Annotated in this window: 49 protein-coding genes (2 of these 49 cut by a window edge); 28 read left to right on the top strand and 21 right to left on the bottom strand. The window is 66.4% G+C overall.

Annotation, left to right across the window (positions count from 1 at the left end; all coding sequences use genetic code 11):
* The 3 genes in view from AAHE99_RS00710 to AAHE99_RS00700 are tightly spaced (at most 9 nt apart) and all read left to right on the top strand, a layout consistent with a single transcriptional unit that may run on beyond the window.
* On the top strand, positions 1 to 1059 hold the 3' portion of the coding sequence (locus tag AAHE99_RS00710) for a TolC family protein (RefSeq protein WP_342113375.1). Its footprint begins 159 nt before the window's first position; 1059 of the gene's 1218 nt are visible here — the last part of the coding sequence; its start codon lies off the left edge, out of view; its stop codon occupies positions 1057 to 1059.
* Positions 1056 to 2231: an efflux RND transporter periplasmic adaptor subunit gene (locus AAHE99_RS00705; protein WP_342113372.1), complete on the top strand. Its 1176-nt coding sequence runs from the start codon at positions 1056 to 1058 to the stop codon at positions 2229 to 2231. The genes AAHE99_RS00710 and AAHE99_RS00705 overlap by 4 nt, the downstream gene beginning before the upstream one ends.
* A 9-nt stretch (positions 2232 to 2240) precedes the next feature.
* Positions 2241 to 5381, top strand: a complete 3141-nt coding sequence (locus AAHE99_RS00700) for an efflux RND transporter permease subunit (protein WP_342113370.1) — start codon at positions 2241 to 2243, stop codon at positions 5379 to 5381.
* Here AAHE99_RS00700 and AAHE99_RS00695 read toward each other — a convergent pair.
* Positions 5357 to 8785, bottom strand: coding sequence for an indolepyruvate ferredoxin oxidoreductase family protein (locus tag AAHE99_RS00695; protein WP_342113368.1), 3429 nt, complete (start codon positions 8783 to 8785; stop codon positions 5357 to 5359). The two genes, AAHE99_RS00700 and AAHE99_RS00695, sit on opposite strands and share 25 nt — an antisense overlap.
* A 122-nt stretch (positions 8786 to 8907) precedes the next feature.
* Between AAHE99_RS00695 and AAHE99_RS00690 the strand changes: the two genes are divergently transcribed.
* Positions 8908 to 9390, top strand: coding sequence for an Lrp/AsnC family transcriptional regulator (locus AAHE99_RS00690; protein ID WP_342113365.1), 483 nt, complete (start codon positions 8908 to 8910; stop codon positions 9388 to 9390).
* 261 nt (positions 9391 to 9651) lie between these two features.
* A complete protein-coding gene (locus tag AAHE99_RS00685; protein ID WP_342113363.1) occupies positions 9652 to 10386 on the top strand; it encodes a hypothetical protein in 735 nt (244 codons plus the stop codon).
* Here the strand turns inward: AAHE99_RS00685 and AAHE99_RS00680 are convergent, their stop codons facing one another.
* Complete coding sequence (locus tag AAHE99_RS00680; RefSeq protein WP_342113362.1) at positions 10387 to 10716, bottom strand: hypothetical protein; 330 nt, start codon at positions 10714 to 10716, stop codon at positions 10387 to 10389.
* Between the two features lie 58 nt (positions 10717 to 10774).
* On the opposite strand from AAHE99_RS00680, the gene AAHE99_RS00675 reads away from it, so the two are divergent.
* Positions 10775 to 11152 (top strand): GFA family protein, encoded by a 378-nt coding sequence (locus AAHE99_RS00675; protein ID WP_342113361.1) that lies wholly within the window; start codon positions 10775 to 10777, stop codon positions 11150 to 11152.
* On the opposite strand, the gene AAHE99_RS00670 is transcribed toward AAHE99_RS00675, so the two are convergent.
* Both AAHE99_RS00670 and AAHE99_RS00665 read right to left on the bottom strand, forming a co-directional pair.
* Positions 11149 to 12606 (bottom strand): DUF4832 domain-containing protein, encoded by a 1458-nt coding sequence (locus AAHE99_RS00670; protein ID WP_342113358.1) that lies wholly within the window; start codon positions 12604 to 12606, stop codon positions 11149 to 11151. The genes AAHE99_RS00675 and AAHE99_RS00670 overlap by 4 nt on opposite strands.
* A 62-nt stretch (positions 12607 to 12668) precedes the next feature.
* Positions 12669 to 13481: a ferritin-like domain-containing protein gene (locus tag AAHE99_RS00665; RefSeq protein WP_342113356.1), complete on the bottom strand. Its 813-nt coding sequence runs from the start codon at positions 13479 to 13481 to the stop codon at positions 12669 to 12671.
* A 16-nt stretch (positions 13482 to 13497) separates the two neighbouring features.
* On the opposite strand from AAHE99_RS00665, the gene AAHE99_RS00660 reads away from it, so the two are divergent.
* A complete protein-coding gene (locus AAHE99_RS00660; protein ID WP_342113354.1) occupies positions 13498 to 13902 on the top strand; it encodes a hypothetical protein in 405 nt (134 codons plus the stop codon).
* Here the strand turns inward: AAHE99_RS00660 and AAHE99_RS00655 are convergent.
* Positions 13899 to 14333 carry a DUF411 domain-containing protein gene (locus AAHE99_RS00655; protein WP_342113352.1) on the bottom strand — a complete coding sequence of 145 codons (435 nt, stop codon included), beginning with the start codon at positions 14331 to 14333 and terminating at the stop codon, positions 13899 to 13901. The genes AAHE99_RS00660 and AAHE99_RS00655 overlap by 4 nt on opposite strands.
* A gap of 121 nt (positions 14334 to 14454) precedes the next feature.
* Here AAHE99_RS00655 and AAHE99_RS00650 point away from each other — a divergent pair, with 121 nt between their 5' ends.
* From AAHE99_RS00650 to xth, 3 genes are read left to right on the top strand one after another with little or no spacing between them, the layout of a single operon-like run.
* Positions 14455 to 14808 (top strand): hypothetical protein, encoded by a 354-nt coding sequence (locus tag AAHE99_RS00650; RefSeq protein ID WP_342113350.1) that lies wholly within the window; start codon positions 14455 to 14457, stop codon positions 14806 to 14808.
* Positions 14808 to 15347, top strand: coding sequence for a GNAT family N-acetyltransferase (locus AAHE99_RS00645; protein WP_342113348.1), 540 nt, complete (start codon positions 14808 to 14810; stop codon positions 15345 to 15347). The genes AAHE99_RS00650 and AAHE99_RS00645 overlap by 1 nt, the downstream gene beginning before the upstream one ends.
* Before the next feature lie 16 nt (positions 15348 to 15363).
* Positions 15364 to 16146, top strand: coding sequence for an exodeoxyribonuclease III (gene xth, locus AAHE99_RS00640; protein WP_342113882.1), 783 nt, complete (start codon positions 15364 to 15366; stop codon positions 16144 to 16146).
* Positions 16147 to 16194: 48 nt separating this feature from the next.
* On the opposite strand, the gene AAHE99_RS00635 is transcribed toward xth, so the two are convergent.
* Positions 16195 to 17763 (bottom strand): S8 family serine peptidase, encoded by a 1569-nt coding sequence (locus AAHE99_RS00635; protein ID WP_342113346.1) that lies wholly within the window; start codon positions 17761 to 17763, stop codon positions 16195 to 16197.
* A 259-nt stretch (positions 17764 to 18022) separates the two neighbouring features.
* On the opposite strand from AAHE99_RS00635, the gene AAHE99_RS00630 reads away from it, so the two are divergent.
* Positions 18023 to 18727, top strand: coding sequence for a 2OG-Fe(II) oxygenase (locus tag AAHE99_RS00630; protein WP_342113344.1), 705 nt, complete (start codon positions 18023 to 18025; stop codon positions 18725 to 18727).
* On the opposite strand, the gene AAHE99_RS00625 is transcribed toward AAHE99_RS00630, so the two are convergent.
* The 4 genes from AAHE99_RS00625 to AAHE99_RS00610 all read right to left on the bottom strand — a co-directional run bounded on the left by AAHE99_RS00625 (position 18669) and on the right by AAHE99_RS00610 (position 22908).
* The gene (locus AAHE99_RS00625) at positions 18669 to 19559 is read right to left on the bottom strand and encodes a DMT family transporter (RefSeq protein WP_342113342.1); all 891 of its coding nucleotides are present in this window, start codon (positions 19557 to 19559) and stop codon (positions 18669 to 18671) included. The genes AAHE99_RS00630 and AAHE99_RS00625 overlap by 59 nt on opposite strands.
* 195 nt (positions 19560 to 19754) lie before the next feature.
* Positions 19755 to 20162, bottom strand: a complete 408-nt coding sequence (locus AAHE99_RS00620; RefSeq protein ID WP_342113340.1) for a hypothetical protein — start codon at positions 20160 to 20162, stop codon at positions 19755 to 19757.
* A 10-nt stretch (positions 20163 to 20172) separates the two neighbouring features.
* The gene (locus AAHE99_RS00615; protein ID WP_342113338.1) at positions 20173 to 21363 is read right to left on the bottom strand and encodes a porin; all 1191 of its coding nucleotides are present in this window, start codon (positions 21361 to 21363) and stop codon (positions 20173 to 20175) included.
* Between the two features lie 150 nt (positions 21364 to 21513).
* Positions 21514 to 22908, bottom strand: a complete 1395-nt coding sequence (locus AAHE99_RS00610; RefSeq protein WP_342113336.1) for an amino acid permease — start codon at positions 22906 to 22908, stop codon at positions 21514 to 21516.
* Between the two features lie 129 nt (positions 22909 to 23037).
* Here AAHE99_RS00610 and AAHE99_RS00605 point away from each other — a divergent pair, with 129 nt between their 5' ends.
* The 4 genes from AAHE99_RS00605 (at position 23038) to AAHE99_RS00590 (ending at position 25462) form a co-directional block, all read left to right on the top strand.
* The gene (locus tag AAHE99_RS00605; RefSeq protein ID WP_342113334.1) at positions 23038 to 23436 is read left to right on the top strand and encodes a hypothetical protein; all 399 of its coding nucleotides are present in this window, start codon (positions 23038 to 23040) and stop codon (positions 23434 to 23436) included.
* Positions 23433 to 23795: a DUF5329 domain-containing protein gene (locus AAHE99_RS00600; RefSeq protein WP_342113332.1), complete on the top strand. Its 363-nt coding sequence runs from the start codon at positions 23433 to 23435 to the stop codon at positions 23793 to 23795. The genes AAHE99_RS00605 and AAHE99_RS00600 overlap by 4 nt, the downstream gene beginning before the upstream one ends.
* Positions 23796 to 23837: 42 nt before the next feature.
* Positions 23838 to 24482, top strand: coding sequence for a dienelactone hydrolase family protein (locus tag AAHE99_RS00595; RefSeq protein ID WP_342113330.1), 645 nt, complete (start codon positions 23838 to 23840; stop codon positions 24480 to 24482).
* A gap of 65 nt (positions 24483 to 24547) precedes the next feature.
* On the top strand, positions 24548 to 25462 hold the full coding sequence (locus AAHE99_RS00590; protein ID WP_342113328.1) for a hypothetical protein: 915 nt from the start codon (positions 24548 to 24550) through the stop codon (positions 25460 to 25462).
* Here AAHE99_RS00590 and AAHE99_RS00585 read toward each other — a convergent pair.
* Entirely contained in the window at positions 25441 to 25887 is a 447-nt protein-coding gene (locus tag AAHE99_RS00585; protein WP_342113325.1) for a hypothetical protein, read from the bottom strand. The genes AAHE99_RS00590 and AAHE99_RS00585 overlap by 22 nt on opposite strands.
* 169 nt (positions 25888 to 26056) lie before the next feature.
* Here AAHE99_RS00585 and AAHE99_RS00580 point away from each other — a divergent pair, with 169 nt between their 5' ends.
* From AAHE99_RS00580 to pbpC, 3 genes are all read left to right on the top strand, one after another.
* A complete protein-coding gene (locus AAHE99_RS00580) occupies positions 26057 to 27724 on the top strand; it encodes a methyl-accepting chemotaxis protein (RefSeq protein WP_342113323.1) in 1668 nt (555 codons plus the stop codon).
* A gap of 69 nt (positions 27725 to 27793) precedes the next feature.
* Positions 27794 to 32782: an alpha-2-macroglobulin family protein gene (locus tag AAHE99_RS00575; RefSeq protein WP_342113321.1), complete on the top strand. Its 4989-nt coding sequence runs from the start codon at positions 27794 to 27796 to the stop codon at positions 32780 to 32782.
* The gene (gene pbpC, locus AAHE99_RS00570; RefSeq protein ID WP_342113879.1) at positions 32782 to 35100 is read left to right on the top strand and encodes a penicillin-binding protein 1C; all 2319 of its coding nucleotides are present in this window, start codon (positions 32782 to 32784) and stop codon (positions 35098 to 35100) included. The genes AAHE99_RS00575 and pbpC overlap by 1 nt, the downstream gene beginning before the upstream one ends.
* On the opposite strand, the gene AAHE99_RS00565 is transcribed toward pbpC, so the two are convergent.
* Together AAHE99_RS00565 and AAHE99_RS00560 are read right to left on the bottom strand one after the other, a co-directional pair.
* The gene (locus tag AAHE99_RS00565) at positions 35097 to 35924 is read right to left on the bottom strand and encodes a hypothetical protein (RefSeq protein ID WP_342113319.1); all 828 of its coding nucleotides are present in this window, start codon (positions 35922 to 35924) and stop codon (positions 35097 to 35099) included. The two genes, pbpC and AAHE99_RS00565, sit on opposite strands and share 4 nt — an antisense overlap.
* Entirely contained in the window at positions 35924 to 37270 is a 1347-nt protein-coding gene (locus AAHE99_RS00560) for an amino acid permease (RefSeq protein ID WP_342113317.1), read from the bottom strand. The genes AAHE99_RS00565 and AAHE99_RS00560 overlap by 1 nt, the downstream gene beginning before the upstream one ends.
* Positions 37271 to 37371: 101 nt before the next feature.
* Here AAHE99_RS00560 and AAHE99_RS00555 point away from each other — a divergent pair, with 101 nt between their 5' ends.
* Positions 37372 to 38733 (top strand): MBL fold metallo-hydrolase, encoded by a 1362-nt coding sequence (locus AAHE99_RS00555; protein WP_342113877.1) that lies wholly within the window; start codon positions 37372 to 37374, stop codon positions 38731 to 38733.
* 8 nt (positions 38734 to 38741) lie between these two features.
* Entirely contained in the window at positions 38742 to 39770 is a 1029-nt protein-coding gene (locus AAHE99_RS00550; RefSeq protein ID WP_342113314.1) for a sensor domain-containing diguanylate cyclase, read from the top strand.
* Here the strand turns inward: AAHE99_RS00550 and dsbD are convergent.
* From dsbD to mrtJ, 5 genes are read right to left on the bottom strand one after another with little or no spacing between them, the layout of a single operon-like run.
* Complete coding sequence (gene dsbD, locus AAHE99_RS00545; RefSeq protein WP_342113312.1) at positions 39758 to 41500, bottom strand: protein-disulfide reductase DsbD; 1743 nt, start codon at positions 41498 to 41500, stop codon at positions 39758 to 39760. The genes AAHE99_RS00550 and dsbD overlap by 13 nt on opposite strands.
* 11 nt (positions 41501 to 41511) lie before the next feature.
* Complete coding sequence (locus tag AAHE99_RS00540) at positions 41512 to 42657, bottom strand: DUF3570 domain-containing protein (RefSeq protein ID WP_342113311.1); 1146 nt, start codon at positions 42655 to 42657, stop codon at positions 41512 to 41514.
* A gap of 11 nt (positions 42658 to 42668) precedes the next feature.
* The gene (locus AAHE99_RS00535; protein ID WP_342113309.1) at positions 42669 to 42887 is read right to left on the bottom strand and encodes a DUF4266 domain-containing protein; all 219 of its coding nucleotides are present in this window, start codon (positions 42885 to 42887) and stop codon (positions 42669 to 42671) included.
* On the bottom strand, positions 42884 to 45475 hold the full coding sequence (locus AAHE99_RS00530) for a choice-of-anchor D domain-containing protein (RefSeq protein ID WP_342113307.1): 2592 nt from the start codon (positions 45473 to 45475) through the stop codon (positions 42884 to 42886). Before AAHE99_RS00530 ends, AAHE99_RS00535 begins: the two co-directional genes overlap by 4 nt.
* A 27-nt stretch (positions 45476 to 45502) precedes the next feature.
* Positions 45503 to 45838 (bottom strand): JDVT-CTERM system glutamic-type intramembrane protease MrtJ, encoded by a 336-nt coding sequence (gene mrtJ / locus AAHE99_RS00525; protein WP_342113305.1) that lies wholly within the window; start codon positions 45836 to 45838, stop codon positions 45503 to 45505.
* A gap of 171 nt (positions 45839 to 46009) precedes the next feature.
* Between mrtJ and AAHE99_RS00520 the strand changes: the two genes are divergently transcribed.
* The 5 genes from AAHE99_RS00520 to AAHE99_RS00500 all read left to right on the top strand — a co-directional run bounded on the left by AAHE99_RS00520 (position 46010) and on the right by AAHE99_RS00500 (position 50729).
* On the top strand, positions 46010 to 46561 hold the full coding sequence (locus AAHE99_RS00520) for an RNA polymerase sigma factor (protein ID WP_342113303.1): 552 nt from the start codon (positions 46010 to 46012) through the stop codon (positions 46559 to 46561).
* Complete coding sequence (locus AAHE99_RS00515) at positions 46558 to 47238, top strand: zf-HC2 domain-containing protein (RefSeq protein WP_342113300.1); 681 nt, start codon at positions 46558 to 46560, stop codon at positions 47236 to 47238. Before AAHE99_RS00520 ends, AAHE99_RS00515 begins: the two co-directional genes overlap by 4 nt.
* Complete coding sequence (locus AAHE99_RS00510; protein WP_342113299.1) at positions 47235 to 48491, top strand: S8 family peptidase; 1257 nt, start codon at positions 47235 to 47237, stop codon at positions 48489 to 48491. The genes AAHE99_RS00515 and AAHE99_RS00510 overlap by 4 nt, the downstream gene beginning before the upstream one ends.
* The gene (locus AAHE99_RS00505; RefSeq protein WP_342113297.1) at positions 48452 to 49165 is read left to right on the top strand and encodes a TorF family putative porin; all 714 of its coding nucleotides are present in this window, start codon (positions 48452 to 48454) and stop codon (positions 49163 to 49165) included. Before AAHE99_RS00510 ends, AAHE99_RS00505 begins: the two co-directional genes overlap by 40 nt.
* Positions 49166 to 49226: 61 nt before the next feature.
* Complete coding sequence (locus AAHE99_RS00500; RefSeq protein ID WP_342113295.1) at positions 49227 to 50729, top strand: thymidine phosphorylase family protein; 1503 nt, start codon at positions 49227 to 49229, stop codon at positions 50727 to 50729.
* 3 nt (positions 50730 to 50732) lie between these two features.
* Here AAHE99_RS00500 and AAHE99_RS00495 read toward each other — a convergent pair whose 3' ends face one another.
* On the bottom strand, positions 50733 to 51488 hold the full coding sequence (locus AAHE99_RS00495; protein WP_342113293.1) for a substrate-binding periplasmic protein: 756 nt from the start codon (positions 51486 to 51488) through the stop codon (positions 50733 to 50735).
* Positions 51489 to 51530: 42 nt separating this feature from the next.
* On the opposite strand from AAHE99_RS00495, the gene AAHE99_RS00490 reads away from it, so the two are divergent.
* Positions 51531 to 53021 carry an AMP nucleosidase gene (locus tag AAHE99_RS00490; RefSeq protein ID WP_342113291.1) on the top strand — a complete coding sequence of 497 codons (1491 nt, stop codon included), beginning with the start codon at positions 51531 to 51533 and terminating at the stop codon, positions 53019 to 53021.
* A gap of 3 nt (positions 53022 to 53024) precedes the next feature.
* Here the strand turns inward: AAHE99_RS00490 and AAHE99_RS00485 are convergent, their stop codons facing one another.
* Complete coding sequence (locus AAHE99_RS00485; RefSeq protein ID WP_342113288.1) at positions 53025 to 53771, bottom strand: SDR family oxidoreductase; 747 nt, start codon at positions 53769 to 53771, stop codon at positions 53025 to 53027.
* Between the two features lie 68 nt (positions 53772 to 53839).
* Between AAHE99_RS00485 and AAHE99_RS00480 the strand changes: the two genes are divergently transcribed.
* Positions 53840 to 54856, top strand: coding sequence for a GlxA family transcriptional regulator (locus tag AAHE99_RS00480; protein ID WP_342113286.1), 1017 nt, complete (start codon positions 53840 to 53842; stop codon positions 54854 to 54856).
* On the opposite strand, the gene AAHE99_RS00475 is transcribed toward AAHE99_RS00480, so the two are convergent.
* Positions 54820 to 55395 (bottom strand): CPBP family intramembrane glutamic endopeptidase, encoded by a 576-nt coding sequence (locus tag AAHE99_RS00475; protein WP_342113284.1) that lies wholly within the window; start codon positions 55393 to 55395, stop codon positions 54820 to 54822. The genes AAHE99_RS00480 and AAHE99_RS00475 overlap by 37 nt on opposite strands.
* Positions 55396 to 55463: 68 nt before the next feature.
* Here AAHE99_RS00475 and AAHE99_RS00470 point away from each other — a divergent pair, with 68 nt between their 5' ends.
* On the top strand, positions 55464 to 56414 hold the 5' portion of the coding sequence (locus AAHE99_RS00470) for a S10 family peptidase (protein WP_342113283.1). 624 nt of this gene lie beyond the right edge of the window; only the first 951 of its 1575 coding nucleotides appear in the window; its start codon is at positions 55464 to 55466; the stop codon falls past the right edge of the window.

Genomic DNA, 56414 nt, shown 5'->3' with positions numbered 1-56414 from the left:
CGCCAGGCGGCGCTGCTGCCCAACCCTTCGCTTGAATATGTGCGCGAAGGGCGCATGAGCGAAGGCGGCTCGTCCACCATCCAGCTTGCGATCCCGCTTGAACTGGGCGGTAAGCGCGCCGCCCGCATGGAGGCCGCCCGCGCCGGCAGCCGCGCCGCCGCGCTGGAACTGGCCGCAGGCCGCGCCCGCATCGAGGCCGACGTTGCCGCCGCCTACCATGCGGCCTACCTGGCGCAGGAACATGTGGCGCTGGCCGCCCAGGTCAATGAAAACGGCCGCCGTTCCAGCGACCTGGCGGCGCGCCGCGTCCTGGCCGGTAAGATATCGCCGGTCGAAGAGGCGCGTGCGCGGGTGGCGGAAGCCAACTGGCGCATCGAAGGCGTGGCCGCGCAGAAGGAGCTGGACGAAGCGCGCATCCGGCTGGCCAGCCTGCTGGGCGTTGAGCCGCGCGAGATCGGTGCGCTGTCCGCGCCGGCCGCACCGGAGGCCAGCGCCCTGCGCCTGGAGGCCTTGGTCGATGCCGCCCCGGCCATCGAGCGCGCCGCCGCCGAAGTCGAAGCGGGCGAAGCCGCGCTGCGGGTGGAGCGCGCCCAGCGCGTGCCCGACGTCGCACTGATCGTCGGCAGCAAGCGTGAAGGACCGGAACGCGAGCGCCTGCGCCAGAACATCGTCGGCCTGTCGGTGCCGCTGCCGCTGTTCAACCGCAACCAGGGCGCGCAGCTGGCCGCCGAACGGCGCGCCGACAAGGCACGCGCCGAGCTGGCGGCCGCACGCCTGCGTGTGCGTTCCGAGGCGCTGCAGGCGCAGGCGCGCATGCAGTCGGCCGTGCAGCAGGAGCGCCTGGTGCGCGAAGACGTGCTGCCCGGCGCGCGCTACGCCGCCGAAGCGGCGATGAAGGGCTTTGAAGCGGGCAAATTCAATTACGTGGAAGTGCTGGACGCCCAGCGCACCCTGGTGCAGGCGCAAGCCCAGCACCTGCGCGTGCTGTCGGACTTCTACCGCGCCAAAGCCGACCTGGCGCGGCTGTTCGGCAACACGGATATCAAGGATTCAAAATGAACAAGCGTCAAAAAATGACTATCGCGGCCATGGTGGCCGCAGCCGTCCTGTTCGCAGGCGGCGTGCTGGGTTGGGAGCGCAACAGCGGCGCCTCCCACGGCGAACCGGCGCACGAGGCGCCGCCCGCGGCGGCAGCGCACGATGAGGCAATCCCGTTCACCGACGCGCAAATCGCGGCAGCCGACATCCAGCTGCGCACCGCCGGTGCGGCGCGCCTGGAAACCTTCGTCCGCCTGCCGGGCGAGGTAAAGCTGAACGAAGACCGCACCGCCCACGTGACCCCGCGGGTCGACGGCATCGTGCAGGAAGTGCAGGCCAACCTGGGCCAGCAAGTCCGCAAGGGCGACCTGCTGGCGGTGGTGGCCAGCGCCGACGTGTCCGAACAGCGCAGCGCCCTGGCCGCGGCCGAAAAGCGCGCCGCCCTGGCGCACTCGGTCTACGAGTCCGAGAAAAAGCTGTGGGAAGACAAGGTCTCGGCGCGCCAGGACTACCTGAAGGCCGAGCAGGAATGGCAGGAAACCGCCATCGCCGTGCAGAATGCGCGCCAGAAGCTGGTGGCGCTGGGCGCGGCAGGCTCCGGCCGCGGCGCCTTCAACCGGCTGGAAATCCGCGCCCCGTTCGACGGCATGATCGTGGACAAGCACATCGCCGTCGGCGAGGCGGTGGGTGCGGAGACGAAGATCTTCACCGTGACCGACCTGCGCCAGGTGTGGGCCGAAGTGGTGGTGCCGGCGAAAGACCTGGAGATCGTGCGCGTCGGCACCGAAGCCGTGCTGCACTCGGCCGCGTCCGATGCCGCCGTCAAGGGCAAGGTAAGCTTTGTCAGCGCCATGATCGGCGAGCAGACCCGCGCCGCGCGGGCGCGCGTGGTGCTCGATAACCCCAAGCTGGCATGGCGCCCCGGCCTGTTCGTCGATGTGGACGTGGTGACCGGATCGGCCGTCGTGCCTGTCGCCGTGGAGAAGGAAGCGCTGCAGGTGCTGAATGGGGCCCAGGTCGTGTTCCAGCGGGTGAAAGAGGGCTTCAGGCCGGCGCCGGTCACGGTTGGCCGCTCCGATGGCAAGCTGGTGGAAATTACCGCCGGCCTGCGCAAGGACGCGCAGTATGCCGCCGCCCACAGCTTCACCATCAAGGCGGAGCAGGGCAAAGGCGCCGATGCCCATGAAGACTGAGGAGCGGCCATGTTAAGCAGAATTATCCGGGCCTGCATAGGCCACCGCTGGCTCGTCATGTTCGCCGTCGCCGCCATGGCGGTGCTGGGCGCCGTCAGTTACAAGAAGCTGCCGATCGACGCGGTGCCGGACATTACCAACGTCCAGGTGCAGATCAACACCGCCGCCGCCGGCTACTCGCCGCTGGAGGTGGAGCAGCGCATCACCTTCCCGATCGAATCGCTGATGGCGGGCCTGCCGAAGCTGGAGCAGACCCGTTCGCTGTCGCGCTACGGCCTGTCGCAGATCACCGTCGTGTTCAAGGACGGCACCGATATCCACTTCGCGCGCCAGCTGGTGAGCCAGCGCATCCAGGACGCGCGCGCCCAGCTGCCGGCCGGGCTCACGCCCACCATGAGCCCCATCGCCACCGGTCTGTCCGAGATCTACCTGTGGACGGTGGACGCCGCGCCCGATGCGCGCAAGCCCGACGGCACCCCGTACACTCCGACCGACCTGCGCGAGATCCAGGACTGGATCATCAAGCCCCAGTTGCGCAACGTGCCGGGCGTCACCGAAATCAACTCCATCGGCGGCTACGACAAGGAGTACCTGGTCGCACCGACTCCCGCCAAGCTGGCGTCGTATGGCCTGAACCTGTCGGATGTGGTGACCGCGCTCGAACGCAATAACGGCAACGTCGGCGCCGGCTATATCGAGAAAGAGGGCGAGCAGTACCTGCTGCGCGCACCCGGCCAGGTGAAATCGGTGGCCGACATCGGCAATATCGTGGTCGCCACCATCGACGGCGTGGCGGTGCGCATCACCGACGTCGCCAACGTCGGCATCGGCGCCGAACTGCGCACCGGCGCCGCCACCCGCAATGGCCGCGAGGTCGTGCTGGGAACAGTGTTCATGCTGATTGGCGAAAACAGCCGCTCCGTGGCGCATGCGGTCGACAGCAAGATGGTTGAAATCAACCGCAGCCTGCCGGCCGGCGTCAGCGCCACGCCGGTCTACAACCGCACCGTGCTGGTGGAGAAGGCCATCGACACGGTCAAGCGCAACCTGCTGGAAGGCGCCGTGCTGGTGATCGGCGTGCTGTTCCTCTTCCTCGGCAACCTGCGCGCCGCGCTGATCACGGCCATGGTGATCCCGCTGTCGATGCTGTTCACCTTCAGCGGCATGGTCGCCAACAATGTCAGCGCCAACCTGCTCAGTCTCGGCGCGCTGGATTTCGGCATCATCGTCGATGGCGCGGTGGTGATCGTGGAGAACTGCGTGCGGCGCCTGGCGCACGCGCAGCAGCAGGCCGGCCGCACCCTGACGCGCGACGAACGCTTCGCCGAGGTCTTCGCCGCCGCGCATGAAGCCCGCAGGCCGCTGCTGTTCGGGCAGCTGATCATCATGATCGTGTACCTGCCGATCTTCGTGCTGTCCGGGATCGAAGGCAAGATGTTCCATCCAATGGCCTTCACCGTGGTGGCGGCCCTGCTGGGCGCGATGCTGCTCTCGATCACCTTCGTGCCGGCCGCCGTGGCCCTGTTCATGACCGGTCACGTGCGCGAAGAAGAAAGGCGCCTGATGCAGGCCGCCAAGCGGCGCTACGCCGCCTGCCTGGATTATGTGATGGCGAACCGTCCCGTGGCGTTCACCGCCGCCGGCTTGGCGCTTGCCCTGTCGGTGCTGCTTGGCGCCCGCCTTGGCACCGAGTTCGTGCCGAACCTGAACGAAGGCGACTTCGCCGTGCTGACCGTGCGCATTCCCGGCACCGGCTTGGCGCAATCGGTGCAAATGCAGCAGCAGATCGAAAAGACGCTGCTGGCCAAATTCCCCGAAGTCGCCCACGTTTTCGCCCGCACCGGCACCGCCGAAATCGCCTCCGACCCCATGCCTCCCAGCATATCGGACGGCTATATCATGCTGAAGCCCGAACAGGACTGGCCCAAGCCCAAGCGCAGCCGCGAGCAATTGCTGGCGGCGATCCGCGGCACGTTGGAGCAGCTGCCTGGCAACAGCTACGAATTCAGCCAGCCGATCCAGCTGCGCGTGAACGAGCTGATTTCCGGCGTGCGCAGCGACGTTGCCGTCAAGGTGTTCGGCGACGACCTGGACGTGCTGAACGCCAAGGCCAGTGAGATCGGTGCGATCCTCGCAAAGATCCCCGGCGCCAGCGGCGTCAAGGTGGAGCAGACCAGCGGCCTGCCGATGCTGCAGATCCAGGTCGACCGCGAGCGTGCGGCGCGCCTGGGCCTGAACATCGCCGAAGTGCAGGAGCTGATCGCCACCGCCACCGCCGGCCGCGAAGCAGGCGCCATGTTCGAGGGCGACCGCCGCTTCGATATCGTGGTGCGGTTGCCGGAGGCGTTGCGTGCCGACATCGAACTGCTCAAACGCCTGCCGGTGCCGCTGCCCAAGCGTGAAGGCGCGCGTCCGAGCTATGTCACGCTGGCCGAAATCGCCAGCTTCGACACTGCGCCCGGCCCCAACCAGCTAAGCCGGGAGCAGGGCAAGCGGCGCGTGGTGGTGACGGTCAATATGCAGGGCCGCGATATCGGCTCCTTCGTGGCCGAAGCGCAGCAGGCCATCCTCAAAGGCGTGAAGCTGCCGGCCGGCTACTGGCTGGCGTGGGGCGGCCAATTCGAAAACCTGCAGAACGCCGCGCAGCGCCTGAAGCTTGTGGTGCCGGCCTCGCTGGCGCTGGTGTTCGCCTTGCTGTTCCTGATGTTTAACAACGCCAGGGACGGCGCGCTGGTCTTCACCGGCATACCGTTCGCGCTAACGGGCGGCATATTCGCGCTGTGGGCGCGCGGCATACCGATGTCGATTTCCGCAGCGGTAGGCTTCATCGCCTTGTCCGGCGTGGCGGTGCTGAATGGCCTGGTGATGATCTCCTTCATCCGCAGCCTGCGCGAGCAGGGGATGCCGCTGGCGGACGCTGTGCGCAGCGGCGCCCTGGTGCGCCTGCGCCCGGTGCTGATGACGGCCCTGGTGGCATCGCTTGGCTTCGTCCCGATGGCGATCGCCACCGGCACCGGCGCCGAAGTCCAGCGTCCGCTGGCCACGGTCGTCATCGGCGGCGTGCTTTCCTCTACCGCACTGACCCTGCTGCTTTTGCCCCTGCTTTACCGGCTGGCCTACGCGCGTCAGGCGGCTACGGGCATGGCGTGAGCAGGCGCTGCTTGCTGCCATGCGAGCAGCTTGCGCTGGTACTCCTGCATGGCCTGGTGCTTGACCGGGCCATAGCCGCGCACTTCCTGCGGCATGCGCGCCAGTTCCAGCGCCGCCTCGTAGCGCGCCGTGTCCAGGCGCGCGCATTCCTGCTCCACCAGCTGCGTGAACTGCGCCACCATGGCGCGTTCGCTGCGGCGTTCTTCGGTGTAGCCGAAGACGTCGAAGGCGGTGCCGCGCAGGCCTTTGGCGCCGGCCAGCAGGCGCATGGCGGTAAAGATCCATGGGCCGAACTTGCGCTTGCGCGGGCGGCCGGTGGCCGGGTCGATGCGCGACAGCAGCGGTGGCGCCAGCCATAGCGACAGCTTGCCGTGGTCGGAGAACTGGGCGGCCAGGCTGGCGCGGAATTCTTCGCTGCTGTACAGGCGCGCTACTTCGTATTCGTCCTTGTAGGCCATCAGGCGGTAGGCGCTGATGGCAACGTTGCGGGCGAAATCCTGCCGGCCGGGTGCGACGCGCTGCTCGGCATCGGCGGCGCGCGCCACCAGGGCGCGGAAACGCTCGGCGTAGGCGGCGTCTTGGTAGGCGGTCAGGTCGGCGACGCGGGTGGCCACCAGTTCGTCCAGGCCCAGGGCGTCGATCTGCACCGGCGCCGGCGCCGAGCGCACGCGTTCCAGCAGGCCCGGGTTGCAGGCGGCGATACGGCCCCATTTGAAGGCGCTCAGGTTGAGGGGCACGGCGGCGCCGTTCAGTTCAATGGTGCGCAGGATGGCTTCCAGCGACAGCGGCACCAGGCCATGCTGCCAGGCGAAGCCCAGCATCAGGGTGTGCACCACCACCGTGTCGCCGAACAGCGCTTGCGCCAGGGCGTTGGCGTGGATGGTATGGAAGCGCTCCGGCAGGCAGCGCTGCTTGATACGGGCGCGCATCAGCGATGCCGGCTGGATGGCGTCGCGCTGGCGCACGATCTGCGCGGTCGGCGTTTCGTCCAGGTTCAGCACGGCGGCGCTGCGCGATGGCGACAGGCGGGCGGCATTGTCGGCCGCTGCCGCCACCACCATGTCGGCGCCGAGCAGCAGGTCGGCCGCACCCTGGCCGATGCGCACCGCGCCGATCTGGCCGGCTTCGCGCGCCAGGCGCACCTGGCTGACCACGGCGCCGTTCTTTTGCGCCAGGCCGGTGAAATCCAGCACCGTCGATGCCTTGCCTTCCACATGGGCGGCGCCACCGAGCACGGCGCCGGTGGTCAGCACGCCGGTGCCGCCGATGCCGGCCACCACTACGTTGAACGGGCCGTCCAGCTGCGGCACCTGCGGCAGGGTCAGGGCGGCCGAGAGTTCGGCTTCCAGCGCCTTCAGGCGCTCGGTTTCCGGCTTGCGCAGGCGCGGGCCTTCGACGTCGACGAAGCTCGGGCAGAAGCCTTTCACGCAGGAGAAGTCCTTGTTGCAGGCGTTCTGGTTGATCTTGCGCTTGCGGCCGTAGGCGGTTTCCAGCGGTTCGACCGAGATGCAGTTCGACTGCACCGAGCAGTCGCCGCAGCCTTCGCATACGCGCTCGTTGATGAAGACGCGGCGGTCCGGGTCCGGCATGGCTTTGCGCTTGCGGCGGCGGCGCTTTTCGGCGGCGCAGGTCTGTTCGTAGACGATGGCGGTCACGCCCGGCACTTCGCGCAGCATGCGCTGCACGGCATCGAGCTCGCTGCGGTCGTGGATTTCGGTGCCTGGCGCCAGGCCGGCGTCGGTAGCGCTGCGCCAGCGCGCCGGGTCGTCCGACACCAGCACGATGCGCTGTACGCCTTCCGCATGCAGCTGGCGGGTAATGCGGGCCGGGTCGATCACGCCTTCCGCCGCCTGGCCGCCGGTCATGGCCACGGCGTCGTTGTACAGGATCTTGTAGGTGATATTGGTCTTGGCCGCCACGGCAGCGCGGATGGCCAGCAGGCCGGAGTGCTGGTAGGTGCCGTCGCCCAGGTTCTGGAAAATATGGCCGGTGCCGGAGAACGGCGCCGCGCCCACCCACTGCAGGCCTTCGCCGCCCATTTGCGAGAAGGTGTTGGTCTTCAGTTCCGGCTGCGCCAGCGACATGACGTGGCAGCCGATGCCGCCGCCGGCGATCGAGCCTTCCGGGGTCTTGGTGGAGCTGTTGTGCGGGCAGCCGGAGCAGAAGTAGGGCGCGCGCACCGGGATCACGGCGGCCGGCACCGGTACTGCAGCAGCGTCCAGAGCGGCCAGGCGCTCGCGCAGCACGGGCAGCGCTTCGCCGAAGCGGCGCGCCACGGCGCGGGCCACGATCAGCGGGGTGAATTCCGAGATTTCCGGCAGCAGCACGGCGCCGTCGCCGTCGCTCTTGCCGGTGATGCGCGGGCGCACGGCCATGCCGTACAGCGCGTCTTTCAGCTGGCTTTCCACATTGGCGCGTTTTTCTTCGATCACCAGCACTTCTTCATGTCCGGCGGCGAAGGCGGTGGCGCCGTCGGTTTCCAGCGGCCAGCTCATGGCCACTTTGTACAGCGAAATGCCCATGGCGGCCAGGTCGTCGCGCGACAGCTGCATATCGTCCAGCGCCTGCATGAAGTCCTGGTGCGCCTTGCCGACGGTGATGATGCCGAAGCGGCGCTGCGGCGCAGCGATGATGGTGCGGTCGATACCGTTGGCGCGCGCCCAGGCGCGGGCGGCCGGCAGGCGTTCTTCGATCAGGCGGCGTTCCAGTTCGGCGCGCTGGGCCGGCCAGGCCAGCCTGGCATCCCAGTTCAGGCCATGCACCGGCAGCACCAGCTCCGGCGTGCGCCAGGTCGGCAGCGCGTCGAGCGTCACGGTGGCGGCGGTTTCGATCACCTCGGCGATGGTTTTCAGGCCGACCCACAGGCCGCAGTAGCGCGACATGGCAATGCCGGCCAGGCCCAGTTCCATCACTTCGCGCACATTGGCCGGCTGCAGTACCGGGATCGAGGCGGCGTGGAAGATGCCGTCGGTCTGGTGCGGGTACATCGACGACTGCGCCGCGTGGTCGTCGCCGGAAACGGCCAGCACGCCGCCCAGGGCGGAGGTGCCGATGATGTTCGCGGTGCGGAACACGTCGCCGGTGCGGTCCACGCCCGGGCCCTTGCCGTACCAGATGCCGAACACGCCATCGACCTTGGTGTCGCCGTAAGCCTTGTGCATCTGCGCGCCCCACAGCGCGGTCGCGGCCAGGTCTTCGTTCAGGCCCGGCTGGAACACGATGTCGTGTTCGGCCAGCTGTTTGGAGGCCTTCCACAGCTGCTGGTCGTAAGCGCCCAGCGGCGAACCGCGGTAGCCCGATACTAGGCCGGCGGTATTCAGGCCAGCCGCGCGGTCGCGGCGGCGTTGCAGCATGGGCAGTTGGACCAGGGCCTGGATCCCGCTGAGGAACATCGAATCATTCATGGTGGGGTGTCTCGCCTATTTGTTCTAATGCGCAAATGTTAAGACAAGGTCCTGAGTGAATGTCGCTGAAATTGCCAGTGATTTATGCAATCATTAGTCGAAATTAACTAAGGAAATCAAAAATGATGGTTGAAATCGCTAATGTGGCAGGTCCCGATAAAACCGACCGCAAGATTTTGCAATTGCTGGCGCGCGATGGCCGCATGGCGTGGAGCGAGCTGGCGGAGAAAATCGGGCTGTCGCTGACGCCGACTTTGCGCCGCGTGCGGCAGCTGGAGGAGGGTGGCTATATCAAAGGCTACGTGGCGCAGCTGGATGAAGGCCGCCTGGCGGGCAAGGTCAGCGTGTTCGTGGCGGTGACGCTGGTGAACCAGTCGGAGGAAGTGATCCAGCGTTTCGAGGAACAGATCGCGCTCTCGCCGGAAGTCATGAGCTGCTTCCTGATGACGGGCGATGCCGACTATACGCTGCGCGTGGTGGTGCCGGACCTGGACGGATACCAGCACTTCCTGACCCGCACGTTAACGCGCATTCCCGGCGTGGCCCATATAAAATCGAGTATCGCCCTGAAACAGGTGCTGATGCGCCCGTCGCCCTTGCTGTAGGTGTTGCCCTTAGTTACAATCACTTACAATCCAAAACACGCGCACGCTTGAGTTAGGTGTGCACATGCAGCAAACTCTCTATTGCTTCAGAGATACATTGGAGGGAGCCACATGCAAATCGAGCGAGTTTCATCCTTATTGCAAGACGTGGCTGAAATCAGGAATTGGACCGTCCAGCACCTTCCGCAGACGGGTTCCATGGTGGGTTACGACCTATTCCTGAAGATTGGCAACGATTTATTTTGTGATAAAACATTAACATTGGGCGAGCTCTGCCAGGGCTTGCCGCACCCGGAAGCCGAGGTCCGCACTATTGTTGCGTCCATGGCCCAGGCTGGCCTGCTGGAAGCGATTTCGGACGGTGGCGGCGACTCGGTCAGGATTATTCCGACCCAGCGTTTCGTCGACTTGCTGAAGCAGTACCAGACCAAGTTTGAAAGCGTGTTCATTCCACGCAAGGATTTGCGCGGGCGCCAGCTCGCGGCGGATGTGCACGACCCTCGCCTGTACCACCTGGTGGAAACGATGTACGACCATTTCCACGACATCGGCTGGCTGCACCTGCACAATTATGGCGCGGTGTGTTTCCTGATGGCGTCGCTGGTCAAGCGCGTTGCGATGGCCTATGGCTTCAAGGCGCGCGTTGAAATCTGCCATGCGGAGATCCGCTCGAAAGAGTTCAATTTCTTCCTCGGCACCAAGGGTTATGCCGCGCCCGGCCAGATCGAGGGCCATGCGGTCTGCATCATCGAGAATGCTGTGCTGGTCGATTTCGCGGTCAGCTCCGTGCGGCGCACGCTGCGGCGCGACTTCTACTGGGGACTGGCGACCGAATTCGCGCAGCATGGCGAGGTCATTGGCCAGCTGCAGTTGCCGGGCGATGCCTCGGTGACCTGGAAAAACGATTGGCAAACGCCGGATGGTCCGGCGGAAATCGCCAAGTACGAAGTGTTGGTTGAAGAACTGTTTAAGCAGTTCGTCGCGCGCTTCGGCTAATCAACTCAACCTTCCAAAAGTCAGGAATGCCCAGGAGGCGGCGATGACCACCATGCCGGCCACGGTCACGCACGACCAGGTGAAGAAATAGGCCGACACCACGGTGGCCTGTAGCGCGCGCTCGAACAGGAAGCCGAGGCCGAAGTCGAACGTGGCCATCACCGTCCAGCGGCGGAAGTAGATCGGGAGATAGCGGCTCATATATTTGTTGTGCTGCAGCGCGGCATGTCGCTCGATCACGTTGCGTGTCGCGCTCACGTCCTTGAATAGCCAGTCGAAAAAGATGAAGCGGTACAAGAGGGTGCGGAACGGCATCGCTTCGGTCGTCATGAGCGTCTCCCGGTGGTAGCTAGGTACATGATACGCTACATATTTGGAGGGGTGAAACATGACCGAGTATTTGCGTGGCAGCTGCCTGTGTGGCGGCATTGCCTACAAGGTGGACCGGAAAACGCTGCGTGGCGCCAGCCACTGCTACTGCCAAATGTGCCAGAAGCAGCACGGCGCGGCTTCCGGCACCTATGCCAATTTCGCCAGCGAAGGCTTCAGCTACGAAAAAGGCGCCGAGCTGGTGGCGGAATACCATTCATCCGACCATGGCCGGCGCGGTTTCTGCAAAGTGTGCGGCTCGACGCTGACCTGGCGCAGCACGCAGTCGCCGGACCGCATCGCCGTCACCCTCGGCACCATGGAGCCCGAATTCGGCGGCGAGGTGCGGCACGAGCTGCACCCCGAATCCAAGCCGCACTGGCTGCCGAAGGCTTAGCGCCGGCGCAGCGTCGCCAGCGCCAGCGTGCCGTCGGCAGCGCGTTCCATGATGGTCCACTTCAGCGCCGCGCGCGGCGAGCTGCCGCTGTCGCGTGCCGCCAGCCGCAGTGTGTAGTCGCCCGCCAGCAGTGCAGGCAGCGTCCAGCTGCTTTGCCAGACCGCACTGGCGCCGCCGCCCACCAGTGATTTCAGGTTCACCGCAGTCGGTGCAGTCCACACCACGGCGCCCGCCGAGTTGACCAGTTCCGCATTGACCATCCACGCTTCATAAGCCGGCGCGCTGCCATCGTTGCGCAAGGTGGTGGTCAGCGTCAGCCCGCCGGTGCTGGTCAGGTTGACCGTGCTGCTGGACACTGCGTAGCGGTAACCCGATTCGCGCGCCAGCATCAGCAAGTCATTCTGTTCGGCCGCCGTCAGCGAGGACCAGCGCTGCGCGTCGGGCAAGCTGGTTTGGAAGTTGCCGTTGCTGATCAAAGAAACGTGGAAGGCCGCCGCCTGCTGCCGCGCCGTCGCCGGATTGCTCTGCGCATCGCCGCTGCTGAACGGACAGAACTCCGACACCACCGGCGCCTTCTGCCACTGGTTGGCAAAGGCGGCCCATTCCGCCGGGCGGTTGGTCCACTGGTCGAAATAGCCGTAGCGGCTCAGGCAATCGGCGCGCAGGCCCACCGGCTTGCTGGTAATGGTTTGCTCCAGCAGGCCGTATGTCAGCGCATCCTTGTTCGAATAGGGGATGAACATTACGTGCTGCTGGTTGGGGAAAGCGTCGAAGTGCATCTTCGCGAATTCGCGCTTGCTGGTATTGGTGGCGGCGGTAATGCCGGCGGGCGGGCTGGCGTAGGCGCTGGAGCGCAGCGCCCACTCGCCATATTGGCCGAACATGCCGACGTCGATCCAGGCGATGTCCGGATTGTCCGGACCCAGCGCGGCGGCCAGCGCCGCCAGCAGGGCGCGCGAGCGCTGTTGCAGCCACGGGTCGTTCCAGTCCGGGATGAAGGTCAGGCCCGGCACCGCGGCATCGGTGTCGGCCCAGAAGCCGCAGCCGGCGGTGCAACTAGCGTGGTTGACGATGTAGGCCGGTGCGTAGAGCTGGTTGTCGTCATAGCCCGCCATCATGCGCAGGCGGAAAGCGAACTTGCGGCCCTGGCTTTTGGCCGTAGCCAGGTCGGCCAGGATGGCGCTGAAGTTGTACTGGCCCTCGGCGCTCTCCACGTCCTTCCAGTAATAGCGGCGGTAGGCATCCTTGGCCGGCGCGCTTTGCGGCACCAGCTCCTGGTTCTGCCAGCGGTAGTAGCCGCGCAGCGGATTGATGGTGTCGTCGCTGGCGACCGGGATGGCGGTGTAGGTGCGGCTCGCGTTAAGGCTGGTCCAGCCCGTGGTCTTTGGTGCGGCCAGGGCAGGTCCGGTAGCGGCCAGCAGGGTCGAGGCGAGCAGGAAGTTCAGGCGTGACATAGGGGGCTCCCGTTATGTTGACGTCGGGAAACTATAGTGCGCCTGCCGGTAGCTGGCAATATTTACTTTATGTAGTAAAACAAGGCTTGCATTTCTGCTTCGCTGAAGCCGGCCTGGCGCCGCGCTTCTATGTTGAAGGGGCCGCGTACCGTGGCTTTGTACTGCACCACCAGCTGATCGTAGACCGCGATCGGGTCCAGGCCGCGCTGGCCGCACAGGTAGCCATACCAGCGGTTGCCGATTTCCACGTGGCCGATTTCGTCGCGCAGGATAATGTCGAGGATGGCCGCAGCCGCATCATCGCCGGCCTGCGCCAGCTTGGCGCGCAAAGGTGGGATCGCATCCAGCCCGCGTGCTTCCAGCGTGCGCGGCACCAGGGCCATGCGCGCCATCACGTCGCCGGTGGTTTTCGCCACCATCTCCCACAGGCTGTCGTGGGCGGTGTAGTCGCCATAGGCGCTGCCCAGGGTGGCCAGGTGCGCCGCCAGCAGCGAAAAGTGGTAAGCCTCTTCCTTCGCCACGCGCAGCCAGTCGCTGTAGTACTGGTCCGGCATTTGGGGGAAGCGCCATATCGCATCCAGCGCCAGGTTGACGGCGTTGAATTCGATATGCGCCAGCGCGTGGGTCAGCATGGCGCGGCCCTCGACGGTCGCCATCGAGCGGCGGCCGACCAGGCGCGGCGCCACCAGTTCGGGGCGGGCAGGGCGGCCGGGGATGTCGGCTTCCGGCGCGGTCAGCGCCGTGGCCGGATCGAGCGCCACAGTGCCTGCTGTCCAAGCCTCAGCCATGGCGGCCACGGCGGCGGTTTTCGCCGCGGGATCGGGTTCCAACAGGCCTTGCAGCGCCAAGCTGCGGAGTTCAAGCGTCTTTTCCATGGGCCGAGAGTATACAGTGAGCCAGCGCACCGAGCGCGGCGCCGGCCGGGCGCAGAATGCCTGCATGGATACCCAAACCATTCTATTTGTTGCCTGCGTGCTGTTCGGCTTCGCTGCCGCTGGCGGCATCGTCATGGCGCTGATCAGGGTGGGCTCGCACAACAATCCACCGCACTGGATTGCCATGCTGCACGGCTTTATCGCAGCAGCCGGGGTGACCTTGCTGGCCTACGTGACGATCTTCACCCATGTGCCGGATATGGCGCAGATTGGCCTACTGGCCTTTGTGCTGGCGGCGGTGGGCGGCGTGTGGATGAATCTCGGCCGCCACCATCAAGGCAAGCTGATCCCCAAAAGCATCATGTTCGGCCATGCCCTGGTGGCGGTGGCCGGACTGGGCTTGCTGTTGCTGGCGCTTTAGTTGTAGTGCTGGTACACCCTGGTCGAGCCGTCAGGCAGCACCAGCAGCACATCGTAAGGATCCTTGCGCGGCCCCTCCATGCCTGGCGAGCCAAGCGGCATGGCCGGCACGGCCAGACCTTTGGCTTTCGGCTTGGCGGCCAGCAGGCGCTTGATTTCCGCCGCCGGTACATGGCCCTCGATGGCGTAGCCATTCACCACCGCGGTATGGCAGGAGCCGAGGCGGTCCGGGACCCCCATCTTTTCCCGCATATCCGAAGGGTTGGCCACGTTATGCGCATCGACCATGAAGCCGGCCGCGCGCAAATGCTTGACCCATTCCTCGCAGCAGCCGCAGGTCGCGCTCTTGTAGACGTTGATGACAGGTGCCGCCGCCATGGCAAGCACCGGCACGGCCAGCATCGCGGCCAGGATGATTGGACGTATCTTCATGGCCGGCATGTTGCCACAAACCGGACTGTTGCGTGAATGACTTGGGTCAAAATACTGCTATCCCAGCCAGTTGCCGCATGGCATAATTGTTTGAGTTCTTAATAATATAATTAAATTATTCATGAATGTGATTAAGTTGGTGGCGGCCGTGCTGGCCCTGGGAGCCGGCCTGGCGACGGCGGCAACCCAGCCTGCCGGGATGTGGGATAGCCTGGTGGGTATGAAATATGCGAAGGCGCGCAAGGAGGTGATCGATGCCGGCTGGCGTCCGGACCACCGTAATGCGGCAGCGGAATGGGAGCGCCAGCTGCAAGGCCAGTTCCCCGAATTGCGCTCATGCGAAGCGGCCAGCGGCCAATGCACGCATTACTTCGTGTCGTATGACGGCACCTGCCTCAAGGTTGTCACCGAAGGTGAAACCGTGGCGGCCTTCCGCGTGCGCAGCGTGACGCAAGCCTGTTCGAAACAGCAGTAATGCCCTTCGTCCTGCGGCAAGCCGTGGCGGCCGATATGGCCGAAATCATGCGGCTTGAACGCGCCGGCTTCGCTGAAGCGATCCAGGAAACCGAACAGACCTTCGCCGAACGCCTGCAAGCGGCGCCGGAGGGCTGCTGGGTGTTGGCCGGCGAAGCAGGGCGCTTGTACGGCTATCTGTGCGCCGAGTTCTGGCCGCTGGAAGCGGGCTTCAATGCAGCCCGTTTTGCGCGCGACCACGCCGCAGCCGAAACCCATGTTGCCGATGGCGCGGAAGTGTATGTGTCCTCGATGGTGGTCGATCCCGCCACGCGCGGCACTGGCTGGGGGCGGCGCCTGTTCCGCGACGCGCTGGCCGCAATGTTCGCGCGCCATCCGCAGCTGTGCAGCACCATCCTGATCGTCAATCCCGAATGGGCAGCAGCCCGCCGGATCTACCAGGCCGAAGGCTTTAGCGAAATCGGCGCGATCGACTCCTACTTCGCCGCCGCCTGCGGCGCGCAGCTGCCCGCAATCGTGATGCGCCGCGCCCGGACTTGAGGGCATAATGGTCGCCATGCGAGTCGCGACCTTCAATATCAACGGCATAGGCGCACGGCTGCCGGCGCTGCTGCAATGGCTGGATGAGACCAAGCCGGACATCGCATGCCTGCAGGAACTGAAAGCCCCGCACGAGAAATTTCCCGAAGCCGCGATCAACGACGCCGGATATGGCGCCATCTGGCACGGCCAGAAAAGCTGGAACGGCGTCGCCATCCTCGCGCGCGGCAGCACGCCGCAGGAACTGGGGCGCGCCTTGCCCGGCGATGCGGAAGACGTGCAAAGCCGCTATATGGAAGCCATGGTCGGCGGCCTGATGGTGTGCTGCCTCTACCTCCCCAACGGCAACCCCGCGCCCGGCCCCAAGTTCGACTACAAGCTCAAATGGTTCGACCGCCTGATCGCACGCGGCGCCGAGCTGGTGAAGTCAAAGACACCGGTGATCATGGCCGGCGACTACAACGTCATGCCCACCGAGCTTGACGTCTACAAGCCTGAACGCTGGCTCGACGACGCCCTGTTCCGCCCCGAAACGCGCGCCGCCTACGCACGCCTGGTGGGGCAGGGCTGGACTGACGCCCTGCGCACCATGCACCCCGATGAAAAGATCTACACCTTCTGGGACTACTTCCGCAACGCCTTCGGCCGCGACGCCGGCCTGCGCATCGACCACCTGCTGCTGAACCCCGCACTCGCCCCCAAGCTGCGCCGCGCCGAAGTCGACCGCATGGTGCGCGCCCGCGAAAAACCGAGCGACCACGCCCCGACCTGGGTCGAACTGGACGGCTCCTTCAAATAAAAAAGGGCGCCGTGAGGCGCCCTTCAAGTTGGAGCTCAGTGATTCGGATTAGTTGCCGCAGCCCAGTGCCTTGATGCGGTCGAATGCTGCCTTGGCCTGCACCATGCCGTAGCCGGTCTTGTTGTCCTTGCCCGCGGTTTCCAGGTCCAGTGCGGACTTGGTCAGCGAGGAGCGGATCTGCGCGCCGGTGCAGGTTGGGTAGAAGGACCACACCAGGGCCGCTACCGCCGACACGTGCGGAGTCGCCATCGAGGTGCCGTCGTAGAAGGCGTAGTTGGTGGCCTTCACTTCCACGGTGGCGCTCTGGCCTACCTGTGCCTTCATCGCTGCGCCGTCCACGTCGGTGGCGGTCACGGATGGGATGGTGGTCACGGTGGTGCCCAAGGTGCCGCCGAAGCCGCCCGCTGCGTTGTTGTACACGATCGCGCCGACGCCGCCGGAGGCCTTGCAGTTATTGACCTTGGTGGCGAAGTCCACGGTGCCGCGCTGGATCAGGCAGACCTTGCCGGACATGGCGCTGTTAACGGTATCGCCCAGGCCGAAGTCGGCCAGCGGCGCGGTGGCCACGCCCTTCGGCGAGCCGGTCATGTCGCCCGGGGTGTAGGTGGTGGCGCCTACGGACAGCTTGGATTCAGAGCCAGCACCGGTCGGCACGGTGGACAGCACCGCTACGCCTGGGCCGGAGATTTCAACCTTGCTGTTGTACTGCGAGAAGGTGGCCCACTTGTTGAATTCATCAACCGCTGCAACCATCATCACGCTGGAGTAGCCTGCTGGGTAGGACACCACGGTGTTGCCGTCGTTGCCCGCAGCAGCGATCGACAGGATGCCCTTGGACTGTGCGCTGTCGAAGGCGCGCTGTTCGGTGCGGCTGGAGCCGCCGCCGCCCAGGGACATCGAAATCACGTTGGAGCCAGCTGCCACGCACTTGTTGACGGCGGTCGCCAGGGTTGAGGAGTAGGCCCAGCCATCGGCGCCGAAGACTTTGACGATGTGCAGCTTCAGCTTCTTGTTCGGGTTCACGCCGACCACGCCGGTGCCGCTGTTGTTGATGGCGGCGATGGTGCCTGCCACGTGGGTGCCGTGGTGGTTTTCGTCGGTGTACCACCAGCCGGTACCGGAGTCGTACTCGCCGGTGACCGAGTTGCCGTTCAGGTCTTCATGATTGCGGTCGTAGCCGGAGTCGATGATGCAGACCTTGCGGTTGGTGGTATTGGCGTCGGACAGCTGGTCGGACTGTGTAGCCTTGATGCCCCAAGGTACCAGCTGGCCCAGTGCGTAAGGAGTACCGGTCGAAGCCGAGGTGGTGGCGAACGGGAAGCGCTTGACGTCTTCTTCCACGTCGATCACGTCGGCGTGCTTTTTCAGGTTGGCCAGTTCGGCCTTGGACATTTCAACGGCCATCGCATCGCTGCCGAACACTTCGTGTTTCAGTTTGCCTTTCAGCTTGGCGACGTGCTGCTTGATGTTGCCCGATTTGCCGGCCTGGAAGGTCACGATCACGCGTACGGAATCATCCGCCGCGAACGCGCTGCCCATTGCGCCGAAAGCGATTGCGCCAGCCAGCAGCTTGGCGCCTACAGCGATCTTGGAAACCTGGAATTGCTTTTGAACCATTGATGTACTCCCGACTCTCGATGTGAGGTGATTTGTCCACGGCCATTGACTGGCGCTAATTGTTTTTGCCCTAGTGCAAAGGTTTTGCACTCGACTGGAAATGAGTGTAGGGATTGCTTGCCAGGAAATCTATCGAAATGTCTCTATTTGTATTGACCTGTTGAATTTCGCATACACTTTTGTTAAGAATGAGACAGTTTCCAGTGCCGATGTCCCATTCTTAACATCCGGGGCAGCGAATTCCCGTATGCTGCCCGCCATGGACGACTTTATTGAAATCTACGACGGCGCCCTGACGCCGGCCCAGTGCGAGCAGATCCTGGCCCGTTTCGAAGCAAGCGGAAAAGCCATGCGCGGCAAGACCGGGCAGGGCGTGGATGTGGCGAAGAAGGACAGCTACGACCTGACCATCAGCCAGCACGCCGAATGGAACGACGTGTCGAACCTGATGATGGCGAGCGTGCTGCGGCACCTGGCGTCCTACATGGACAAGTACCGCATGCTGCTGACCGGCGCCCTGTCGCCGCGCGTGGTTGATCCCGACAGCGGCCAGCCGGTCACCCTGGACATCGACAACTTCGACCGCTGCGGCAAGCCGTACCTGGAGGAGCTGATCAAGTCGATGTACCGCGGCGGCCCGCTCAATGTGCAGAAATACCTGCAGAACAGCGGCGGCTACCACCACTGGCACTCGGAAATCTATCCGCAGAACGCCAGCTGCGAGACGCTGCACCGCGCCTTGCTGTTCCAGTTCTACCTGAACGACGTGGCCGACGGCGGCGAGACGGAATTCTTCTACCAGCAGCGCAAGGTGGAGGCGCGCCAGGGCCGCCTGGTCATCGCGCCGGCCGGCTTTACCCACACGCACAAGGGCAATGTTTCGCGCAGCGGCGACAAATACGTGGCTACTTCGTGGATCCTGTTCCAGCGCGCGGAAGCGATGTTTGGCCCCAATTCAGGTTGACGCCCAGGCTGGCCAGGATGATCAGCGCGAAGCCGGCGACCTGCCAGACGCTGATCAAATGGCCGTACACCGCGAAATCGACCACCACCGCCGAAGCCGGATAGACGAAGGTCAGCACCGCAATCGCCGCCGTCTCCATGCGCGGGGTGGCGCCATAGATCATCACATAGGCGATGGCGGTCGGCACCAGGCCGAGGGTAGCCAGCCAGCCCCACTGCGCAGCGCTTAGACCGCCGGCCGGAATGGTGCTGAAAGCCCCCAGCAGCAGCGCGCCGGTCAGGCAATGCACCAGCGCCGTCAGGTGCGGCGGCGTGCCGCGCATCGACTTGGTGGTGAGCGTGACGCCCGCATAGGCGAGGGCGCCGGTCAGGGTACTGGCGATACCGAGCAGGTAGTTGGTGTCCATCGGCTCATCGAAACGCACGCCGCAGGCCAGCGCCAGGCCGCCGAAGCCCAAGCCCACCCAGGCCAGCTTGTTGGCGGCCAGCCGCTCGCGCAGGATCAGGGCGCCCAATAGCAGCACCATGAAGGGCTGCACGTGGAACACGATGGTGGCGGTGGCAATACCGATGCGGCGGATCGCCTCGAAAAAGGTGACCCAGTTCACCACCATCAGCACGCCGCTGAACACCGCCAGCTTGAGCGCGCGCGGCGGCATATTGGCGCGTTTGAACATGCCGCACCAGGCGCAATACATAGCCAGCGCCGCGGCACCGATCGCGCAGCGGAAAAAAACAGTGGTGATGGGATCGAGGCCTGCCTCCTGGACGTAGACGCCCAGGGTGCTCAGCATGAGCATGGCAATGATGTAGGTGATGACAGGATGGCGCATGCCCCGCATCATCGCACAGCTAGCCCCCGGCCAGCCCCGGCTGTGCCGAAAATTCGGGGTCGTGTCTGACATTCGGACAAATGGCGCGTGCCGTCGATGAAAAAAGCCCGTTTCCACGATCGCGCGAAAACGGGCGTATTGATCCGGCTCAAAGGTGCGGCTGGTCGTGTCCGAATGCCAGACATGACCCCGACTTTACGGCACAGTCAGGATGACCTTGACGCTGTCGTCGACGGCGGATTTCTCGATATAGCCGATGGCCTGCACGTCGGCTGCCACGGCTTTCTTCACTTCCGCACTGGAGCCGTACTCCTTGGGCGCGGTGCCCTTACCGGTGAATACCAGCTTGGACCATTGCGATTTGACCTGCGCCGTATCCTTGCCCAGCACCTTCTGGCTGAATTCATTGCGCAGCGCGCCTTCAGTGTGCTCGACCGGTGTGAACAGGGTCGATTTGCCGAGGAAGAATTGCGCGGCCTGTTCGCTGAACATGCGGGTGGCGGGGTTCTTTGGATTGACGATCACCACAATTTCCGCCGCCAGCGCGGGCAGGGCGGCACTGCACATTGCTGCGGCGAGCAGCAGCTTGATTCGCTTGTCCATGGCTGCCTCCTCAGAACACGAAGTCGAGTGCTACGGCGTAAACGTTGACCGGGCCCTTAAACGCTGGCGTAGCCTTGATGAAGGCGCCGGCGCCGTCCTTGGGCTTGATATGGTCGACCTGTGCTTTCAGGGCCATCGATTTGTAGAAGTCCCAGCGCACCCCGATCGCGTCGGCCGACTGCAAGGCGGCCTTGGCAAGGGTGTTGACGCCGACGTTCAACGCGGCCAGCGGACCGCTGGTAGGCAGGCCGCCTACGCTGCGCGGGCTCTTTTGCGAGATGCTGCCGTGGTAGTAGTAGGGCAGGATCTTGCCCATGCGGTAGCCCGCCATGGCGTACCAGGAATTGGTGTCGTGCACGAACAGCGTGTCGGTGCGCCGCTGGGCGTATTCGGCCTGCAGCACGATGTTCTTCCAGTCCATGGTGCCGCCGAGGGAGGTGAAGCGGCCCTTCACGTCCGTCATCGGCATCATGTTGGCAATCGAGCCGAAGCCGGTGGCGCGCAACGTGTTGATCAGGCCGGCGATGGTGGGGTTGTCCTCGACCGAGACGTCGGCCTGGGCATGGCCGAAGCGCAGCGTGAACGGGCCGTTTTCGGCCACCACGTGCAGCAGCAGCATTTTGCGGAACTTCACGTTCTGCGCCGGCTGCTCCGATTCCGAGACGCCGGTGCCCAGCTGCACGCTGAGCGAGGTGTCGTCGAAACTGTGCTGGTACAGCATGTCGACGCCGTCAAATCGGTCCAGCGACACCTGGCGATAGACTTCGGCCGGCGGGCGCAGCATGGTGTTGGCGTAGCCCACAAAGCGGAAATCGGAAATCATGTAGATCGGTGCGCCCATGCGGCCGACGCGGAAGCTGAAATCGTCGTTGGCCTTGAACTTGGCGAAGGCCCATGCGGCTTGACCGCGATAATGGTCGATCGCATCCTTGCGCACCAGGCCCTGGGCGGTCAGCGAAATGGTGTCGTTGACCTTCATGGTGGCTTGCAGGCCAAGCAGGGAATCGACGCCGGTTCGCCAATCTTTCTTCACCCCGGCAGCCTGGTTGGGCCGGATGAATTCTGCGTCGTTGGTGTCGGTGGAAGTAAGGGCGGCGGTGCCGAAGCCGCTGATGGTGACGGAAGGTCCGTCCTGGGCGCTGGCCTGCATTGCGAGGCCGGCGGCGGAAAGCGCTGCAATAGCGCGGCAAATTGTTTTCATTAACCAGCTCTCCCTTTTTGTTATTGGCGAACGACCGACTACGGGCCAAGTGTTACAGATTGACCGCGCCAATGCCAGACTTCCGTGGCTGTAGAGCAACAATGAAAAAAGCCCGCAGCTGCGGGCTTTCTTGGGAGTCGAGCACTTTTATTAAGCTTTGTTCAACTCGGAGCGGTGGCGCGAGTAGGCGAAGTACACCACCAGGCCGATGGCCAGCCAGATGCCGAAGGCGATCCAGGTAGTCGCGGACAGGAAGTACATCAGCGACAGGCAGAAGATCACGGCCAGTGCCGGGATGTACGGCACGCCAGGGCAGCGGAAGGCACGGTGCAGGTCCGGACGCTTCTTGCGCATGATGATCACGGCGATCGAGACCAGGCAGAATGCAGCCAGGGTGCCCATGTTGACCAGTTCGGCCAGCACGTTCAGCGGCACCAGGGCGGCGATGAAGCCGAAGATCAGGCCGACCATCCAGGTGGCGAAGAACGGGGTGTGGTATTTCGGGTGGACCGTGGACAGCTTTTTCGGCAGCAGGCCGTCGCGCGACATGGCGTAGATGATGCGGGTCTGGCCGTAAGCCATCACCAGGATCACGGTGGTCATGCCCAGGATGGCGCCCAGCGATACCCAGCCGGCGAACCAGTTTTCACCGGCGTATTGCAGTGCCAGCGAAACAGGGTGGTCGATACCCAGGAACTGCTTGTACGGTACGATGCCGGTCATGATCGCGGCAACGATCACGTACAGCACGGTGCAGACCGCCAGCGAGCCGATAATGCCGATAGGCAGGTCGCGCTCTGGACGCTTCACTTCTTCCGCAGCGGAAGTCACGGCGTCGAAACCGATGAAGGCGAAGAACACCAGGGCAGCTGCGCTCATCACGCCAGCGGCGCCGAACGGCATGTAAGGCTGCCAGTTGGCTGGCTGCACGTGGCCTGCGCCGACGGCGATGAACAGGATCACCACGCCGATCTTGATCGCAACCATGATGTTGTTGACGCGCGCCGATTCACGTACGCCCCAGCCCAGCATGGCGGTCAGGACGATCATGATCAGGAAGGCAGGCAGGTTGAACACGGTGGCGACGCCAGGTACCGCGCCAGGGGCGGCGGTCAGCGCGGCCGGCAGGTGCAGGCCGATGCCCGCGATCAGCGACTGGAAATAACCGGACCATGCCACCGACACGGCGGAAGTGGCCAGGCCGTATTCGAGCATCAGGTCCCAGCCGATCATCCAGGCCACCAGCTCGCCCAGGGTGGCGTAGCTATAGGTGTAGATCGAGCCGGCAACCGGGACGGTCGAGGCGAATTCGGCGTAGCACAGGGCGGCGAAACCGCAAGCCAGCGCTGCAACGACGAAGGAAAGCGTCAGGGCCGGGCCGGCGGTCAGCGCGCCAGTGCCGGTCAAGACGAAGATGCCAGTACCGACGATGGCGCCGATGCCCATCAGTACCAGGTCGAGTGGACCCAGCACTTTCTGCAGGCCGCCAGGTTTGCGGGCGGCTGCTACCATGTCGTCCAGGTTCTTAGTCCTAAAAATGCTCACTTATATCTCCAATCTCTTCTCTTTTGGGATCGCCAAAAAAAGGCTGCCGCATATTAGCACAAGGGTTAGACTGCGCATGTTGTAGGATTGTAAATTTGAATTGATGCCTGAAAAGTACTTGCACCAGTGATGAAATATATGATACTCGCTGCGGCGCTTGGCCAGCCTTTGCCGCCGCAACCGGACACGCCAGCCTATAAAGCCTGCATGGCGGAGGAGGGTGAATTGCGCCCCCAGCGCCAGGCCCTGGCGCGCCGCTTCCACGACCACGAAGCCGCCTTGCAGCGCACCGCCGCCGCGCTGGCTGCGCACGAGGGCGCCCAGGCGCGCGTCGACCGCAGCGATGCGGCCGCCGTCGCCGCCTACAACGCTCGCCAGGATGAACTGAACGCCCAGGCCGCCGCCCTGAACGCCGACGGTGCGCGCCTGGAAAAGGAACAGGACGCCTTCAACGCCCGCGTCGCCGCCGGCAATATCCGCTGCGGGAATATCCTGGCGCCCTACAAACCGCGCAGGAAGGAGAAATGATGCGCCGCTTGCTCACCGCCGCCGCCGCGCTGGTCCTGGCGCCCGCCACCGCCGCTCCGCTGCCAGCCCCGGCCCGCGCCGAGGTCGACGCCTTGCTCGCCCGCCTGCAATCGTCCGGCTGCCAGTTCAACCGCAACGGCACCTGGTACAGCGGCGCCGAAGCCAAAGCCCATTTGCAGCGCAAGATGGAATACCTGGAAAAGAAAGACATGGTGCGCAGCGCCGAACAGTTCATTGAACTGGGCGCCGCCGCCAGCAGCTCCAGCGGCAAACCTTATATGGTGCGCTGCGGCGCGGACGCCGCCATCGAAAGCAAGGCCTGGCTGGGCGCCGAACTGAAGGCCATCCGCGCGCGCTGACCGCGCCGCCAGGTATATAGTGGGCATGGGAGGTTCCTCACCATGCAGCACGCCACAGTCAGCATTCCTACGCCCGCTGGCGCAATTGAAGGCACCCTCGACCTGCCAACCGGCGCCAGCGGCATTGTCCTGTTTGCCCACGGCAGTGGCAGCAGCCGTTTCAGCCCCCGCAATACCTTTGTCGCCGGCGCCTTGCGCACCGCCGGCATCGGCACCTTGCTGATGGATCTGCTCACCCCCGAAGAAGACAAGGTCCAGCGCACCCGTTTCGATATCAGCCTGCTGACGGAACGCTTGGGCCTGGCCGCCGACTGGCTGGACGCGTCCTCATATGGCGCCGGCCTGGCGCTTGGCCTGTTCGGCGCCAGCACCGGCGCGGCTGCGGCACTGCACCTGGCGGCCGAACGCAGGGATGGCGTGGCGGCCGTGGTCTCGCGCGGCGGCCGTCCCGACCTGGCGGGCCAGGTGGCGCTGGCGCGGGTGAAGGCGCCGACCCTGCTGATCGTCGGCGGCCGCGACGATGGTGTTATAGAACTGAACGAATCGGCCTACCTCAATTTGAATTGCAATAAACGCATCGATATCGTGCCGGGCGCCACCCATCTGTTCGAAGAGCCCGGCGCGCTGGAGGAAGTGGCGCGCCTGGCGCGCGACTGGTTCCGCCAGCATTTATCGCCCCGGCGGTGAGAATCCGTGCATTTTTGAGCCCGCTTGTATCGCTATAATTTTCCCCAGCATTTTGGGGAGGAAGCATGGCGTTGCAACTGAAGAAGACGATGGTTTGGAACTCAGCGATCACCAGCGGCCTGTGCGTCGTTGTGGCCGTCGTGATAGCGCAAGTCGCCGACCTGCATGAGGAGCTGTTGTGGCTGGCGGCCCTGGCCGCAAGCGTGGCGCTGCTGACCTTCTTCCGCGCTGCCCACCGGATTCGCCGCGATACGCTGGCGCCGTTGCTGGAGACAGCTTCCTACGTCCGCATCGCGCGCGACAGCCTGCTGGTGCGCGACCAGGTGGACTGGAGCGTGATTGACGATTACGCTGCCCAGCTGGCGATGCGCGGCTTCCGTCCGCTTGGCGATTACACCGCCTATCCAATGCCGGGTGCGCTGGTCGGCGTGGCGGCCATGTTCACCGATGCCGACGCCAGCATCATGATCGAGATCCAGCAGCTGAAACTGCTGCCGTCGGCTGGCCCGGAGCGCATGCGCGACGGTATCTATTTCAGTATCACCTCGCTGGTGGGCGGGCAGATCCGCGTGATCACCTGCAACCACAAGCCGCAAGCCGCGACTTACCTGGTGCGCGGCGACCACGACATCCTGAATGCCGAACCGGACAAGGGCTTGCTGGCGCTGCTGGCCCAGCACACCGATATGCTGATGCGCTTGCGCCAGAAGGTCGGCAAGACTGCCGCCAAGGGTTTGACGGTGGAACGCTACGTGCTGTCGATCCGGGAAGCGCAGGCCCAGGCGCGGCGCCGCCTGTCGGCCATGAGCGGCTACGCCATTGCCGGCGTGGTTGACGAGTTTGAAGCCAGGGCCAAACGGCGCTGGGCGCCTTCCACGCCGGCCTTGAAGGCGGTGCCACTCCGTGCCCTGGAAGAACTGGACACCGCCTACGCCGTGGAAGGCCAGCCGCCGGTGTTTCAGGAGTCCTTGAGCTGGTAGCGCGCGCCAGCCAGGAACAGCAGGAACAACACGCCCGCGATCGCCATCAGGGCCGGATCTTCGGGACTGTCAAAGACCGGATTGCCGACCGGGACCCGGGTAAACGTCTCGGTGACGCCTGGGATGAAATGCAGGAAGAAGGTGAAGGAGTAGGCCACCGTCTCCACTTTGCGCTTATTCCAGCGGCCGGCGAGCCAGGCGGCAGCCAGCACCAGCAGGGTCAGGATGGAGAGGGCGTGCGGTTTGCCGAAACCGCCGTGGGCAAAGATGCCAAGACCGGTCAGGCTGACCACCACGGTGGTGACTATAAACAGCAAGCCCGATTTGCTGCGTGGGCTGATCTGGCGGTGGCGCAGCAGCGCGGCAATGCCTGAGCCGAGGGCCAGCAAACCGAGTGCGGTATGGAAGATGCCGAGTGGGGACATGGTGGACTCCTTGGGAAGGGTGGTTGCGTCGATGAATAGATGATAGGCGTCATCATTTCCCGGCGCCAATTGCATCTTCCTAAGCCAGCGATAGTGTATTAACTACTTGCATCTACGATAGTCATTAGGCAATATTGCTTAATCCCTTAACAGTTATGGAAATTCCATCATGAAAATCAGCAATCGACTGATCATCACCCTGACGATCGCCCTGATCGGCCTGCTGTTCGTCGGCGCGCAGGGCTGGTGGCAATTGCGCGATGCGCAGCAGCGTATGGACGTGGTGCAAACGCGCCTGATCCCGAGTATTTCCGCCATTAATGCCGCCAAGGGCGCGCTGGCCGACAGCCGCCTGGCCGGCTACCGCCTGTCCGTGTTCTCCAACCTGCCGGACAAGACCGCGCTGGACAAGGCTTACAACGACGCCCACGCCAACTTCGACAAGGTGCTGGCCGACTACGCGAAGAACAACGTGTTCGACGACACCGACCGCAAGATGCTGGAGCAGGACAAGGCGAATATGGAAACCTACCGCCAGGCCCTGGTGCCGTTCCTGGCCGCTTCGCATGCGGGCGATATGGATGGCGTGCGCGCCACCCTGGTGGCCGGCTCGCCGCTGGCGCTGGGTGCGGCCGGCGTGAAGAAAGGCCTGGACGACCACATCGCCTACAACCAGAAGCTGATCGACAAGGTCAAGGCCGAGAACGACGCCAGCTACTCGCGCGCCGTGACCATCCTGTGGATGGTGACCGTGGCGGTGCTGCTGGTCGTCGGCTTCCTGGGCTTCAAGATGTTCCATGTGATTACCGGCGGCCTGGATAAGATGCAGGGCACGATGGAAGGCGTGAGCACCACGCTCGACCTGACGCGCCAGGTGGATGTTGAGCGCCTGGACGAAATCGGCCACGCCGGCACCGCCTTCAACAAGCTGCTGGGCGAGATCGGCGGCGTGGTGGGCACCGCGCGTTCGGCGGCCGACGCGGTCAGCACCGCTTCGCGCCAGATCGCGGCCGGCACCAGCGACCTGAATAACCGCACCGCGCAGCAGGCCGCGGCGCTGGAGGAAACCGCCTCGTCGATGGAAGAACTGACTTCCACCGTCAGCCAGAACTCGGACAACGCTCGCCAGGCCAACCAGCTGGCGCAGAACGCGTCGCAGATTGCAGTGCAGGGCGGCGAAGTGGTGAAGGAAGTGATCGACACCATGGATTCGATCAACGCCTCCTCGCGCAAGATCGTGGACATCATCAGCGTGATCGACGGCATCGCGTTCCAGACCAATATCCTGGCGCTGAACGCCGCCGTGGAAGCGGCGCGCGCCGGCGAGCAGGGCCGCGGCTTCGCCGTGGTGGCGAGCGAAGTGCGCAACCTGGCGCAGCGTTCGTCCGCAGCTGCCAAGGAGATCAAGGTGCTGATCGACGACAGCGTGGAGAAAGTCGATTCCGGCACCAAGCTGGTGGTGCGCGCCGGCGACACCATGAGCGATGTGGTGGCGAGCGTGAAGCAGGTGTCCGATATCGTGGCCGAGATCAGCGCCGCGACGGCGGAACAGAACGCCGGCATCGCGCAGGTGCACCAGTCGATCACCTCGATGGACCAGGTGACGCAGCAGAACGCCGCGCTGGTGGAAGAAACCGCTGCCGCCTCGCAAGCGATGCAGGACCAGGCCGAAATCCTGGCGCGCGCGGTGAGCGCCTTCCGCATCGATGCCGGCCATATGAAACCGGCTTTGCGTAACGCCAGCCGTCCTGCGGCGCAGACTGCGGTGGCGGTGCGTCCGGCCCAGCCGCGCAAGGTGGCGAATGCTGCCGGCGCCGACGAATGGGAGCAGTTCTAAGTTAGAATCGGTTAGCTTTTTTGCATTGCGCTCCTGTATGATTTGCTCACTTATGTGAGCGGGAGCGCTATGAATAAGAAAGTCCTGTTTGGCGCCGCAATCGCGGCAGTGGTGGCGGCAACCGCCGCCGGTTCCTGGTGGCTGAAAAAGCCGCGCGGCGTGCAAGGCGCCGCCAGCGATGCCCTGGTCGCCGATCCCAACGCTCCCTTTGAATTCAAGGCCTGCCAGGCCCGGCTCCATGAGGACCGGCCTGCGCTGGCGGTCACCTTCAGCACCCCGGTGGGCAGCGGCCAGCCGCTGGACCAGCTGATCGAAGTGCGCGAGCAGGATGCGCTGGTCAAAGGCTCCTGGGTGGTGGCCGACAATCCCCGCGTGCTGGTATTCCCGTTCGTGAAAGCGGGCCGCGTCTACAACATCAAACTGGCGCAGGGGCTGGCCGGCGAAAACGGCAAGAAGATGGCCGCCGCGCAGGCCTGCGAGGTAAAGAGCGACGAGATGGCGCCGTCGTTCTTCTTCGCCAGCAAGGGCACGGTGCTGCCGGCGGAATTGAATGGCGGCTTGCCGGTGGTGAGCGTCAACGTGCCGGAAGTGGACGTGGAATTCCTGCGCGTTGAAACGGACAAGCTCTCCAAATTCATGGACATGGTGTCCGGCCGCCGCCCCAACTCGACCGAGGAGGATGGCGAGGAGAACTGCTGCGAATACTATTACAACCGCAATGCCTTCAAGGGCCAGACCGGCGGCTACCAGCTGAACGCCCTGCGCGGCGTGGCGGAAAGCGTGTACAGCAACCGCTTCGTGGTCAACGACGCCAAGAACACCCGCAAGACCAGCTTCCTGCCGATTGAGAAAGTGGCCGAACTGAAGGAGCCCGGCGTCTACGTCGCCGTGATGCGCCGCCCCGGCACCTTTGATTACGACTACCAGGTGACCTATTTCTACGTCACCGACATCGGGCTGCACGTGCGGCGCTACGCCAACGCCACCGACATCTTCACCACCTCGCTGAAATCCGGCAAAGGCATCGGCAGCATCGATATCGAAGTGCTGGGCGAGGCCGGCAAGGTGCTGCTGAAAGGCCGCACCGACGGCGACGGCCACGGCGTGCTGGCCGGCTTGCCGGACAAGGCGCAGGTGCTGCTGGCGCGGCGCGGCAAGGAAATGGCCATGATCTCGCTGCGCGAACCGGGCCTGGACTTGTCCGAATTCGACATCGGTGGCCATTTGCCGCGCGACGCCAAGCTGTTTGCCTACTCGGGCCGCGACCTGTACCGCCCCGGCGAGCAATTCACGGCCTCGCTGCTGGTGCGTAACGCGGCCGGCGGCGCGCTGCCGGCCGCACCGATCAAGGTGGAGCTGAAGAAGCCGGGCGGCGACGTCGCCAGCACCGTGATCTGGCAGCCGAACCCGAAAACGCCGGGCTATATGCAGCAGCGTGTCGACCTGCCGGCCGATGCGGCCACCGGCAAGTGGACGCTGGAATTCCGCGCCGACCCTTCCGCCAAGCGCCCGGACACCGTGTACACCTTCCAGGTCGAGGAATTCCTGCCCGAGCGCATGAAGCTGGGCCTGGCCAGCGACAGCGCACCGCTGCAAGCCGGCGCTGGCGACTTTGAAGTGAAAGTGCAGGGCGACTACCTGTACGGCGCGCCCGCCGCCGGCAACCGCCTGCTGGGCAGCGTGGCGCAGGAACGGGCCCGCATCGCGCTGCCGAAGGAATGGCCCGGCTTTATCTTCGGCGACTTCGCCGACGACGCCAACAAGCAGCGCGGCGAGCTGCCGGAAACTTCGCTCGACGACAACGGCAAGGCCACGGTCAGCGTACCGGTCAAGGACGGCATGCTGTCGCCAGCCCGGGTCCGCGCCTCATTCAGCCTGCTCGAATCGGGCGGCCGTCCGGTGGTGCGCTCGGTGGAGCGCATGTGGTGGCCGGCCGACGCCATGATCGCGCTGCGTCCCGCCTTCGAAGGCGGGGTGGCGCACGAAGGCAGCATGGCCGAATTCGAATTGATCCGGGTCGACACGGCGGGCAAGTTCGCGCCGGCCAGGGAGGCCAAATTCCGCCTGGTGCGTGAAGACCGGCAGTATTACTGGCGCTTCGACGCCGACCGCGGCTGGCACTCCGGCTATACGGATGCCGAAGAAGTGCAGCAGGACGGCGCCATCGCCCTCAAGGCGCGCGCCAAACTGACGCTGCCGGTGCAGTGGGGCACCTACCGCCTGGAAGTGACCGATCCTGAGACCAACCTCGTGGCGCGCTACCGCTTCTATGCCGGCTGGGGTGCGCAGGATGCGGAAAGCATCGGCAATCGCCCGGACCGCGTGCGCTTGCAGCTGGACGGCGTGCCCGCCAAGCCGGGCAATGATATCCGCGTCAAGATCCTGCCGCCGCACGACGGCGAGGCGCTGGTGATGGTGGAAGCGGACAAGGTGCTGTGGAGCACGCGCGTCGCCGTCAATACCGGGGGCACCACCGTGACGGTGCCGGTCGATAGGGCCTGGAACCGCTCCGATATGTATATCTCCACCATCGTCTACCGCCCGGGCAGCCAGGGCAACCGCGTCACCCCGGCGCGCGCCGTGGGCATGAGCTGGCTGCCGCTGCAGCGCGAGGGCCGCAAGCTGAAGGTCGCGCTGCAGGCGCCGCAGCAGGTGGTGCCGGACAAGCGCATGATGGCCAAGGTGAAGGTGGATGGCGCGGCCGGCAAGGCTGCCATGGTGACTGTGTCGGCGGTGGACGCGGGCATCCTCAGCATCACCAATTTTAAATCGCCCGACCCCTTCGATTTCTTCTTCGGCAAGCACCGCTTCGGCCCTGAGCTGAGCGATATCTACGGCAAGATGATCGAACGCATGGACGGTACGGTCGGCAAGATCAAATGGGGCGGCGACGCCGGCAAGCGCGATACCAAGAGTATGCCCAAGAAGGTCAAGCTGGTCGACATCTTCTCCGGCGTGGTGCAGCTGAACGCCAAGGGCGAAGCGGAGGTGCCGCTCGATATTCCCGACTTTAACGGCACGCTGCGCCTGATGGCGGTAGCCAGCACCGCCGAAGCCTACGGCAGCACCGACCGCGAGGTGGTGGTGTCGGCGCCGATTGTGGCGGAACTGTCGATGCCGCGCTTTGTCGGGCCGAACGACAAGTCCACCGTGGCGCTGGACGTGACCAATATGATGGGCAGTGAGCAGGATGTCGACATCAAGCTGGGCGCCGACAAGCTGCTGCGCGTGGCCGAGGGTGAGCGCAAGCTGAAGCTGGCCAACAAGCAGCGCAAGATCCTGCGCTTCGCCATCGAGCCGACCGAACCTTATGGCCTATCGCGCATTACGCTGGATGTGAAAACGGGCGGCGCCAAGCCGGTCGTGATCCACCGCGAATTCGCGCTCCAGCTGCAGCCGCCGGTGGCGCGCGAAGTCGATGCACGCCGCATCCGCATCGCCCCAGGCGCGACCGAAAAGCTGGACGCCAGCCTGGCCGAGCGCTTCTTCCGCGGCTCCGCCACATTGAACGTGACCATGTCGAACAAGCCGCCGCTGAATGTGCGCAGCATCGTCAAGGGCTTGCTGGATTACCCGTATGGCTGCCTGGAGCAGACCACCAGCGCCGCCTACCCGCACGTCTTCATCGACGAAGAGGGCGCCAGGTCGGTCGGCCTGGAGCCGCGCAGCCGCGAACAGCGCGCCAAGTTCATCGAAGGCGCGATCGGCCGCATCGGCGGCATGCAGGGCGCCGAAGGCGGTTTCCGCCTGTGGGGCAACGAAGGCCCGTATGAAAGCTGGCTGACGCCTTATGTGACGTCCTTCCTGATGGATGCGCGCGATGCCGGCTTCAGCGTGCCGGAAGACATGGTCAAGAAATCGCAGCGCTGGATGAACGACCGCCTGAACGGCGCCGCCAGCCAGCTGGTGACCATCCCTTCCGGCATCAAGCCTGATGCGCGCGGCATCTACCTGCACCGCGACTACGAGCTGCTGCGCAACGCCCACCAGCGCTTCGCCGAGCTGGCCCACATCGGCTATATGCTGGCGCGCGACCAGAAAGCCTCGCTGGCCTCGCTGCGCCTGCTGCATGACCAGTACCGCCAGTCGGCCCGTTCGCCGCTGCCGCTGGTCCACCTCGGCATCGCGTTGCAGCTGATGGGCGACGCCAAGCGCGCCGAAGTCGCGCTGAACGACGCCATGGCCCGTCCTTACGGCATCCGCGCCGATTGGGAATGGGACTGGCTGGGCGACTACGGCTCGGCGCTGCGCGACCAGGGCCTGGCCTATGCACTGCTGGTGCGCCATAAGGTCGAGCACCCGCAGCGCGAGAACCTGCTGCCTGCGATTGCCGAGCGCATGGGCCGCCATTACTACTCCACGCAGGAGCGCATCGCCCTGTTCCTGGCTGCGCGCGCCGCCGGCGGCACGTCCAGCGAACCGTGGGACGCGGTGCTGACTACTGCCGACGGCGCGGCCAAGCTGTCCTCGCGCAGCACGGAGCTGCGCAGCCTCGACCCGGCGCTGGCCGCCAAAGGCATCAGCATCGAGAATAAGGGCAGCAGCCCGCTGTGGGTGGAAGTGGAGGCGGGCGGCTTCCCGCTCAAATCCCCGGCGCCGAGCTCCGAAAAGATGACCATCGAACGCAAGTGGTTCAAGCCCGATGGGAAGCCGTGGAATGGCGGCACGCTGAAGGTCGGCGACATGCTGCTGGTGCGCCTGAAGGCCAGCGCCCCGCAGCGCATCGAGGACGCCATGATCGTCGACCATATCCCGGCCGGGCTGGAAGTGGAGAACCTCAACCTGTCGCAAGGCCCGCAAGCCGGCGAATTCGAAGTGGAAGGCGTGAACCTGGCCAGCGCCATGGCCAACGACCGCATCAAGCACCGCGAATTCCGCGACGACCGCTTTGTCGCCGCCGTACGGCTGGACGGCAACGCACTTCATTTGTTCTACATGCTGCGCGTGGTGACGCCGGGCCGCTTCTCCGTGCCGGGCCCCTTCGGCGAAGACATGTACCGTCCCGGCATCCGCGCCCACGGCCCGGCCGGTGACGCCATCACCGTGGTGGATCGATGATGCAGAGCGTCGCCGCCTGGCTGCGCCGACACCCCGTGCGTGGCGGGCTGGCGGCGGCGCTCACTGTCTTGCTGCTGCTCGACCTGCTGTTCCCGCCGCCGCTGCCGCAGGACGCACCCGGCATGCTGGTGGTGGCGCGCGACGGCTCACCGCTGCGCGGCTGGCCCGACGCCGACGGCGTGTGGCGCATCCCGGTCACGCCGGAAAATGTCTCGCCGCTCTACCTGCAAGCCTTGCTTGGCTACGAAGACCGCTGGTTCCACTGGCATCCCGGCGTCAATCCCGCCGCATTGGCGCGCGCCGCCTGGCAATGGGTGCGCGAAGGACGCATCGTTTCGGGCGGCTCCACCCTGACCATGCAAGTCGCACGCGCGCTGGAGCCGGTGCCGCGTTCCGTGCCCGGCAAGCTGCGCCAGCTGGCGCGCGCCGTGCAGCTGGAATTGCGCCTGTCCAAGCGCGAGATCCTCACCCTCTACCTGAACCATGCCCCGATGGGCGGCATTGTCGAAGGCGTGGAAATGGCCAGCCGCAGCTACCTCGGCAAATCGGCCAGCCAGCTGTCCGCCGCCGAGGCCAGCCTGCTGGTGGTGCTGCCGCAAGCGCCATCGCGCCTGCGGCCCGACCGCCGGCCCGACCTGGCGCAGGCAGCGCGCGACAAGGTCCTGCAGCGCATGGCCGCACGCGGACTGTGGAGCAGGGCGGAAGTGGACGACGCCCTGCTCGAACGCGTCGGCGTCAATCCGCCCAAGCTGGCCTGGCTGGCGCCGCTGGCTGCCGAACGCCTGCACCAGGGCGCCCGTCGCGCCGGCGCAGCAGCCACCGTTGTCCGTTCCACCCTCGACCGCGACATGCAGGCCACGCTGGAGCGCATGCTGGCCGACCGCGTCAGCCAGTTGCCGCGCTTCGTCTCGATGGCCGCGCTGGTCATGGATAGCAAAACCCTGGAAATCCTTGCCTACGCCGGCTCCGCCGACTTCAGCGACACCCGGCGCTTCAGCCACGTCGACATGGTGCGCGGCATCCGCTCGCCCGGTTCCACGCTGAAGCCCTTCCTGTACGCGATGGCACTGGACGAAGGCCTGGTGCATTCCGAAAGCCTGCTGGCCGACACGCCCCAATCGTTCGGCGGCTACGACCCCGGCAACTTCCAGGCCAGCTTCTCCGGCCCGGTCAGCCTGTCCGAAGCCCTGCAGCGCTCCCTCAACGTACCCGCTGTCGACCTGCTCGACCGCATCGGCCCGCAGCGCTTCGCCGCCCGCCTGTCCGGCGGCGGCTTGCGACTCAGGCTGCCCGCCGACGCCCAGCCCAACCTCAGCATCATCCTCGGTGGCGCCGGCACCAGCCTGGAAGAACTGGTCGGCGCCTACCGCGCCTTCGCCGCCGGCGGCATGGCCGGCACGCCCCGCATCCGCCCGGACGCACCGATGCAGGAACAACGCATGATGAGCGCCGGCGCCGCCTATATCATCCGCAACATCCTGGAAAGCGGCGGCCACCCCGACCAGCCGTTTGTGGAAGGCGACGCCAGCGGTGTCAAACTGGCCTGGAAGACCGGCACCAGCTACGGCTTCCGCGACGCCTGGGCGGTCGGCGTCAGCGGCCGCTTCACCATGGGCGTCTGGATCGGCCGTCCCGACGGCACGCCCAACCCCGGCTTCTTCGGCGCCAACATCGCCGCACCGCTGTTGCACCAGATCGCCCTCGCCATGCCGCGCAGCGGCGCCATGCCCGCGGTGCGGCCGCCGGAAGTCGGCACCGCCCGGATCTGCTGGCCGCTGGGCAGTGCCGCCGCCAGCACCGCCCCCGAACACTGCCACGTCCAGCGCACCGCCTGGGTGCTGCGCGACACCGTCCCGCCGACCTTGCCCGACCGCCTGCGCAGCAAGGGCCTGCTCGAACAAGCCTGGTACGACCCCGCCACCGGCCGCCGCACCACGCCCGCCTGCCAGGCCGGCGCGCAGCCGCGCGAGATCGCGCGCTGGCCAGCGCTATTGGAAGCCTGGCTGCCCGCCAGCCAGCGCCAGACCCACGGCCTGCAACCCTGGTCGCCCGACTGCAGCCAACCCGACGGCCTGGCCGGCGTCAAGCTGATGGGACTGCGCGACGGCAGCCGCCTGCGCACCGCGCCCGGGCAAAAGGAAGTAAAGGTCACGCTGGACGCGGTCGGCGGCAGCGGAAGGCTGTACTGGCTGCTCGATGGCCAGGCGGTGGCCGGAGCCACCCGCCGCCAGTCCCTGGTCCTGCCCAGCGGTGCCCACAGCATCGCCATCATCGACTCCGCAGGCCACTACGACACCCTGCAGTTAGCGATCGACTAGAGCAGGTCGGCGAGGGGCTTGATGACGTCGTCGTCAGTCCAGTAGGCGGTGTGGGAGAGCGGGTTCCAGCTCTTTGTCATGAAGTCGAGGAAGCCCTGGCCGGCGTTGATGGCGCGGTCTTCGACCATGGTTTCGTAGCCGCCTTCCAGCGGTTGCAGCGGCCAGCCCAGCGCGTCGTCGGGGTCGTACAGGTTAAGCCAGGTGAAACCGGGATTGGGCTTGGTGATCGGTTTGACATGCATGCGCTGGTGCGCGGCGACAAACACGGGAATGTTGCAGCCGGTGGTGACAAAGGCGCGCACCGTGCCGCATTGCAGAAATTTGCGCTGGGCCGGCGTCAGGCTGTCGGCCAGCCGGCCAGGTTTCCAGATGCCGGCCGTGACCTGGCCGCCGCCGGCGCGTTTCTGGGCGTCGTAAATGAAGCTGGACATGACCTGCCCGCCCAGCGAGTGGGCCAGCAGTACGATCGGGGTGTCGGGTCCGCGGCGGGCGTGGATGGCCAGCAGGGCGCGGGCGATTTCGGCCTGGGCCTGTTCGTAGACCGAGTCGTCGAATTCCTTGCGGTTTTCCAGTCCGGCGGCGTCGGCAAAACCAAAGAGGATGAATTTGCGCAGCTGGTCGTAGCGGACCTTGGCGCTTTCGTGCACGCGCTTCCAGACCGCCTGCTCGTTGGGCTTGAGCAGGTGCTGGTAGTACACGCTATGGACGTCCACGTCGGCGTAAGCTGCTCCCATGTGGTGCTGCAGGGAGCGTTTCAAGTCGTCGGCATAGTCGTGCGGCTGCTCGCCCATGCCGTGGATCGTCAATAGCGCGGCTTTCGCCATTACGCTGCTGCTGCTGCCGGCACGCCGCGGAAGCGGTAGCCGATGAACAGGACCAGCAGCCAGACCGGGATCAGGTACACCGAGATGCGCAAGCCGTCGGTCAGGTACATGATCACCAGGATGCCGGCCAGGAAGGCCAGGCACAGGTAGTTGGTGAGCGGGTAGCCCCAGCTCTTGAAGCCGGTCTCGTGGCCTTCGGCCTTCTTCTGGGCGCGGAAGCGCAGGTGGATCCAGCTGATCATGCCCCAATTGATCACCAGCGACGACACCACAAGCCCCATCAGCAGGCCGAATACTTCGCCCGGCATGAAGTAGTTCAGCACCACGCAGATGCCGGTAGCGACGGCGGAGACGCCCAGCGCCGCCAGCGGCACGCCGCGCTGGTTCACCTTCAGCAGCGCTTTCGGTGCATTGCCTTGCTTGGCCAGGCCGTACAGCATGCGGCTGTTGGAGTACACGCCGCTGTTATATACCGACAGGGCGGCGGTCAGCACCACCACGTTCAGGGCGTTGGCGACCCAGTTGCTGTTCAGGGCGTGGAAGATCATCACGAACGGGCTGCCGCCATCGGCCACCTTGGTCCATGGGTAGAGCGAGAGCAGTACGCCCAGCGCGCCGACATAGAAGATCAGGATGCGGTAGATGGCCTGGTTGGTGGCCTTCGGGATGGTTTCGGACGGGTTGCTGGCTTCGGCGGCGGTAATGCCGATCAGCTCCAGGCCGCCGTAGGAGAACATGATCACGGCCATCGCCATCACCAGTCCGCTCACCCCGTTCGGGAAGAAGCCGCCGTGCTGCCACAGGTTGGCGACGGTAGCTTCCGGGCCGGCGCTGCCGGAGACCAGCAGGTAGGCGCCAAACACGATCATGCCGACCACGGCCACCACCTTGATAATGGCGAACCAGAATTCCATTTCGCCGAAGGCGCGTACATTGGCCAGGCTGATGGAGTTAATGATCAGGAAGAAGGCGAGGGCGCTGACCCAGGTCGGAACCGCCGGCCACCAGTATTGCACGTAGATGCCGACGGCCGTCAGTTCGGCCATGCTGACCAGCACATACAGCACCCAGTAGTTCCAGCCCGACATGAAGCCGGCCATGTGGCCGCAGTATTTGTCGGCGAAGTAGCTGAACGAGCCTGCCACCGGTTCGTCGACCACCATTTCGCCCAGCTGGCGCATGATGAGGAAGGCAATGAAGCCGGCCACCGCGTAGCCAAGCAGCACGGACGGACCGGCCATCTTGATGGTTTGCGCGATGCCCAGGAAAAGGCCGGTACCGATGGCGCCGCCCAGCGCAATCAGCTGGATATGGCGGCTTTTCAGGCCCCGTTTCAGTTCTGTCATGTATAGCATCCAGATAAGTATTCGAAGGCCCCGATTCTACACAAGACTCTTTGATCTGGATCAAATGATTTACGCGCCGGCTTGGATATGCTGCAAATATGCTGACACTAAAGTTCCTCGGCGCCACTGGCACCGTCACCGGCTCCAAATACCTGCTGCGTCACGGCGACGACCAGGTACTGGTCGATTGCGGCCTGTTCCAGGGCTATAAGCAGCTGCGGCTGCGCAATTGGGACGCGTTTCCGGTACTGCCGGCGGCCATCCGCAGCGTGGTGCTGACGCACGCCCACCTGGACCACAGCGGTTTCCTGCCTGTCCTGGTCGGCGCGGGTTTCCGGGGGCCGGTGTACTGCACCGAAGCGACGCGCGACCTGTCCCACATCCTGTTGCCTGACAGTGGCCGTTTGCTGGAGGAAGAGGCACTGTATGCAAACCGCCACAACTTTTCAAAGCATAAGCCGGCGTTGCCCCTGTATTCGGAAGCGGACGCCCTGCGCGCGCTGGAGCACCTGGTAGTGGTGCCGGTGGGCCACGAGTTTTCGCCGGCGCCGGGCATGACGGCACGGCTGCAGCTGGCCGGGCATATCCTGGGTGCCGCATCGGTGTCGCTGCGCTGCGGCGGGCGCACCATCCTGTTCTCGGGCGACCTGGGGCGGCCACATGATCCGATCATGCGGCCGCCAACGCCGCTTGGCGCGTGCGACTACCTGGTGGTGGAGTCGACCTACGGCGACCGCCGCCACGAACCGGCCGACCCGCGCGGCCAGTTGGCCGCTGTCATCAGCAAGACTGCGGCGCGCGGCGGGGTGACGGTGATCCCGTCCTTCGCAGTGGGCCGGGCGCAGGAGTTGTTGCACGAAATCGGCCAGCTGAAGCGGGCCGGGGCGATTCCGGCTGCGCTGCCGGTCTATCTGAACAGCCCGATGGCAGTCGATGCAACGCGGCTCTACATCAAGCACCATGAACAGCACCGGCTCGACGAGCGCGCTTGCCGCGAGCTGGGGCAGGTGGCCCATATCGTGAACAGTGTGGAGGAGTCCATGGCGCTGAACCGGCGCCAGACGCCGATGGTGATCATCGCTGCCAGCGGCATGGCGACCGGTGGGCGCGTGTTGCACCATTTGAAGGCCTTTGCCGGCGATGCGCGCAATACCATCCTGTTCGCCGGCTTCCAGGCCGCCGGCACGCGCGGTGCGCGGCTGCTGGCGGGGGAGACTTCGGTCAAGATCCACGGCGAGTATTACCCGGTGCGGGCGCGGGTGGAGATGATCGGCAACCTGTCGGCCCATGCCGACGGCGACGAGACCATGGATTGGCTGTCGCATGCGCCGGCGGCCCCGCGCCAGGTCTTTGTGACCCACGGCGAGCCGGCTGCCGCGGACGCGCTGCGCCGGCGCATTTCCGAACAGTTGGGATGGCCGTGCCGGGTGCCGGAGTATCTCGAAGAAGTTGTGCTGGAGTAGGGGATGACGTGGCCGGCCTGCTTGAAATTTCGCTTGCAGTCCTGTGCGGCGCCTTTCTGGCCGCCGCGCTGACGGCTTGGCTGACCTTTCGCCATGTGGCGCGCATTTCAAGGCTGCTACGCCTGCGCGCGCACAAGGAGGCGTCGCGCGAGCACCTGGTCGCCAAGGTGTTCGATGCCACGTCGGAAGGCATCCTGGTGGTGGACCGCAATATGCGTATCGTCGAAGCCAATCGGGCCTTTAGCGCCATGAGCGGCTATGCGCGCAGCGAGCTATTGGGCCAGCATCCGCGCATCATGCAGTCGGGGAAGCAGGACGCGGAGTTCTACCAGGCCATGTGGCAAGGCCTGCTGGGCAGCGGGCATTGGCAGGGCAAGGTGTGGGACAAGCGCCGCGACGGTTCGCTGTTCGCGGCGCACCTGACCCTGAGCGCGGTGCGCGACGGGCAGGGCAGGGTGCAGCAATACTTTGGCTTATTCACCGACATTACGGAAGAATGCGCGCGGCAGGAAGAGATCGAGCAGCTGGCCTTTTTCGATCCTCTCACGCGCCTGCCGAACCGGCGCCTGATGGAGGACCGGCTGCAGCAGGCGCTGGCCTTTGCCACACGCACTGAAAAGCTGGTCGCAGTGTGCCTGATGGACCTGGATGGCTTCAAGCTGGTCAACGATACCTTTGGCCACGAGGCGGGCGATGCAGTGCTGGTGGAGGTGGCCGGGCGCCTGCAGCAGGTGGTGCGGGCCAACGACACAGTGGCGCGGCTGGGCGGGGACGAGTTCGTGCTGCTGCTGGCGGGCCTGGGCGACGTCGGCGAGGCGCAGGAAATCGTCGAACGTACGCTGGCAACCGTGCGGGCGCCGGTGCGGGTGGCGGACGACCAGCCGGCGCTGGTGTCGGCCAGCATTGGCCTGGCCATTTTCCCTTACGATGCACAGCTGGCCGAAGACCTGCTGCGGCGCAGCGATGCCGCCATGTATGCCGCCAAACGCCAGGGCCGCAACCGCTGCAAGCGCGCCCAGGCCCGTCACGGCAGCTGAAGGCGGCGTAGGAAGGCATCGGGCGCCAGGTAGCCGATCACGCGTGCCGCCGGGACTTCCTTGCCGCTGGCGTCGAACATGATGATGCCGGGTGGGCCAAACAGGCTGAATCGTTTCATCAGGGCGCGGTCCTCGCCGCTGTTGGCGGTGACGTCCGCTTGCAGCAGGTGCATGCCCTGCATGGCGGCCTGCACCCGTGCATCGCTGAAGGTCAGGCGTTCCATCTCCTTGCAGGCGACGCACCAGTCGGCGTAGAAGTCGAGCATGACCGGCTTGGTGGCGCCGGCCAGCGCGCGTTCAAGTTCGGCCACGCTGCGGATGCGCGTGAAGCGCGGCTCGGCGGCCGCTTCGCCGCCGCGCAGGTGGGCCAGCGGCTGCAGCACGTCGCGGCCGGAACTGGCGGCTCCCACCAGTTCGAACAAGCCGGCCAGCAGCATCAGCATTCCCAGCGCCTTGCCGGCGTAGGCGCCGATGCCGGCGTTTTCGGGCAGCGCTTCGCCGATGCGCAGGAAGGCTGCGCACAGGATGGCCAAGGCGCCCCACAGCGCCATGGCTGCGGCGGCCGGCAGCACCGGGCTGACCATCCAGATCGCCACTGCGAGCAGCAGCAGGCCGAATACCTTCTTCACATGGTTCATCCAGGCGCCGGCGCGCGGCAGCAGGCTGCCTGCCGAAAGGCCGGTCAGCAGCAGCGGCACGCTCATGCCGCACGCCATGGCGAACAGGGCTCCGGCGCCGGCCAGGGCGTTGCCGGTCTGGCTGATGTACAGCAGCGCCCCGGCCAGCGGACCGGCCACGCAGGGACCGACGATGAGGGCCGACAGCGCGCCCATGCCGAAGACTGCGGCCAGGCGGCCGCCGGACAGCCTGCCGCTGGCGCTGCTGAGGCGGGTCTGCAGGGCGCCAGGCAGCTGCAGCTGGTAGACGTCGAACATGGAAAGCGCCAGCGCCACCAGCAGGGCGCCGAAGGCCAGCAGCACGCCGGGCTTTTGCAGCGCCCCCGCCAGCCCTTCGCCCGCCAGCCCGGCAGCCACGCCCAGCCCCGTATAGACCAGGGCCATGCCCAGGCTGTAGGCCGCTGCCAGCAGCAAACCGCGCTTGCGTGTTACCTGTGCTTCGCCCACGATGATCGACGACAGGATCGGCACCATGGGCAGCACGCAGGGCGTGAACGACAGCAGCAGTCCGAATACCAGGAAGGCGGCGCCGATGCGCCAGGCGCTGCCGCTGCCCAGGGTGCGCTGCGCCAGCGAGGTGTCGTCTTCGGCGGTGCTGGCGGCACCGGTTGCGGCGTCGGGCAAGGCCTGCAGTTCGCCAGGCCGGTCCGGGTCGATGCGGTAGCGCCGCTCCAGCGGCGGGTAGCACAAGCCGGCGTCGGCGCAGCCCTGGTAGGACACGCTCAGGGTGGCCGGCGCTTGCCCTTGCCAGGGCAGCTGCAATGCCAGCTCACCGGCATAGGTCTCCATCTCCTTGCCAAAGTTTTCATCGAACTTGCGCTGGCCGCGCGGCAGCCGCAGGGGCAGGGCCGCGCCATCGCTGCGCACCGAAATGCGTTCGCGGTACAGGTGGTAGCCGGGGGCGATGGTCCAGCGCAGAGCCAGCTGGCGCTGCGCATCGAGCTGCGCGTGCAGCACAAAGGCCTGCTCCGGCGCCAGGAAATCGTCCGCCATGGCCGGGGCGAATACGGCGGCCAGCAGCAGCGCCGCCAGCCAATGAACCAGGTGCTTCATTACTGTTCTCCTTACCACTGGCGGGTGACGCCGAATTGCAGGTTGACGGCGCGCATCGGCGCCAGGCCCGGACTGCCGCTGCCAAACAGGCGCCATGCGCTGCGCTGCTGGTAGCGTTCCAGCCGCACGTCCACGGCCCAATCGCGGTTGACCTGTTTCGCCACCTTGAGCGACAGGGCGGCCGCACCGAACGCCGCCAGCCGCTGGTCGGCGGAACTGGCGCGGCCGCTGCCGAACACGTAGCCAGTTGGGAAGGGCGCGCCAAGCAGGCTGTCATAGACCGGATCGAAGTAGAAGTTGGCGGCGCGCTGCGTGTACAGGCGGATGCCCGGTGTGAGGCTCCAGCCGCCGGCCAGGCCCTGCACCCATTCCGCGCCCAGGGTATGCGCGCGGATGCCAAAGCTGTCGCGGTAGAAGCGGTAGCTCAGGCGGCTGGTCGCGCCCTGCGCGGCGTAGCGGTGGTTCCACTGCAGCAGGGCGGTATCCAGGCGCCGCTGGCCGGGCCGTTCGTCGGCCAGCTTGTACGGATCGGAGTAGTAGCCGTGGCCCCGGCTGTGCGTCAGGGTGAACTGGGCCACGTCGAGCGGCGTCAGCACGCGCGTCGCGCCGGCCAGTACGCTCACAGTCTGGCGCCCGGCGCCTTGCACGATCCGGTTGACGGGGTTGATGCTGTCGTCGGACCCGCCCACGCCGAAACTCCAGGTGGTGTTTTTGTCTTCGCTGGCCAGCGTTGCCTGCAGCGACAAGGCGCGCGACACGTAGTCGTGCTCGGTCGAATAGGCCGCCGATGCGCTGAGCGTGCCGCGCGACAGGTAACGCGTGACCGTGATGTCCCCCGCCTTGCGCAGATCCTTCATGCGCGAGGCGCCGGAGACCGCGGTGTGGTAGCGCGGCGAGGCGCCCGACACATCGTCCACCGTGGCGCTGGCGCCCAGCGACCAATCGCCGGCCACCGGCGCCAGCACCGAGACCGCCGGCGCATGCACGCGCACGCGGTCGAGGCCCGGCTGGTCCTCCTTGTAGTACAGGTATTTGAAGCCGATGCTGGCGCGTTCCGGCGGCGTTTCGGCATGCACGGCGCCGACTCCGGGCAGCAGCATGGCGGCCGCCAGCAAGGCCTGGCCGGCGGTGGCGCCGTTCTGTGGTTTGCTATCCATGGTCTTCCTCGTCAGTTGCAGCCGCAGCCGCCGCCGCCCACGGCCGCGCCGCCGGATGCAGCTTCCTTGCTGGTATAAATGTGTTCGTTGAAGCGCGTCTCCAGCAAGTCGCCCTGCAGCAGCATGTCGGCGCGCGCCAGTTCGCCTTTCTGCCAAGGCTGCACGGGTTGCAAGCCGCCGCAACCCGCCAGCATGGCGGCCAGCGCAAGCCAGGCCAGGCGCGGCTTCATTGGCGTGCCCCCAGCGCAGCCTTGATGCGCGCTTCCAGGGCGCTGCGGTCGGCCGCACGGAAGCCGCTATGCTGGTACAGCACCTTGCCGTCCGGTCCGATCAGCATGCTGCTGGGCATGCCCTTGATGCCGTAATCGCGTGGCGCCGTCCCGTTCGGGTCGAAGGCGACCACAAAGCCGGCCGGGGTCGCGGCCAGGAAGCTGCGCGCGTCGTCGGTTCTGGCGTCGACGTTGATGCCGACCACCTGCAGTCCCTGGGCGCCATAGCGTGCCTGCATTTCGTTCATCCATGGGAAGGATTGGCGGCACGGGCCGCACCAGGAAGCCCAGAAGTCCAGGTACACCAGTTTGCCGTGGTACTGCTCCAGTTTGACGCTGCCGGCCGGCCCGTCGAGCGAGAAGGCCGGCGCAGGCTGGCCAGGTTCCAGCGCCAGTGCCTGGCCGGCCGCCGCCAGCGCGGCGGCAGCGGCCAGCAGGCGCGCCTGGCGGCGGCGCCACAGCAGCACGCCGGCAGCCAGGAAGGCCAGCACGGCCAGCATCGGATCGCTGCCGCCCTGGATCGACGAGCAGCCCCCGCCGCCGCGGTTTTGCGGCGTGCCATTGCCTGTGCCGGGTACGGTGCTGGCGGCGGTGCCCTGGCCGCTCAAGGCAATGGTCCAGCTGGCGCCGCTGGCTTGCAGGGTGGCGCTGCCGCTGGCGCTGCCGATCGCAGTCGGCGTGAAGCGCACCGGCAGTTCGCAGGAGGCGCCCGGCGCCAGCGTCAGTGGGAAGGCGCTACAGGCTCCGGTTTCGCTGGCGACGGCAAACGGCCCGCTGAACGCCAGGCTGTCCAGCACCAGGATGGCGGCGCCACTGTTGGTCAGGGTGAAGCGCTTGACGATGCCGCTGCCGCCGGCGCTGCTGCCGCCGAAGTCGAAGGCTTGCGGCGACAGCGTCAGGCTTGGTGCTGCGGATGGCACGGCACTGGCGTTGCCTTGCAGGCGCACGCTCAGCTGGGCGCCGCCATCGGTTACCAGTTGCAGCTCGGCGCTGCGGGCGCCGGCGGCGGTCGGTTTGAAGCTGGCGTCGATGGTGCAGCTGGCGCCAGGACTCAGCATGGCATTGGCGGCGCAACTGCCGGCCAGCGCAAAGTCGGCGGGATGGCTGCCGCCCAGCACCAGGGAGCTTATCTTCAGGGCCGCGCTGCCGCTGTTGGTCAGCGTGTTGCGCTGGAGTGCCGATTGCTGGCCGACCTGGGTATCGGCGAACGCCACCGGGCCGTTATCGCTCAGCACCGGGCGTGCTGCCGCGGCGCTGGTGCCGGAGCCCGACACCGCGACCTGCAGCTCCGGCGCATTGGAGCGCACCAGCAAGGTGGCGGCGGCGTCGCCGGCTGCCGTGGGCGCGAACGCCAGCGGCACCGTGCAGCTGGCGCCCAGCGCCAGGCTGCTGCCGCAGTTGCCGCCGCTGCCGATGCTGATGCTGGCCGCGCCGCTGACGGTGATGCTGCCGATGGCCAGCGCCACATTGCCCCGGTTGCTCAGCGTGACTTGCTGCGTCGCCGCCGTGCCGACGGTCTGCGCGCCGAAGGCGACCACACTGGGGCTGGCGGCGATGGCCGGCGCCGCCGCACTGGCGCTGCCCGACAAGCCGACCGCCGCACTGCCGTTGCTGGCATTGGAAACCAGGTCCAGGCTGGCGGCAAAAGCCCCGGCGCCAGCCGGCTGCGCGGTGACCACCACGCTGCAGCTGGCGCCCACTGCCAGCGCCGCAGCGCTGGAACAGGTGCCGCCCAGCGTGAAGAGGCCCGCCTGCGCCCCGCTGACGCGGATGGCGGAGAAGGCCAGCGGGGCCTGCCCGCTATTGGTCAGCGTCAGGGTGCGCTGCGTCGTGGCGCCGGCCAGCACGGTGCCGAAGTCCAGCGCCGTGGCCGACATGGCCAGCGTGCCCTGGGCCATGGCGTTGCCGCTGCCGGACAAGGTGACGCTGCTGGCGCCGCCGGTGGCATTGTGGCTGATCGACAGGGCGCCGCTGCGGGCGCCGGCTGCGGCGGGCCGGAACACCAGCTGCACCGTGCAGCTGGCGCCCGCTGCCAGCGTGCCGCCGGCGGCGCAGCTGCCGCCGGTGACGCGGAAGTCAGCGCCATGGCTGCCGCCGACGGCGATGCTGCCGAGATTCAGGGTGGCCGAACCGCTGTTGGACAGCGTGGTCGCCAGCGCCGCGCTATCCTGGCCGACGGTGGCCCCGCCAAACGACAGGCTGGCCGGCGCCACCGCCGCCGCCGGGGCGGCACTGACGTTGGGGTTGCCGATGAAGGCCGCCAGGTCGGCGATCTCCGACGCGGTGAATTTTCCGTTGAAGAGGGAGCCCATGCCGCCGCGGTTGGCGGCGAAGGCATTGCTGATGACGTTGGGCGCGTTGGCAGCGGCCAGGATGCCGTTGACGTTATTGGCCGGCGACGGCCCGTGGCAGGCGGCGCAGCTGGTGCCGCCCGCGACCGGTCCGTTCAGGTACAGCGACTTGCCGTTCAGGGCGTCGGCCGCCTGTGCGGAGGGCAGGGCTTGCGCCAGGCCCAGGGCCAGCCAGGCCCACAGTGGTGGATGTTTCATCGATACTCCCGTTGGTCGGTAAATGGTTCAGGCACACATCGACAATGCCCAGCCGTTGCACGCCGCGTGCAGCGCGGCGCACAGCTGCCAGCTGCGCCAGCGCTGGTAAGCCAGGCCGAACGCCAGCCCGGGCCCGAACACCAGCGCCGCCGCCTGCGCGCCGGAACCCAGGTGCAGTGCGCTGAAGGCGGCGGCGCTGGCCAGGACGGCGGTCGCGGCGCTGCTGCGCGGCAGCAGCCAGGCCTGCAGGCCGGCACGCACCACCCATTCCTCCAGCAGGGGCGCCAGCAGCAGCAGGCGCAGCACTGCCGCCAGGTCCGGCGCCAGCAGGGTCGGCGTGCAGAGGGTGGATGGGGTAAACACGGTTACTGAGCAATCTGTCAATGTTGTTACTGTCAATACCGGCGCACCGCAAAATGGTTCACAATCGGGACGGGAAAATATTTTTCGCATTTCCTTGAACCTTTCCGCGCCGGCCCGGTATTTACCGGCAAACGAGGAGAACAATGGATGCGGTCTGGCAGGAGGGCGGGTGTGACGGGCGAGTCGGATGACGGTGAACTGGTACGGCGGGTAGGGGGCGGCGATCGCCTGGCCTTCCAGGCCCTGTACCGCGCCTACTTCCCGCGCCTGGCCCGTTTCCTCGACCGTATGACGCGCAACGTGCCGCTGCTGGAAGAAATCGTCAACGACACCATGCTGGTGGTGTGGCAGAAGGCCGCCAGCTACGACGGCAGCAGCAAGGTGTCGACCTGGATCTTCGGCATCGCCTACCGCCAGGCGCTGAAAGCGCTGCGCGGGCTGGACGAGCCGGTGGAGGAGGTGGCGGAAGCGGCCGGCGAGGAATGGCGGGAACCGGAACATGCGCTGGCGGCGCTGCAGCTGCAGCGCGGCGTGGGCCGCGCGCTGGATGCCTTGCCGCTGGAGCAGCGCCTGGTGGTGTGCCTGACCTACTACCACGGCATGGCGTACCCGGAGATCGCCGAAACCCTGGGCTGCCCGGTGAACACGGTGAAGACGCGCATGTTCCACGCGCGGCTGCGGCTGAAGGACATGTTGTCCGACCATTTGGAAGAAATACGATGAACACGCAAGACCCACCGAACGTTGCGGAGCACCAGGACATGCAGTTGCTGCTGCCCTGGTATGCCGCCGGCTCGCTGGCGGATGCCGAGGCGCAGCGCGTGCAGCAGCACTTGCGCGATTGCCCGGCATGCCGCGCCGAGCTGGCATGGCAGCGCCGCCTGATCGAAGCGGCCGCCCCTTTGCCCGCTGGACTGGACCAGGAACGCGCACTGGCGCGCCTGATGCCGCAGCTGGAGCCGGCGCCGCCCCCTTTGGCCCAGCCTGTCGCCAAACCATCCCCCGCAGTACGGTCGCCGTTCCGTTTCGCCAGTGCCTTGCCGGACTGGCTGCGCGGAAACGGGGACTGGAGGGGCTGGGCCATCCCGTTGCAGGCCGCGGTGATCGTGGTGCTGGCAGTGCAGCTGCTGCCAGGCGGCGCACCGCAAAATTACCAGGCACTGGGCAGCGCGCCCGCTGCCGTGCCGGATGTGCTGGTGGTGTTCCGCGCCGGCGCCAGCGTGCAGGACATGCAGCGCCTGCTGCAAGGCTCGGGTGCGCAGCTGGTGGGCGGACCCACCGCGACCGGCGCCTGGCTGCTGGACGTGGAGCCGGAGCGGCGCGCGGCCGTGCTGCAAGCCCTGCGCGCCGATCCCGCCGTAGAACTGGCCGAAGCGCTGGCGGCGGAGGGCGCGCCGTGAGGCGCTGGGCCAGCTGGCTGGCACTGTGCTGGATGCTGTGCGGGCTGGCCGCGGCCAGCCCGGCGCCGCCCGATCCAGCCCCGGCCGCTGCCAGCGGTCCCGAAATCCTCGTCATGCTGCACCTGCCCGCGCCGCATTTGCGTGCCGACGGCTACAGCGGCGCCGGCTACCGCGACGACGCCGGCCGCCAAGCGCGCCAGCGCATCGCGGCGGCCCTGGCGCGAGAGCACGGTATGCGGCTGCTGGAAGACTGGCCGATGCCGGCCCTGAACGTCGATTGCTACCGCATGCGCCTGGCCGCCGGCCAGGACGCGGCGGCCGTCATTGCAGCCCTGGCGCGCGACCGGCGTGTGGCGTGGGCGCAGGCGATCCAGGAATTCACTTTGCAGTCCGGGACCGGCCCGGCGGGCGACCCGCTGTACCGCGTGCAGCCGGCCGCCGCGCCATGGCAGCTGCTGCAGCTGCGCAAGACCGTCACCGGGCGCAAGGTGCTGGTGGCCGTGGTCGACAGCGGCGTGGACGCCAGCCATCCCGACCTGGCCGGCCAGGTGGCGCTGCAGGAGAACTTCGTCGACGGCCAGTCCTATGTGGCCGAGGAGCATGGCACGGCGGTGGCGGGCGTGATTGCAGCGCGCGCCGACAACGGCATCGGCATCGCCGGGGTGGCGCCGGAAGCGCGCCTGATGGCCCTGCGCGCCTGCTGGCAAGTGGATGGCGCCACGCGCTGCAACAGCTTTACGCTGGCCAAGGCGCTCAACTATGCCTTGCAGCACCATGCCCAGGTCATCAACCTCAGCCTGTCCGGCCCGCAGGACCGCCTGCTGCAGCAGCTGGTGGCTGCGGCGCAGGCGCGTGGCATCCGGGTGGTGGGCGCCATCGACCCGCAGCGCAGCGATGGCGGCTTCCCGGCCAATAGCCCCGGCGTGTTCGCGGTGGCGGCGGACGACGCACCGGCTGCCGCTGGCCTGGCCCTGCTGGCGCCGGGGCGCGATATCCCAACCACCATGCCCGGCGCGCGCTGGGGCCTGGTGTCCGGTTCTTCCTATGCCGCAGCCCACATCACGGGCATGCTGGCCCTGCTCGGCCAGCTCAAGCCGCAACTGGCTGGCGCACAGCTGCGCGAAGGGATTGTGCGCAGTAGCGGCCGCGCACCGTTGACGGGGGTGGATCTTTGCGCCACCATCATGCGCATCACCGGCAAATGTTCCTGCGCATGTCCCAATCCCACCGACAACCTGGCCCGTACGCCCTGACCGGCCTGGCTTGCCTGTTCCTATGCACGGCGCAGGCACAGGTGAGCGGCAGCGCCGGCCTGGTGTCGGATCATATGTACCGCGGCATGTCGCTCAGTTCCGGCAAGCCGGCGGCACGTTTGTCGCTCGATATCGATGACGCCAGCGGCTGGTTCGCGGGCGGCCAGGTGGTCAGCGGCCAGCTGGCGATGCAATCGCACCGCACGGCGCAGTGGCTGGGGTATGCCGGCTATGCGCGGCGCCTGGAATCGGGCCTGTCATGGGAAGCCGGCATCTCGGCATACGCCTTCCACGGCGTGCCGGGCTGGAATTTCCGCGAAGTGTTCGCCGGCCTGTCGTTCGACAATTACTCGGCGCGCCTGCACTATGCTCCCGACTACCTCGGTTTCCGCGAACGCACGCTGTATGCCGAACTCAATGGCGGCGGCGCGCTGACGCAGGACTGGCGCTACTTCTGGCGCGCCGGCTATCTGTCGGCGCCGGGCAATGCCGACAGCAGCCGCGCCGAAGGGCGCCTGGGCATCGGCACTTCGCTGGCTGGATGGCAAGTGCAGCTGTCGATCGAGGCGGCGCGCCTGCGCGGACGCGGCGGATACGACGCCTACGGCCGGCCGCTGGCGGTTTCGGGCCAGGTGCGCGGCAAGACGGTGCTGGGCGTGGCGCGCGGCTTCTGAATTTGATCCAGGTCATTCCGCATCCGGCTCCGATCGCCTAGGCTGCCAAAAAGGAGGGAATATGGCTTATGCATTGCGCGCCAGGCGCCTTGGCATCGATACCTACCAGCAGCCGGTCGCCTACATGCGGCGCGATTGCGCGGTGTGCCGCGCGGAAGGGTTTGAAGCGCAGTCGCGCATCGAGCTGCAGTGCGGCGCCAATATCGTGGCCGCCATGCTCAATGTGGTCGATGGCGGCCTGCTGGAAGGGCAGGAGGTTGGCCTGTCGGAGGCGGCGTGGGAAGCCCTGGGCGCCGCGCCGGGCATGCCGGTGACGGTGCGCCACGCCGCGCCGCTGGCTTCGTTCAGCGCGGTGCGCGGCAAAATCCATGGCCGGCCGCTGGACGAGGCCGCGGCCCAGGCCATCGTCGCCGATATCGCCGGCGGGCGCTACCCGGACATCCACCTGTCCAGCTTTATCACCGCCTGTTCCGGCAACCGGCTCGATCTGGCTGAAACCATCGCGCTTACGCGCGCCATGGCCGGCGCTGGCGAGCGCATGCAATGGCCGGCGCCGGTGGTGGTGGACAAGCACTGCGTCGGCGGCCTGCCCGGCAACCGCACCACGCTGCTGGTGGTGCCGATTGTCGCGGCCTGCGGCATGACCATGCCCAAGACCTCATCGCGCGCCATCACGTCGCCGGCCGGCACGGCCGACACCATGGAAACCCTGGCCCCGGTGGCGATCGGCATCGATGCCATGCGGCGTGTGGTGCAGCGCGAAGGCGGCTGCATCGTGTGGGGCGGCAGCGTGACCCTGAGCCCGGCGGACGATGTGCTGATCCGCGTTGAGCGCCCGCTGGAACTCGATAGCGATGGCTTGCTGGTGGCATCGGTGCTGTCGAAGAAGCTGGCCGCTGGCGCCACCCATGTGCTGATCGATATCCCGGTCGGGCGTACCGCCAAGGTGCGTTCCGGGCAGGCGGCGCAGCAGCTGGCCGCGCGGCTGGAGGCGGCCGGGCAGGCGCTGGGACTGGCGGTGCGTTGCGTTGTCAGCGACGGCAGCCAGCCGGTGGGCGTCGGCATCGGTCCGGCGCTGGAGGCAATGGACGTGCTGGCGGTGCTGCAGGGCAGTGCGGCGGCGCCGCAGGATTTGCGCCAGCGCGCCCTGGCGCTGGCGGGCGGCGTGCTGGAACTGGGCGGGCGCGCGGCGCCGGGCGCGGGCCTGGCGCTGGCGGCCGAGGTGCTCGATTCCGGCGCGGCATGGAATAAATTCCAGGCGATTTGCGCGGCACAGGGCGGTTTGCGCGAGCCGCCGCTGGCGGCCTGTTCCCATGTGCTGGAGGCGCGCCACGCCGGGCGCGTGGTGGGCGTCGACAACCGCAAGCTGGCCACGCTGGCCAAGCTGGCCGGGGCGCCGCGCGCAGCCGCTGCCGGGGTGCGTTTCCTCGCCCCGCTGGGCAGCAGGCTCGCGGTGGGCCAGCCGATGCTGACCATCCATGCCGATACGCCGGGCGAACTGGCGTATGCGCTGGAATACGCGCAGGCGCAAAGCAACCTGGTGACGGTGGAGGATAGCAGCTAGCGGCTAGCGGCGCGCAGGCTCGCTGCGGCCGGTCACACTGGCGATGGCCCGGTTCAGGCGCTCCATGGTTTCGGCCGGGACGTCGCGGCTGCAGACGAAGTAGCGGCGCAGGCCCGGCGGCATGTCCTGGAAATCGATCAGCACCAGCGGCTGCAGTTCCGGATGCTTGGTGCGCAGGTAGCTGTAATCCTCGCGGTCGACGAACAGGTAGTCGGCGCGGCCCAGGGCCAGCATGCGGAACATGGCCGAGGTTTCGACCGTGCGCCGCATGATGCGGTTGTCGCTGGCGGCGATCATCGGGTCCAGCACATGGCCGTAGGAGACGCCGTCAATCACCGCCAGCGTCAGGCTCTTGTCGGCCAGCAGGGAAGTCAGGTTGGGGTGGGCCTTGATGCGCGCCGCCACGGTGGGGAGGGCCAAAATGGCGTGCGGCTGGTCGGTATGCACCGGCAGGCTGTATTGCGCCACCGCTTCGCGCTCGGGAATGCGGTACCAGCTGATCGAGCAGTAATTCTTCACGCCGGTGGCGAAATTGGCCCAGATGCGCTTTTGCGGCTCGTTGACGAAGCGCGCAGGCACGCCCGCCGCGGCAAAGATCTGCTTTGCGCGGTCCAGCATGAATCCTTTGGCGACGCCATTCTCGAAATAGTAGTAAGGCGCTTTCTCGCGCCAGGAGACGGTCAGCGTTGGTTCGGCCTCTGCCGCCACCGTCGCGCTGACGGCGGCCAGCAATCCAATGAAATATTTCTGCCACATCATGCAATTATAATAGGATGTAGCCAGCAGAAAGGAGTTTGCACGATGTCCAGCCGCCCTCACGTAGCACCCCAGATGTTTGATGACCCTTCCGCGGCACTGGCCCAGGTCCGGACAATTTACGATGACAGCATCCGCTTCCTGCGCGAATCCCTGCAGCGCTTTGTCGAAGGCGAAACGCCGGCCGAGCGCGTGCGCGCCTGCTACCCCTATGTGCGGGTGCAGAGCGACACGGTGGTGCGCGCCGATTCGCGCCTGTCGTTCGGCTTTGTCGCCGGTCCCGGCGCCTTCGAGACCACGCTCACGCGGCCTGACCTGTTCGAACGCTATTACACCGAACAATTCCGCCTGCTGCTGAAGAACCACGGCCAGCAGCAGATGCAGATCGAGGTCGGATTGAGTTCGGAACCGATCCCGGTCCATTTCTCGTTTGCCGAGCATGACCATATCGAAGGCAGCATGAGCGCCGAGCGCCGCCTGCTGATGCGCGACGTATTCGACCTGCCCAACCTGGCGGCAATGGACGATGGCATCGCCAACGGCACCTACGAGGCGCCGCCGGGCGAGGCGCAGCCGCTGTCGCTGTTTACCGCGCCGCGCGTCGATTACTCGCTGCAGCGCCTGCGCCATTACACCGGCACCTCGCCCGAGCATTTCCAGAAATTCGTGCTGTTCACGAACTACCAGTTCTACATCGACGAATTCGTGCGCCTGGGCCACGAGCTGATGGCCAGCCCGGACAACGACGGCTACGTGGCCTTCGTCGAACCGGGTAACCTGGTCACGCGCCGCGTGGGCCATGCCATGCAGCCGGGCGACGAATTCGGCGCAGCGCCGCCACGCCTGCCGCAGATGCCGGGCTACCACCTGGTGCGCGCCGACGGCAGCGGCATCAGCATGGTGAATATCGGCGTCGGCCCGGCCAACGCCAAGACGGCCACCGACCATATCGCGGTGCTGCGCCCGCACGCCTGGCTGATGCTGGGCCACTGCGCCGGCTTGCGCAACACGCAGCAGCTGGGCGACTACGTGCTGGCGCACGGCTATGTGCGCGAGGACCATGTGCTGGACGAGGACCTGCCGCTGTGGGTGCCGATCCCGGCGCTGGCGGAAGTGCAGGTGGCGATCGAGGCGGCGGTCAAGGAAGTCACGCGCCTGGACGGCCACGATTTGAAGCGCGTGCTGCGCACCGGTACCGTGGCCAGCACCGATAACCGCAACTGGGAATTGCTGCCGCAGCGCACGCCGGAGCGCCGTTTCAGCCAGAGCAGGGCGGTGGCGCTGGATATGGAAAGCGCCACCATCGCGGCCAACGGCTTCCGCTTCCGCGTCCCTTACGGCACGCTGCTGTGCGTCAGCGACAAGCCGCTGCACGGCGAAATCAAGCTGCCGGGCATGGCCAACCAGTTCTACCGCGACCGCGTCGACCAGCACCTGCGCATCGGCATCCGGGCGCTGGAGCTGCTGCGCGGCCTGGGATCGGACAAGCTGCACAGCCGCAAGCTGCGCAGCTTTGCCGAGGTGGCGTTCCAGTAAGGCCTAGCGTTTCAGCCACGCGTCGTAGTGGATGGCGCCCAGGCGCGCCTTGCTGCCGGGGGCGGGCACCAGGCTGCCGTGTTCCAGCACGGAGCCGAAGTAGCGCGCCTGCGGGTCGGTGGCGATCGGCCGCTGCTCGCCGGCGGCTGCCAGTGCGCGGCGCACGATCTGCTCCAGCGGGAAGGCTTCCGGGCCCGCCAGTTCCGCAATGCCGTTAATGGGCGTAGCCAGCGCGACGTCGGCCAGCGCGGCCGCCACGTCGTCCGCCGCCACCGGCTGGATCAGGGACGGCGACAGGCGGATCGTGCCGTCCACTTCCGACGACTGGCCGATGGCGGCCAGGAATTCCATGAACTGGGTGGCGCGCAGGATGGAGTAGGGCACGCCGTTTTGCGCGATCAGCTCTTCCTGCGCCAGCTTGGCGCCGAAGTAGCCATTTTCCGGCAGCCGGTCGGTGCCGACAATCGACAGCGCGACATGGTGGCGCACGCCGGCTTCCTTTTCCGCGCGCCCCAGGTTGCGGGTGGAACGCTGGAAGAAGTCCAGCACGTCGGCGGGTGCGAACGATGGCGAGTTGGCCACGTCCACCACCACCTGGGCCCCGGCCAGCGCCGCGGCCAGGCCGTCGCCGGTGACGGCATTGACGCCGGTGCCGGGCGATGCGGCCAGTACTTCATGCCCTTTTGCCTGCAGCAGTTTGTCCAGTTTGCCGCCGATAAGCCCAGTACCGCCAATGACTACGATTTTCATGCTGCTCTCCTTGCAAGGTGTGAATACTGCGTTGACACTACATCTTAGGACGGCCAAAATCGGCTGTAATGACGAATACCCCTTATTTCCTGCCAAAGCTGTCCGGCGAGCGCCTGGTGCTGTTCCTGGCCTACGAGGATGTGGGCCTGCTCGACCTGACCGGGCCGCAGACCGTGTTCTGGGCGGCCGACAAGCGCATGCGCGCGCGCGGCCTGCCGGGCTATGCGCGCCAGGTGGCCAGCCTGGCGGGCGGCATGGTGCGCAGCGCGGAAGGCATGGCGCTGGACACCGTGCCGCTGTCCTCCTTCCTGCTGGAGCAAATCGACACCATCATCGTGCCCGGCTCGCCCGATATGCCGCGCGTGCAGCCGCTGCTGCGTGAACTGAGCGACTGGATTGCCGGTGCCGCCGAGCGCGCGCGCCGCACCGCATCGGTATGCAGCGGCACCTTCCTGCTGGCGCAGGCGGGCCTGCTCAACGGCAAGCGCGCGGCCACCCATTGGGCCATGTGCGACCTGCTGCAGGAGCGTTTCCCGGCGGTCGATATCGACCGCAACTCGCTGTTCGTCAACCAGCATGCGGTGTGGACCTCGGCCGGTGTAACGGCGGGCATCGACCTGGCGCTGGCGCTGGTGGAGGGCGATTGCGGGCATGACGTGGCCATGCAGGTGGCGCGCGAGCTGGTGGTCTTCCTCAAGCGCCCCGGCGGCCAGGCCCAGTTCAGCGAGCTGCTGCTGGCGCAGGAGGCCGGCGGCGACGCCTTCGAGCGCCTGCACTTGTGGATCATGGATAACCTGGCGCTGGACATGCCGGTGGAATTGCTGGCCGGCCAGCTGAATATGAGCCCGCGCAATTTCGCCCGCGTCTACAAGGAAAAAACCGGCCGCACCCCGGCCAAGGGCGTGGAAGCGCTGCGCCTGGAAGCGGCGCGGCGCATGCTGGAGAGCTCTGCGCGCGGCGTGGAGCAGGTGGCGCGCCTGTGCGGCTTCGGCAGCGAGGAGCGCATGCGCACGGCGTTCCAGCGCACCCTTGGCGTTTCGCCCAGCGATTACCGCAAGCGGTTCGCTCCTTCCGCAATACGCTGAACCAGGAGCAGCCCGACGATATCGATGATGGTGTGCGCCACCACCATTGCCAGCAGGCCGATATATTCGTAGCCGAAGCCAAACATCAGCGCCATGCCGAACACGCCGCCGGCCTGCAGCAGCGTGGCGCCGTCGAGGCGCCTGAATTCGTAGGCCCGCACGTGCGCCAGCAGGAACAGCAGGCTGGCGCCCCAGATGCCGACCAGCGGCTGCAAGGCCGCGCGGAACAGGATCTCTTCCGATATGCCGGCGCCGAGCGAAATCCAGAGCGGGTTCCAGCCAGACAGGTCAAGCCGCGAATAGCTGGCCGTGGTGCGCTGCACCGCTTCGGCGGCGGGCCTGCGCAGCGTGGTGATGGCCGAGACCAGGCTGACCGCGAGCCCCAGCGCAGCACCCAGCCCAAGCTGGTCCTGCCACGGCATGCCCACCGCCAGCGCCTGCGGCAGCGGCAGGTCCTGCCCGAACTGGATAATGGCAAGGCCGATGGCCGCCAGCACAGCGCAGCTGAGGAGTTGTGTGCGCAGCGGGTATTTTTCCATTTGGGGAATTGGCAATGCTAAAAAGATAACTATAATATAAGCAGGACGGAACCGACAGGAGAATCGCGATGGCGCGCAAATGGGTAAGCACGTTGGCAGTGGCCGCTGCCCTGGCCGCGTGCGGCGGCGGGGGAGGCGGCAGCAGCGTCGCCCCGCCCACACCCACGCCGCCCACACCGCCGGCGCCCATCGTGCCGGGCGCGATGGCCGATCCCATTGTGTACAACGGCGCCGCCACCGCATCGCTGGCGGCCGCCAACGAATCCTCGGCCACGGCGCACGGCCAGCTGACACTGAACGGCGCGCGCTACGACTACACCGCCACCACCGGCCACCTGATCGCGCGCAATGGCGCGACCGGCGCCGCCTCGGTGTCCTTCTTCTACGTCGCCTACACGCTGGACAACCAGCCCGCCGCCAGCCGGCCGGTCACCTTCTTCTACAACGGCGGCCCCGGCTCGGCTTCGCTGTGGCTGCATATCGGCTCCTTCGGCCCCAAACGGGTGGTGGCCGACCAGCCGGGGACCACGGTGCTGCCGACGCCGGCGCAGATCGTCGACAACGCCGAAAGCCTGCTCGATATCAGCGACCTGGTATTCGTGGACGCGGTCGGCACCGGCTATTCGCAAGCGATCGCCCCCAACCGCAACCAGGATTTCTGGGGTGTCGATAGCGACGCCGCCTCGCTACGCGACTTTGTGCAGCGCTATGTCGCCGCCAACAACCGCCAGGCTTCGCCCAAATACCTGTTCGGCGAATCGTACGGCGGCCCGCGCACGGCGGTGCTGGCCAACCTGCTGGAGACCGCCGGCGTGCGGCTGGCCGGCGTGGTGCTGCAATCGCCCATCATGAACTACAACAGCAACTGCGGCGTGTTCGAAGCGGGCGGGCCGGACGAAGTGAGCTGCCAGGGCTATGTGCCGACCTACGCCGCGATCGGCGCCTACCACCAGCGCGCCAACCCGCTACCGACGGACCTTAGCTCCTACCTGCAGCAGGCGCGCAATTTCGCGGCCGGC

The organism is Pseudoduganella sp. OTU4001 (assembly GCF_038440195.1).
Lineage (GTDB): Bacteria > Pseudomonadota > Gammaproteobacteria > Burkholderiales > Burkholderiaceae_D > Rugamonas.
Note: the sequence above shows the minus strand (reverse complement) of the source record. Positions and strands in the feature narration are given on the sequence as shown.

What these genes read in the sequence shown, in the direction of transcription:
- AAHE99_RS00515 (WP_342113300.1), top strand. Translation starts at nt 46,558, where the DNA reads ATGAACACGCAAGACCCACCGAACGTTGCGGAGCACCAGGACATGCAG.
- AAHE99_RS00635 (WP_342113346.1), bottom strand. Translation starts at nt 17,763, where the DNA reads ATGGTTCAAAAGCAATTCCAGGTTTCCAAGATCGCTGTAGGCGCCAAG.
- AAHE99_RS00565 (WP_342113319.1), bottom strand. Translation starts at nt 35,924, where the DNA reads ATGGCGAAAGCCGCGCTATTGACGATCCACGGCATGGGCGAGCAGCCG.
- AAHE99_RS00500 (WP_342113295.1), top strand. Translation starts at nt 49,227, where the DNA reads ATGGCTTATGCATTGCGCGCCAGGCGCCTTGGCATCGATACCTACCAG.
- AAHE99_RS00620 (WP_342113340.1), bottom strand. Translation starts at nt 20,162, where the DNA reads ATGGACAAGCGAATCAAGCTGCTGCTCGCCGCAGCAATGTGCAGTGCC.
- AAHE99_RS00575 (WP_342113321.1), top strand. Translation starts at nt 27,794, where the DNA reads ATGAATAAGAAAGTCCTGTTTGGCGCCGCAATCGCGGCAGTGGTGGCG.
- AAHE99_RS00530 (WP_342113307.1), bottom strand. Translation starts at nt 45,475, where the DNA reads ATGAAACATCCACCACTGTGGGCCTGGCTGGCCCTGGGCCTGGCGCAA.
- AAHE99_RS00490 (WP_342113291.1), top strand. Translation starts at nt 51,531, where the DNA reads ATGTCCAGCCGCCCTCACGTAGCACCCCAGATGTTTGATGACCCTTCC.
- AAHE99_RS00630 (WP_342113344.1), top strand. Translation starts at nt 18,023, where the DNA reads ATGGACGACTTTATTGAAATCTACGACGGCGCCCTGACGCCGGCCCAG.
- AAHE99_RS00665 (WP_342113356.1), bottom strand. Translation starts at nt 13,481, where the DNA reads ATGGAAAAGACGCTTGAACTCCGCAGCTTGGCGCTGCAAGGCCTGTTG.
- AAHE99_RS00625 (WP_342113342.1), bottom strand. Translation starts at nt 19,559, where the DNA reads ATGCGCCATCCTGTCATCACCTACATCATTGCCATGCTCATGCTGAGC.
- AAHE99_RS00535 (WP_342113309.1), bottom strand. Translation starts at nt 42,887, where the DNA reads ATGAAGCCGCGCCTGGCCTGGCTTGCGCTGGCCGCCATGCTGGCGGGT.
- AAHE99_RS00645 (WP_342113348.1), top strand. Translation starts at nt 14,808, where the DNA reads ATGCCCTTCGTCCTGCGGCAAGCCGTGGCGGCCGATATGGCCGAAATC.
- AAHE99_RS00540 (WP_342113311.1), bottom strand. Translation starts at nt 42,657, where the DNA reads ATGGATAGCAAACCACAGAACGGCGCCACCGCCGGCCAGGCCTTGCTG.
- pbpC (WP_342113879.1), top strand. Translation starts at nt 32,782, where the DNA reads ATGCAGAGCGTCGCCGCCTGGCTGCGCCGACACCCCGTGCGTGGCGGG.
- AAHE99_RS00595 (WP_342113330.1), top strand. Translation starts at nt 23,838, where the DNA reads ATGCAGCACGCCACAGTCAGCATTCCTACGCCCGCTGGCGCAATTGAA.
- AAHE99_RS00605 (WP_342113334.1), top strand. Translation starts at nt 23,038, where the DNA reads ATGAAATATATGATACTCGCTGCGGCGCTTGGCCAGCCTTTGCCGCCG.
- AAHE99_RS00705 (WP_342113372.1), top strand. Translation starts at nt 1,056, where the DNA reads ATGAACAAGCGTCAAAAAATGACTATCGCGGCCATGGTGGCCGCAGCC.
- AAHE99_RS00600 (WP_342113332.1), top strand. Translation starts at nt 23,433, where the DNA reads ATGATGCGCCGCTTGCTCACCGCCGCCGCCGCGCTGGTCCTGGCGCCC.
- AAHE99_RS00590 (WP_342113328.1), top strand. Translation starts at nt 24,548, where the DNA reads ATGGCGTTGCAACTGAAGAAGACGATGGTTTGGAACTCAGCGATCACC.
- AAHE99_RS00700 (WP_342113370.1), top strand. Translation starts at nt 2,241, where the DNA reads ATGTTAAGCAGAATTATCCGGGCCTGCATAGGCCACCGCTGGCTCGTC.
- AAHE99_RS00670 (WP_342113358.1), bottom strand. Translation starts at nt 12,606, where the DNA reads ATGTCACGCCTGAACTTCCTGCTCGCCTCGACCCTGCTGGCCGCTACC.
- AAHE99_RS00560 (WP_342113317.1), bottom strand. Translation starts at nt 37,270, where the DNA reads ATGACAGAACTGAAACGGGGCCTGAAAAGCCGCCATATCCAGCTGATT.
- dsbD (WP_342113312.1), bottom strand. Translation starts at nt 41,500, where the DNA reads ATGAAGCACCTGGTTCATTGGCTGGCGGCGCTGCTGCTGGCCGCCGTA.
- AAHE99_RS00475 (WP_342113284.1), bottom strand. Translation starts at nt 55,395, where the DNA reads ATGGAAAAATACCCGCTGCGCACACAACTCCTCAGCTGCGCTGTGCTG.
- AAHE99_RS00580 (WP_342113323.1), top strand. Translation starts at nt 26,057, where the DNA reads ATGAAAATCAGCAATCGACTGATCATCACCCTGACGATCGCCCTGATC.
- AAHE99_RS00675 (WP_342113361.1), top strand. Translation starts at nt 10,775, where the DNA reads ATGACCGAGTATTTGCGTGGCAGCTGCCTGTGTGGCGGCATTGCCTAC.
- xth (WP_342113882.1), top strand. Translation starts at nt 15,364, where the DNA reads ATGCGAGTCGCGACCTTCAATATCAACGGCATAGGCGCACGGCTGCCG.
- AAHE99_RS00655 (WP_342113352.1), bottom strand. Translation starts at nt 14,333, where the DNA reads ATGAAGATACGTCCAATCATCCTGGCCGCGATGCTGGCCGTGCCGGTG.
- AAHE99_RS00495 (WP_342113293.1), bottom strand. Translation starts at nt 51,488, where the DNA reads ATGATGTGGCAGAAATATTTCATTGGATTGCTGGCCGCCGTCAGCGCG.
- AAHE99_RS00690 (WP_342113365.1), top strand. Translation starts at nt 8,908, where the DNA reads ATGATGGTTGAAATCGCTAATGTGGCAGGTCCCGATAAAACCGACCGC.
- AAHE99_RS00680 (WP_342113362.1), bottom strand. Translation starts at nt 10,716, where the DNA reads ATGACGACCGAAGCGATGCCGTTCCGCACCCTCTTGTACCGCTTCATC.
- AAHE99_RS00695 (WP_342113368.1), bottom strand. Translation starts at nt 8,785, where the DNA reads ATGAATGATTCGATGTTCCTCAGCGGGATCCAGGCCCTGGTCCAACTG.
- AAHE99_RS00480 (WP_342113286.1), top strand. Translation starts at nt 53,840, where the DNA reads ATGACGAATACCCCTTATTTCCTGCCAAAGCTGTCCGGCGAGCGCCTG.
- AAHE99_RS00615 (WP_342113338.1), bottom strand. Translation starts at nt 21,363, where the DNA reads ATGAAAACAATTTGCCGCGCTATTGCAGCGCTTTCCGCCGCCGGCCTC.
- AAHE99_RS00505 (WP_342113297.1), top strand. Translation starts at nt 48,452, where the DNA reads ATGTCCCAATCCCACCGACAACCTGGCCCGTACGCCCTGACCGGCCTG.
- AAHE99_RS00650 (WP_342113350.1), top strand. Translation starts at nt 14,455, where the DNA reads ATGAATGTGATTAAGTTGGTGGCGGCCGTGCTGGCCCTGGGAGCCGGC.
- AAHE99_RS00585 (WP_342113325.1), bottom strand. Translation starts at nt 25,887, where the DNA reads ATGTCCCCACTCGGCATCTTCCATACCGCACTCGGTTTGCTGGCCCTC.
- AAHE99_RS00485 (WP_342113288.1), bottom strand. Translation starts at nt 53,771, where the DNA reads ATGAAAATCGTAGTCATTGGCGGTACTGGGCTTATCGGCGGCAAACTG.